Source organism: Achromobacter sp. 01N37 (assembly GCF_056399725.1).
On the sequence record NZ_JBFTRX010000010.1, the window covers coordinates 55690 to 113360 of the forward strand.

A 57671-nucleotide genomic window follows, 5' to 3' on the forward strand; every position below is an offset into this window, starting at 1 on the left:
GCAGCGCGCCCATTTCAGACAGCAGGTCGGCGCGCGGATGCGGCAGGTCCACCTGCCACGTGCCCAGGATGCGGCCGGGCGCGCCGCCCAGCAGCACAATGCGGTCGGCCAGCACCAGGGCTTCGTCAATATCGTGGGTGATCAGCACAGCGGCGGTGTTGAAGTCGGCCACGACCTTGCGCAGTAACCCCTGCATGTCGCTGCGGGTAACTTCGTCCAACGCGCCGAACGGTTCGTCCAGCAGCAGCACCGACGGCTGGCGCGCCAGACAGCGCGCCAAGGCCGTACGCTGCGCCATGCCGCCCGACAATTGCGCCGGGCGCATATGCCGCGCATGCGACAAGCCGACTTCTTCGATGGCCTGGTCCACGCGCGCCCGGCGCTGCGCATCCGTCAGCGCGGGCTGATGCTTGAAGTCCAGCCCGAACGCCACATTGCGTTCCAGCGACAGCCACGGCAACAGGCTGGGGTCCTGAAACGCCACGGCCACGCGCGGATGCACGCCATTCAGCGGCGCGCCTTCCATGCGCAGCGAACCCGCCGTGGCGGACTGCAAGCCCGCCAGCACGCGCAGCAGGCTGGACTTGCCCGCGCCGCTTGCGCCCAGCACCGCCACGACTTCCCCGCGCGCCAAGTCCAGGTCCACGTCTTGAAAGACCGGCGCCGGCGCAGCCGGATAGCGCAAGGCCAGGCCACGCGCCTGCAACACCGGCGGCGCGCCCGCCGTCACGCGGTGGCTCCCGCCTGTGGCGCCACGGTAGACGCTTGGGCCGCATGCAGCCCTGCACCCGCTACGCCGGCTCCCGCCGCCTCTGCCGCCAGCTTGGCCTGCCGTTTGGCCAGCTCGGTTTTCAATTGCACAAGGCTGGGCGTGACGATGGGCAGGAACGCCGCTTCACGCCAACGCCGGGCAAAGCTGGCGCCTGCCGGTTTCAAATAGGCCGCGCCGCCGCTGGCTTGCAGCTCCAGTTGCACCGCCTGATGCGCGGCATCGGCCAATGCGATGCGGATTTCAAACAAGGCCCACGGCTCGGTCACGAAGCGTCCGCTGCGAACCCCGGCAACCAAGCTGGCGCTTAACGCTTCCACTTGCGCCCGCAACGCGGCCAGCGGCTCGCCCAAAATGCCGCGCGAGGCCTGGCCCTGCCCGGTCTGCGCTGCGGCGTCCAAAGCGCGCCGCGCCAGCCCGATGGACAAACCGCATTGCAGTCCCGCGAACGCCGGACGCGCGCCGGGCAGATACTGCCGCGCATCGGCGTGGATCAGCCATTCCGGCCCGATGCGCACGCCCTGCACCTCCAGCGCAGCCGTGTTGCTGGACTGCAAGGCCATCAAGGAAAGATCCGGGCTGCGCGTCAGGCCCGCGATATCGTTGGGCAGCGCCACCACGGCGGGCGTGCCGTCGGGCGCGGTCACGGCAGCCGCGACCAAAAAACCCTGTGGCCGCAGATTGGTGACCCACGGCATGCGGCCATCCAACAACCAGTGGCCGTCGGATTCCCGCGCACTGATTTGCAGCGATTCAATGCCGCTCAGGAACTTCATCGCGTTCGACAACGCGGTGGCTCCGGCTTGTTCGCCCGTCAGCATTGGCGTCAGCCAGCGCTCTGCCAGCGCCGTGTTCGGGCTGCGCAACAGGTATTCAATAAACACCCGCTGGCCCCACGCCACAAAGGCGCTGGCGACCGAATGTTCGGCCACTTGCGATACCGCTTCGATGGCGTCGCCAATGTCAGTGCCGGGCTGGCCGCCCAGCGCCTGCGGCACGCCAATGCGGAACACGCCGGCCGCGGCCAGCTTGGGCAGCACCGTGGCCGCGTCATGGCTGCCGTCGTCCAAGGCGTCGGCATGCTGCGTGAGCCATGCCGCCAGATCCTGCGGCAAGCGCCAGTTCGCCTCTGTGTGCAGCGCTTGCGCCGTCATCACGCGCCGCTCCAGGCGTAGTCGCGCAGTTGATCGTTCAACGGCGTCTGCGCCAGGTTATTGCCAAAATTGCAGATCGTGGCCAACCCCACGCCCACGATCACCTCCAACGCGTTGCCGTCCGTGTAGCCAGCATCGCGCAAGGCTTGCAGCGTGTCGTCGGTGACACGGCCGCGCGTCAGGATCACCGCTTCGGTAAAGGCCGCCAGCGCTTGCAGGCGTTCATCCGGCAACACGCCTTGAGCGCGCAACGCCTCAATCACTTCAGGCGACAGCCGCGCCTTGTTGCGCGCAATGGCCGTGTGCCCCGCCACGCAGAACGTGCAGCCGTGGCGCGTGCCCGCCACCAGTTGCACCACTTCGCGTTCCTGCAAGGTAAGCCCGGCGCGCGCATTCAGCTGCGACAGCGTCTGATAGGCCTCCAGCGCCACCGGCGCATTGGCCAGCACGCCCAGCAGGTTCGACAGGTATCCGGCGCCCTGCTCCGCGGCGGCCAGCGCGGCGCGCGTGGGTTCGGGAGCGCTTTGCGCGGTATGGACGGGCAAACGGGCCATGAAGATCTCCTGGGGTATCGTTGAAAACCATATTGTGCGGGCGGCCGGCCGCAAGCGACAATGCGCGAAGATCGCAACTTGATGCTCGATCTTATCGACTTTCAGCTATTCGCTTATAACCAGAATTACCACCCGCGTTTCGTCCGCCATCATGCTCGCAAACTGCTACGGTCATCGGACCCGATCAGTTCATGTTCACCGCTCAAGCCCGGCTCACCTATCTTGTCCCACCACGCTCCTCACACCGATCAAGCCGCTGTTGATGCGCTGCTGTTGTCCAGCCTGGAAGTGCAATCCAGCTTGTATCACCTGGGGCAGTATTGCGGCAATTGGTCCGCCAGCACCAGCGGGCGGGCGCGTGCCAGCTTTCATTTGATCCTGCATGGCCGCTGCCGCGTGGCGCTGCTGGATGCCCACGGCATTGAGCAAGACGCGCTGACGCTCGCCGCGGGCGACGGCATTTTCTTCCTGCGCGACATCCCGCACGCGTTGACCCCGCTTGACGCCCCGGCGCCCGGCACGGCGCTGTGCCGCGTCATGGAGCCGCTATTGCCGCGGCAAGCAGACAGCACGGGGCTGGCTTGCGGCTTCTTTCAATTCCGGCCGGGCCTGGCCGATTTGTTGGCCGACACCCTGCCCGACTACCTGGTGCTGCGCGCCGAAGACGAGCGCTTTCGCACCGCGCGCGGCGTGTTCGATTTGATTCTGGCGGAAACGTCGCAACCGCCGGGCGGCTCGCCCGTGGTGCTGGAACGGCTGACCGATCTGTTGATCTTCTTCATGCTGCGCCATCTGGCGCTGCATGACCGCCAGGCCTACGGCCTGTTCGTGCTGGCGCGCGACCCCGCCATGGCCAGCCTGCTGCAAGCCATTCTGGCGGACCCCGCCGCGCCATGGAGCATGCAAGACATGGCAGACCGCCTGCACATGTCCAAAGCCACGTTTCACCGGCGCTTCACGCTGCAAAGCGGCACCACGCCCGCGCAATTGCTGCAGCTGCTGCGCATGCGCGTCGCGCGCCGTTATTTGAGCCAGGGGATGGGAATTCAGGATGCGGCTGAACGCGTGGGCTATCAATCGCAAGCCGCGTTCAGCCGGGTGTTTCAACGGACCGAGGGCGTGGCGCCCTCGGCCTTGCGCAAGCGCTAGCAATAGCGCCGGCGCTTGCCTTGGCGCTTGCCTTGGCGCTCGCCTGCTGGCGCTCGCCTTAGCGTTATCGCGCCTTCGCCTTACCCCAAACCCAGCAACAGATCGGCCAGCAAGCCGGGATGCGTGATGTGGGCTTCGTGCGGCGCGGCGATGTCCACCCACTTCCACCCTTGCTGCGACTTCACCAGCTTGCGTGATTCCTCCAGCACCGCCAATTCAGGCTGCGTGCAATGGATGTACGTGCGCGGGCGGCCGTTGCCAATGGGGTGCTTCAACGTCAGCGGCGTGGTGTAGCTGGCCAGCGGATGCGCCGTCAACCGGCGCTTCACCCATTCGTAATCCGCGCTGCCCGGGGTGAACCCCCACGCAGCGGGAATCGGATCGGGAATCGGCACCGCCAAACCCCCCGTGGCCTTGGACGCGGCAGCGATACGCGCATCGGCATCCGCCTTCGGATACACCGAAAACGCATCCTGGCCGCTTTGCAGCACGATGGCGTCGAAGTACACCAGGTGCGCCAGGCGCTCAGGGATTTGGTCGGCCACGCCGCTGATGGGAATGCCGCCGAAGCTGTGGCCCACCAGAATCACATCGTTCAACTCTTGCGTTTCGATGACCTGCACCAGGTCTTCGACGAAGGTGTCGATGGTGATGTTCTTGTTCAGCAAATGCGCGCGGTCGCCCATGCCGGTATAGCTGGGCGCGTAGACGCGATGGCCCGCCGCTTGCAGGCGGTCGGCCACCGGGCGCCAGCACCAGCCGCCATGCCACGAGCCATGGGCCAGCACATACGTCTTGGCCTTCTTGGCCGGGTTGGCGGCTAGCGCCGAAGCGCCCGCCGCCAGGGCCGGCAGCCCGGCGGCCAGTTTCAACAGGGTCCTGCGGGGAATCATCGTCATGCTTTAAACCTGCGCCAATGCCTGTTCCAGGTCGGCGATCAAATCGTCGATGTGTTCAATACCGATCGACAAGCGAACGGTCTCTTCCCGCACGCCGGCCTTTTGCAGTTCTTCGGGATTCAATTGGCGGTGCGTGGTGGAAGCCGGGTGCGTGGCCAGCGACTTCGAGTCACCGATGTTGACCAGTCGGGTGAACAGTTGCAGCGCGTCCTGGAAGCGCGCACCGGCGTCGCGGCCGCCCTTCACGCCGAATGTGAACAGGCCCGGCACCTTGCCGCCCAGGTATTTCTGCGCCAGGGCGTGGTCGGGGTGATCGGCCAGCCCCGCGTAGTTGACCCATTCCACCTTCGGATGTTCACGCAGGAAGGTAGCAACCTTGACGGCGTTTTCAACGATGCGGTCCACGCGCAGCGCCAGCGTTTCGATGCCTTGCAGAATCTGAAACGAGTTGAACGGCGAGATCGCGGCGCCCGTATTGCGCAGCGGCACCACGCGCGCGCGGCCAATGTATGCGGCGGCGCCGAAGGCTTCGGTATAGACCACGCCGTGGTAGCTGATGTCCGGCTCGTTCAGGCGCTTGAAGCGGGCCTTGTGTTCGGCCCACGGGAACTTGCCCGAATCAATGATGGCGCCGCCCAGGCTCGTGCCGTGGCCGCCCAGGTACTTGGTCAGCGACTGCACGACGATATCCGCACCGTGTTCGATCGGGCGCAGCAGGTACGGCGACGGCACGGTGTTGTCGACGATCAGCGGCAGGCCATGGCGGTGAGCGATGTCGGCCAACGCGGCGATGTCGGTGATGTTGCCCAAGGGGTTGCCGACCGATTCCGCAAAGATGGCCTTGGTGCGGTCATCAATCTGCGATTCAAATGCGGCCAGGTCGCTGGGGCTGGCAAAGCGCGTGGTGATGCCGTATTGCGGCAACGTGTGCGCGAACAGGTTGTAGGTGCCGCCGTACAGCGTGCTGGACGACACGATGTTGTCGCCCGCTTCGGCAATGGTCAGGATGGCGTAGGTGACGGCGGCCTGGCCCGAGGCCAGCGCCAGCGCGGCGATGCCGCCTTCCAGGGCCGCCACGCGCTGCTCCAGCACGTCGGTTGTGGGGTTCATGATGCGGGTATAGATGTTGCCCGGCACCTTCAGGTCGAACAGGTCGGCGCCATGCTGCGTGTCGTCAAACGCGTAGGCAACCGTCTGGTAGATGGGTACGGCCACGGCGCGGGTCGTGGGATCGGGGCGGTAGCCGCCATGCACGGCCACGGTTTCCAGGCGCCAATTGGGCTTCTTCGGTTCAGTCATGTGTCTCTCCAGAAAATACGAATTTGATAAAGCGAATCAAACGGCCAAGGCGCGCGCGGCGCGCAAGATGCGTTCGATGTCTTCGTGATTGTTATAGGCGCCGACGGACAGGCGCACGTAACCATACTCCACTACGCTGGCCACCACGCCTTCGCGGGTCAGGTGCGCCAGGGCGGCGGCGGGGTCCGCCACGCGCACGGCGGTGGTGGTGCTGCGCAATTCGGCGTCTGCCGGCGACACCACCTGTACGCCCTGCGCGCGCAAGCCTTCACTTAGCGCTTGCGACAATTCCAGCACCCAGGGTTCGATACGATCCGGCTGCGCGCCTTCGATCAAGCTCAGCGCACCTGCCCAACCGGCGATGCCAGGATAGTTCAGGTTGCCGGTTTCCAGCCGGCGCGCATCCCCGGCATCCGACACACCCACCTGCCATTGCAGGCCGGACTTGTCCAAGGTGGTGACGCCAGATGGCCCCACGTACAAGGGGTCCAGCGCGTCCAGCAGCTTGGGCGACACGTGCAACAAGCCCACGCCCAAGGGGCCGAGCATGCCTTTGTGCGCGCCGCAGGCAAACGCGTCCACCTTCCATTCGTCGACCTTGGCGCGCAACAAGCCTGCACCCTGGATACCATCCACGATCAGCCAGATGCCGCGTTCGGCGCAGCGGCGGCCGAGCTCGGCGATGTCGGTACGCAAACCGGTGCCGTACTGCACCCACGACACCGCGATCAAACGCGTGCGCGCATCCACGTGCTGCCACAGATCATCCACCGTATAGCGATGCGACGTCGCCTGGGCCACGCGCACCTGCACGCCGCGACGGCGCAGGTTCAGCCAGGGCAAGGCGTTGGTGGGGTGTTCCTGATCATCCACGATCAGGTTGTCGCCGTCTTGCCAGGCCAGGCCTTGCGCCACCGTGTTCAAGCCTTCGGTGGTGTTCTTGGTGAAGGCCAGGCGGCGCGCGTCCCCGCCAATCAGGCGGGCCAGGCGCACGCGCAAGGCGTCGGCATCGCGCAGCCATTGCGGCTTGTCGCTGCGGGCATAAGTAATGCTGTCAAAGAAGCCGGCCACCGCGTCAGCCACCTTGGGCGACAACGGGCTGGTGTAGGCGATATTGGCGTAGGCCTTGTCACGCGTGATGGGAAACAACTGCCTGAATTCGTCCTGCCAGCTCATGCGCAACCTTCTCTRTGATTCCAACTTGGTATGGCGGAATTCTAGGTATATGACGCGCATCTGGATAAGGCTTAGTTCTTATATTCATATGACCATATAGTCGCTCTGCGAACGCCTGCCCGCCCCTAGAATTCATGCCTTTCTTGCATACAAACAATACGGGAACGGCATGCGATTGAATCCTCTACTCAAGACGGCTGGCGTGGCCGCCGCGTTGGCGATTGCGGGCGCGGCAACAACAGGCGCCGCGCATGCCGGCACGGTCGACACCATCAAGAAACGCGGTGAACTCGTGTGCGGCGTGAGCCAGGGTTCGGCCGGTTTGTCGATTGCCGACAAGCAAGGCCGCTGGACGGGCCTGGACGCGGACCTGTGCCGCGCGCTTGCCGCCGCCGTCTTGGGCGACGCCGAGAAAACGCGCTTCGTGCCGCTGAGCTCGCAGCAACGCTTTCCCGCCTTGCAGTCCGGCGAGATCGATGTGTTGAACCGCAACACCACCATCACATCGGGCCGCGATGCGGGGCTGGGCATTACGTCCGCCGGCATCGTGTTCTATGACGGCCAAGGCTTCCTGGTGCCGCGCAAGCTGGGCGTTAAGAGCGCGGCCGAACTGGATGGCGCGCAAGTCTGCGTGCAGCCCGGCACGGTGAACGAGCAAAACCTGGTCGACTACTTCAAGAAAAACAAGCTCACGTACCGCCCGGTGGTAATCGAGAACTTGGTGGAACTGGAACAAGCCTTCTACGCTGGCCGCTGCGACGTGTACTTGTCGGATGCGTCCACGCTTGCCGCCAGCCGCGCCGCCCGTGCTGCGAAGCCGGACGACTTTGTCATCCTGCCCGAACGCATCAACAAGTCGCCGCTAGGCCCCTTCGTGCGGCAGGACGACCCCAACTGGGCGTCGATTGTGCGGTGGACGGTCAACGCGCTGGTCGCCGCGGAAGAACTCGGCATCACGTCGAAGAACGCCGACAGCCAGGCGCAAAGCACGGACGCCCAAGTGCGCCGCCTGTTGGGCGTGGACCCCGGCATCGGCAAGAGCTTTGGCCTGGACGAAAGCTGGGCGAAGAACGCCATCAAGGCCGTGGGCAATTACGGTGAAGTCTGGGACCGCAACCTGGGCGCAGCCACACCGCTGAAGCTGGACCGTGGCTTGAACGCGCAATGGAACAAGGGCGGCCTGCTGTATTCGCCCCCCTTCCAATGAGCGTGACTTCCTGAACGCGGCAGGCGGGCCAATGGCCCGCCTTTTGCATTGGCTCCGCGGCCCGCGCCGACGTACGAGCGCCCCGCGCCCGACCTGCTTCTGTTGTCAGGCATCACGACCACCATGACTGCACTTTCCCTTCCCCTGCCCGCCCCGTCGCTGCTGCGCCGCTGGCTGCCCTCGCTTGCCTGGATTCTGGCGCTGGGCGGCTTGGCCGCCACGCTGCTGCTGCACATTGAATCCGTGCAGACCGCGCGCGGCATCCAGGGCGGATTCGGCTTTCTATTCCAGCCAGCAGGCTTTCGAATTTCGGAAAGCCTGCTCGGCGTAACGCCCGATGATCCGTACTGGATGTCGATTGCGGCGGGTCTCGTCAACACGCTGACGGTGGCCGCCGTCGCCATTCCGCTGGCGACCGGCTTGGGCATTGCGCTGGGGCTGATGCGCTTGTCGTCGCATCCGCTGGCCGCCCGTTGCGCCGCCGTCATCATTGCGCCGCTGCGCAACACGCCCGTGCTGTTGCAGCTGTTCGTCTGGTACGGCCTGCTGCTGCGCCTGCCAGACGTGCGCCAGGCATGGCAACCCTTGCCGCACGTGCTGCTGTCCAATCGCGGATTGGCCCTGCCAGCCTTGCAAGGCTGGCTGCCTTATGCCGCTGTCTTGGCGGTGGCGCTGATGGTCGGCTGGCGTGCGCGGCGGCGCGTTGGCAACCCGGCCGTCTACGCTTCCCTTGCCATCGCCGCGTTGGCCTGGGCGCTGCTACCCGCTATCCACATCGAATTGCCCATCAAGCGTGGCCTGGGCTTGCAAGGCGGCTGGCAACCCAGCATTGAATTCGCGGCGGTGCTGATCGGCTTGGTCGTGTTTCATGCGGCCTACATTGCCGACATCGTCCGCGCCGCCGTGCGCGCCGTGCCGATCGGGCTGGTGGAAGCCGGCCAGGCGATGGGCCTCACGCCACGCGCCGTGCTGCGGCTGGTGATTGCGCCGTATGCCGCTCGCGTGGCGCTTCCGCCCTATGCCAACCAGTGCCTGTCGCTGGTGAAGAACAGCACATTGGCCATCGCGATTGGCTATCAGGAATTGATGGCGGTCATCAACACCGCCATCACGCAGACCGGCTTGGCGCTGGAAGGCATTGCGCTGGCGGTGGCGGTGTATCTGACGTTGGCGCTAGCGTTGGGCGGCGGGCTATCGGCCTGGAACGCGCGCAACACGCGCCACGGGCCGGGCGACACGCATGGCGCGCGGCTGGGCGACCGGCCGTTGTGGAATGCGGCCGATGGCGAACGGCGCCCCTGGCGCGGCAAACTGGCCTCTACCGCGATGGCCGTGCTGTTGGCGGCCGCAGCGTGGGCCTTGCTGGACTGGGCCGTGGTACGCGCGGTGTGGCAAGGCGGCCCCGCCGCTTGCGCCAACGCGGCGGGCGCGTGTTGGGCCGCGGTGGGAGAAAACCTGCCGCTGCTGTTCTTCGGCACCATGGCCGAGGCCGACCGAGGCCCGGCGCTGGCCGCCTGCGCGGCGCTGCTGGCCGGCATCGCGCTGACGCTGGGCGTAAGTAGCCTGCCCGCCAAGATACGCGGGGCCTTGTTGATTGCCCTGCTGGCGGTGGTGGTGGCCGCGTTGACCGGCTGGCCTTGGGGCGGCGCGCTGATCGGTCCGCAGCGTTGGGGCGGCTTGCTTGTCACACTGATCCTGGCCATCGCTGCGCTGGCCGCCGCCGTGCCGTTGGCCTTTGCGCTGGCGTTGTTGCGCCGCTCAGGCAGCCGCGCGGGGTCGCTGGCGGCCGCCGGGCTGATCGAAGCGGTACGCGGCGTGCCGTTGGTCACGCAGCTGCTGTTCGCGTCCTTTGTATTGCCGATGTTGCTGGGTGGCGGCGTGTCCAAGTTCAGCATGGCGCTGGCCGCGCTGACCTTGCACACCGCCTGCCTGCTGGCAGAAGTCTTGCGCGGCGCGCTGCAAGCCATTCCGCCGGGCCAGATGATGGCCGCACGCGCGTTGGGCATGCGCCCCGCCACCGCGTACGCCACGGTCATCTGGCCGCAAGCGCGCCGCATCGCCGCGCCCGCCGCGCTGGGCGTGTTCGTGGGCGCAGTGAAAGACACGTCGCTGGTCAGCATCATCGGTGTGTTCGACGTGCTGGGCGCGGCCAAAGCGGTGGTGGCCGGCACGGACTGGCGGCCCTATCACGTCGAGGTCTATCTGGCGGTGGCGCTGTTGTACTTCGTGGCAAGCCTGGCGTTGACGCGCGTTGCGCGGCGCATGGAAACGCGCGGCGGGTAGATGGGGCCAGACGTTACGCGCTCGTCCTATCGCGGGTTCAGCCCGCCCGCGAATCCAGCGGCGTGCGGGCCAGGAAGCGGTCGAAGGCGGCCAGATACGCCCCTTCCACCGCCGTCAGTTTGCGTTGCTTGTGCCAGGTCAGAAACACGTCGATCTCGGCCACGGATTCGGCCGGCGGCAAGCGCCGCAGTTCGCCGCTCATGACGTCCTGGCGGATCAGATGCTCGGGCAGAAAGCTCAGCCCGATGCCCGCCACCACCATCCGGCGGACCTCTTCGATGTTGGGCGACGTGCCCACGATGCGGCCCGTGAAGCCCTGCTGGTCGCGGAAGATGGTCAGCGGAGACAAGGTGTCGYCGATCTGGTCGCTGGCGAAGCACACGAAATTCTGGTCCATCAGGTCTTCGATGCTGATGCGCTGCTTTGAGAACAGCGGGTGGTGCCGGCCGCAGACCACCGCATAGTGATGCCGAAGAAAGAGCCGGCGTTCCAGGCCTTCAACCGGCTTGCGGCACAAACAGATGCCCAGCGCGGGCACACGCTTGGCCAGCGCGTCCAGAATGGCGGCGCTGGGCAGCACGTCGATATGGAATTCGATCTTGGAATAGCGGCGATGAAACTGCGCCAGGAAGTCGTCATAGGCCGGGCTTTGGACCTTGCTCATCACCAGCAGCCGCAACGTGCCGGCCACTTCGGCCTTGTCTTGCGTGGCGGCGTTTTCAATGCGGGCCATGGTGCCGTACATGTCGCGGGCGATGGCGTAGATTTCGTCGCCCAAGCCCGTCAGGCGGAACTCGCCATTGCGCCGGTGCAGCAGCATGCCGCCCACCGCGTCTTCCAGCCGCTTCAGCGCCTGGCTGACCGCGGGCTGGCTCAGGTGCAGCGCCTGCGCCGCCCTGCCCACCCCGCGTTCCTGCACCACAAACATGAACGTGCGCAGCAGGTTCCAGTCCATGCGTTCGGGCGCCAGCGAGAGCGCAGAAGGGGTACGGCGGGCAGGCTGGGGCATGGCGGTCCGGAAGGCGGCGGGTAAGAAATTTGAATCCAACCCAAGCCGGCCGCCGCCCCAAGAGTCAAGCGCCGGTCAGCCCCGCGAAAAACCGCGATGCGTTGGATTCCAGGCCCTCAATATAGTAGCCACCCTCTTGCACGATCAAGGTCGGCAAACGCATGCCGCCCACCGCCCGGCCCAGGCGCTCGAAGCCGTCTTCCGTCACGCTGACCATGGCTTGCGGATCTTTCTCGAAGATGTCGAAGCCCAGCGACAGCACCAGCGCGTCAGGCTGGAACAAGTCGATGGCCTGGCGCGCTTGCTTCAGCCGGTCGAAAAACACGGATTCGGGCGACCCATGCGGCATCGGCAGGTTGATGTTGTAGCCGTAGCCTTCGCCCGCGCCGCGCTCGTCTTCAAAGCCTGCGACCACCGGGTAGAAGTTTTCGGGATCGCCGTGGATCGACACGTAGAGCACGTCGCTGCGCTCGTAGAAAATTTCCTGAATGCCCTGGCCGTGGTGCATGTCGGTGTCCAGGATCGCCACGCGCGGAAAGCGCGACGTCAGGCGCTGCGCGGCGATGGCCGCATTGTTCAGGTAGCAGAACCCGCCTGCGGCATCGCGGCGCGCATGATGGCCGGGCGGACGGCACAGCGCGTAGGCGTGGCGGTCGCCCGCCAGCAGCGCTTCGGCGCCCGCCACCGCGCATTGCGCCGACCAATACGCCRACTGCCACGTGTTCGGGCCGACCGGGCAGCTGCCATCCGCCAGATAGCGCCCGGCCTTGGCCAGCACGCCGCGTAACGCGTTGGGTTCGCGCACGAAGACATTCGACACGACCTCGCCGCCCCAGTCGCCCGGCAGTTTCATCCAGTCGTCATGGGCGCTTTGCAGAAAGCGCAGATAGTCCAGCGAGTGCACGGCCGAAATGGCGCCGGCCCCGTGGTCGGCGGGCGTCTGCACGTCAAAGCCCAGCTTGCGTGCCGCTTGCACCAGGCCATCCAGACGCGCCGGCACTTCCTGCGGGGTGCGCATCTTGCCGCGCGAAAAATAGGTTTGCGGATGATGCAGCTTCTGGTCGTCGTGAAAAAATGCCTTCATGCTTGCTGATCCTTCAGGTGAAATTGCTCGGTGCGCTGGCCAACATTGCCCAGCAGCAGAACGGAAACCAGGGAAAGCAACGAAATCGCCGAGAACAGCAGCGCCAGCGGCCACCACTGCCCTTTGAAATTCTCCGCCAGCACGGTGCCAAGCAAGGGCGTCAGACCGCCGAAGATGGCGCCCGACAACTGGTAGGCCATTGAGATGCCCGTGTAGCGGATGCCGGTCGGAAAGCTGTCGCTGACATAGCCCGCGATGACCGCGTAGTACGCGCCCATGAAGAGTACCGMCACGCCGACCCCCAGCGTAATACTGGAAAGCGAGCCCTGGTCGACCAAGTTGAACATCGCGTAGGGCGTGAAGATCGACACGAACGCCATCGCGCCCAGGAACCGCAGGTTGCCGACGCGGCTGGCGATGTAGGCCGCAAGCGGCGTGATGAAGAACTGCATGATCGACACGACCAGCAGGCAATCCAGAATCACCGCCCGGTTCAAGCCCACGTACTGCGTGGTGTACGCAATCATGAACGTGTTGGTGAAGTAGAAGCCGGCAATGCCCAGTACGTTGGCGCCCACCGCCAGTATCAGCAGCCGGGGCGCGCCGCGCAGCACCTGCGCAAGCGGGGCCTGGGCGGGTTTGGCCGGGTTGGCGCGCTTGGCCTGCGCTGCCTTTTCCGCGATGAAGTCGGGCGATTCGTTCACGCTCAAGCGAATCACGAAGCCCACCACCAGCAGCACCGCCGAGAACAGGAACGGCACGCGCCAGCCCCAGCTCAGGAACGCCTCGTCGTCCAGGCCCGTCACCAGCTTGAACATCAGCATCGACAGGATCAAGCCCGCCGGGCTGCCCAGTTGGGCGAACGATGCGAAGAACGTGCGCTTGCTTTGGTCCGGCGAATGCTCGCCCGCCATCAGCACCGCCCCGCCCCATTCGCCGCCCACCGCGATCCCCTGCACGATACGCAGCAGGATCAGCAGGATGGGCGCCCAGATGCCGATGGACGCGTGGGTGGGCAACAGGCCGATCAAGACGGTTACCGTGCCCATCATCACCAAGGTGATCACCAGCGATTTCTTGCGGCCGATCTTGTCGCCAATGTGGCCGAAGATGGCGCCGCCCAGTGGCCGGGCGAAAAAGCCCACCGCGAATGTGCCGAAGGCGGCCAAGGTGCCGTAGAAGCCGGTGGCCGATGGAAAAAAGATCTTGCCGAACACCAGCGCGGCCGCGGTCGCGTAGATGTAGAAGTCGTACCACTCGATCATCGTGCCGACAAAAGCGGCGGTCGACGCGCGCACCGGTTGGTGGCCCGTCACGGGTTTTCCCCTCATGTTTATCTCTCTTTACGTAGTTGAGGTCTTGCAGACGATCGTTATAGCCCCGCCCCAACCATAAGAAAAATTCTTATTTCTTATCCGCTGAATTCGTTTGGCTAATGAGTGGAAACCCTTAAATTCGCACCGACGCCGCGCGGAGCAACGCGTCAAAACGCGCGGGCGCTTCCAGCCCGGGGAAGTGTCCGCAGTCGTCAAACGCCACCCATCTTGCGGCGGGCACGTCATGCAGCAAGGACTGCGCCGGCGTGTGGGCGTGCGTGCGGTCTGCCCCGCCCCACAAGGCGGTGACCGGTTGCGGCGGCGCACTCGCGCCTGCGGGGTGCGCCAACAACGCTTGGTAGGCGTCGGCCAGCAGAAACAGGCCGCCAGCGTCCACGGCATGCAAGGCTGGCGTGGTGAAGGCTTGGCGCAGCGCATCGTCATGCCCCGCGGGCAAGGCGGCGCCATACCAATGCCGCGTGGCTTGCCGCCGGAATGCGCACATGAAACATTGGCCGACCCACGGCGTGCGGATCAGCCCATGCAGATCCGCGCGCCGCGCCCAGCGTTGCGCGTCCGCCAAGGCCGGCGCCTGCTGAAGAATCAGGTGCCGGACGCGCTCGGGATGGCGTGCGGCAAAATCCAGGCCCACGTAAGCGCTCAGGCAGGACATATCCAGCACGGTTTCGGTCAGCCCCAAGCGGTCGAACAACTGATGCAGGGTGGCGCTTTGGCTCGCCAGGCCGAAACGAAACCCGGGGCGTGGCCGGGAATAGCCAAAACCGGGCAGCTCAAACGCCACCACGCGTTGACCCGCCGCCACGCGGCGTATCAGCGGCAGGCAATGTTCGATGACGTTCGGCGGGTCAGGCACGACCACATAGGCGCCCCGGCCGGAACCGTTGCCGCTGTCGAAAACGCGAATCTGCGTATGCGGCAAATCGATGATCTGGCCCACTGCATGCGCAGGCAAACGCGGGCGGCGCCATAGCATCAGGCTGAATCGGGCCATCACCGATACCGGCTGGCCGGCAAGCGCCAAAAATCAAACGCGTGCGGATGCCCGCCATCCGCCACGTGAGACAGCCATTGCACACAGTCCCGCCACAGCCCTTCCTCACAACGGCGGGGGTCGAAGAAGCCGGAGTGGCCCAGGCCGGGCCGGGAGGCAACACGCGCATGGCCGGCAGCTTGAACGTCAAAAGCCGCACGGGCATCAGTGGCCACCAAGTGCGCGCGGATGACGGCGGCGTTCACGTAGAAGTGCTCCACCAAGGCGTCCACGGCGGGCTTGGGTGCGTAGACGACATCGTCATCGAAACTCAGCGACAGGATCGGCGCCCGAAAGCGCCGATGCGCAGACTCCAGCCGTCCGCCTTGCGCATCCGTGTAGCCGCCATTCAGCGTCCAGCGCGCGTAGTCGCGGGCCACGCCGCGCTCAAGCCGATGCAGCCCCATCCATTGCAGCGGCACATGCCCGAACAGGCCCAGGCACAGCGGCACGACGCCCTGGAAGAAGGCCAGCACCGCATACCGGCGCCAGTCGGGCCACCAACGCCAATAGCCTTTTTGGCATCCCACCGCCAGCATCGCGTCGACCCGGTGCGCGTTGGGCGCCAAGGCGGCGATCTGGCCGCCGATGCTATGGCAGATCAACGCAATGCGTGGGTGGCCGAATTCCGCGTCTGCCCAGGCAATCATGGCGGCAAGGTCCTGTTCGCCCCACGCCTGCATCGACACGCGTTGCGCCATGCCTGGCGGAATTGCCGACTGCCCAATGCCGCGGTAATCAAACGTCAGCGCGTGCCACCCCGACTGCGCAACATAGGCCGCCAACGAACGAAAGCGATCCTGCGACGCGCCGGTGGCATTCAGGAAAATAGCGACGCGCGGCGGATGCATGTCCACCCCCTCCGGCGCGACGTAGTGGCGCGCGCTTAGGGGAAATTGATCCGCCGCCAGGATGCGCAAGGCGCGCGGCGCAGAAGCGGGCGCCGTCATTGCGCCAGCAGCCAGGCCGACCCGGCGGGCCACAGCGCGCGGCTGCCGCGGCGGAAGTAGCCGAAATGCCCCAGCGCGTTCAAGCCAAATGCCGACGGGGCAAGCGGCCGGGTTTCGACATTGGCCGACGCATAAAACGCCAGCAAGGCGTGAACGGCAGCGGAAGGCGCCATCCAGTCATCCTCGATGGTGTAGGCCAGAATATTGCCGTTGTACGCCTTGAAGTGTTGCCGCAGCGGCTGCCCGGATTCATCGACGATGTAGTCGGGATGGCGGCACCAGCGCGCCCATTCCCGAGCCACGCCTGGTGGCAGATCCGAACTGCCCAGCCCTAGGCGGCGGGCTGGAAAGCGCGAACAGAGCCGCGTCAACACCGGCAGCACCGCAAACCAAAGCGCGGCCAGCCCCAAGCGGCGTGGCCAAGGCCAATAGCGCCAATAACCGCTTTGACTGCTAACGGCCAACATGCCCGCCGCCTGCCGGTTGTTGGCGGCCAAGCCGAACAACTGTCCGCCCGCACTATGGCCCACCACCAGCAGGCGGTAGCCGGGATGGCGCTGCGTCAGAAAGGCGATGGCGCCCGCGGTATCCGCTTCGCCCCACTGCCGCATCGTTCCGGGTTCTTGCTGGACAGAACGTACGCAGGAATCGCCAATGCCGCGGTAGTCGTAGGTCAACACGGTGAATCCGGCCGCAGCCAGATAGCGGGCGTAAGCGTCGTAATAGCCCCGTTTGACGGCCGTGGCGCCATTTAACAGCACACAGCGCTGATTCGAATCGGCTGGCGCGTAGAGCGTTCCCGTCAATGTTCGCCGGTCGCTGGCCGCAAAACGCACCACGTCACTTTGAATGTTCTGCTCTTCCTGCATGCCGCCCTCCTTGGCTGCGTTGCGCCGTCGCGCCGTCACCGCGGCGAGCGCCGCGGCTCGGGTTCCGGCAGCGCGGCGTGCACCACCTTGGGACGCCAGAACGTCACGAATGAATGCCACATGGCCTCGAACCAGCCTTCGGTTCGATACGGATACCCGTGCTCGTCACAGAAGCGCTTCACGATGGGGCTGATGGCGCGGTAATGCCTGGGGCTGATGCTCGGGAACAGATGATGTTCGATCTGGTATTCAACGCCGCCGCATAGCAGCCGGCCCACTGGCCCGGTCCGGAAGTTGATGGTGGTGGCGGTTTGCAGCATCAGGAAGTTGCCATTCAGCGTGCTGCGGTCGTACAGGCCCGCGGCGGCCGGATAATGCGCGGGTGCAAACAGCGCAAATGCGGCGTAAGACATCGCGGCATAGCGCAGCAGCGTAAACATCAGCACCGCTTCCAGCGTGAAGAACAGGCAAGGCACGCCCACCCAGACCACCCAGTGCAGCATCAGCACCGCCAAATCCGCCCAGTGCGCGCGCGTGCGCTTTGCCGGGTCCGCCAGCCGGCGCAACAGATACCGCCAGCTTTGGAACACCACGCCAAAGGCGTTACCCACCAGCATCAACGGCAGAAAATAGCCTTGGTGTGCGTACCACCAGCGATGCAGGCCGCGCACCCGATGCAATTCGGATTGGTTCAACGCGAACACCGGCGCCAGATTTGCATCGTTATCCACACCAACAATGTTCGGGTGCGGATGATGAATCACCAAATGCTTTTGCCGCCAGTAGTTCGCCGACACCTGGCTGAAGAACGGGTAGCCGAAATACAGAAAGAAGTCGTTCACCCACCGCCGCTTGCTGATGGCGTGATGCGAGGCGGTATGCGCGTTCGTGGTGATACCCATGCTGCCCATGATGATGGCCACAAACGCCAGCAGGCGCACCCACCACGCATCTGACATCGCCAGCGCCGCGACGCCCGCGATCGTCAACCCGACAAACACCAGCCATTCACCGAAGATGGCCCAAGGCGTCCGTTCGCTGAACCCCGCGGCCATGAGCGTATTGCGCAGTCTGGCAAAGTCGCTGTTCGCAGGCATCGCGATGTCTCCTTAAACGCGCTGATACCGGTACGGCGCGTAGTAATCGTTGGTGAACAGCACTTGGTACAACGCGGCCTCGCCCGCCTTCGCGGCCGCAATGCCGCAGCACAGGTAGTATTCCCACATGCGTTTGAAGGCCGCGTCGTAGCGGCTGGCATCCAGCGACGGCGCGTGTGCGCGAAACGCCTCCAGCCAACGCTGCGCCGTGACGGCATAGTGACGAACCAGGTTTTCCGCATCCAGGATGGCCAGGTGGTGGTTCTCTAGCTGCCGGGTGATTGCCGATAACTTGGGCGTATCCGAACCCGGAAAGATGTAGCGCTGGATGAAAGGGTCGTGACGGTTGATGCGCGTGTTGCACCCGATGGCGTGCACCAGACCGCGTCCGTTCGGCCGAAGCGCTTTGGCAAGGGTGCGGAAATATTGCGGGTACTCGCGCCGGGGAAGGTGTTCCAGCATGCCCACGCTGACAACCCGATCAAACACCCCGGCAACCGACGCGTAATCTTGCAGCAGCACTTTCACGCGGTCGCCCACCCCATGCTGGTTGATCAGCGCGTTCGCCCGTTCCCAGTGCGCCAGGCTGTTCGTGACGCCGGTGCCCTTGACTCCGTAGTGCCGCGCCGCATGAATCAGCAAGCCGCCCTTGCCGCATCCCACATCCAGCAGGGTTTGACGCGGCGCCAGCTCCAGTTTCTGGCAAATGCGGTCGAGTTTGTCGTGTTGAAGCGTGTCGATGTCGGCGTCGGCGTTGCGCGCGTAGCCGCAGGAATACACCTGATAGCGGTCGTGCAGGAACGCATCGAACAGGTCTTCGCCGACGTCGTAATGGCGGCGCACATTGCGCGTCTTGCCCGCCAGCAGGTTGCCTGCCAGCAACGCCCCATACCGCAAGGCGTAGCGCCAGTGCCGCCCCGTCTTGCGGTCCATCCGCGCCTTGAGCAAGACCGCCAGCACATCCGCCAACCGGCCGTCATCGACATCGAAGCCGCCTTCCATGAAGGACTCGCCCATGCCCAGGTTGCCCTGCAACAGCACACGCGCGTAGAAGTCAGGCCGGTGAACCCGCAGCACGAGTTCGGCCGCCCCGCTTTGGCCCACCGCGTGACGGCGGCCCCCATCAACGATCAGCAGCGATGCGTCGCGCAGATGCTGGCGCAGCAGGTCAATGAACAGGCGTTCCGCCCGCGACGAAGTGGCCGCCTGCGCCCCTTTCGCCGGAATGGGAAGTTCTGCACCGGTGTTGCTATGCATGCTGAATGCTCCCTTGCCTGATGGCAGTTGAGCAGCAGCTTAGGCGAAATGGACGGCCGTTTTGGCCTTGAACCGGCGTCTGAACGTGAAATCTGAGTCTTCCTATTTCACGCCGCGTGGTGTAGCCCCGGCTCCGCAGGCTTGCGCCAGCGGGGGCTCATGGCGGACCTTACACCGCTGGCTTGCGCCATTGGGGACTCGTGGCGGACCTTACACCGCAGGCTTCAGCCACGCGGGGCGCGGGGCGGCGTCCAGCCAATTCTTGACGATAAGCCCCAGTTCGGTGTCACCCGAAATGCGCAGGCGCCGTTGAAAGAACAAGGTGTCCGCATCGGTGTCGGCGCGCATCAAGCTCAGCAGGTCCGCCATCGTTGCTCCCAGTTCCAGCTCGGCGGGCGCGCCATGCCACATCGGCCGAAACGCCCCGCCCCGCACCCCGAAACTGCTGCGCAGCCCAAGGTCTTCGATGGTAATGGCGAAGCTGCGCCCTTCCAGTTCGGGCGGCGGCGACAGCCATTTGAAGCGGCGCGCCAATTCCAGCCCGGCCACGAAATGCATCGATACGAGCGGCGCGGGCAGGCGCCGCCCCACCTTTGCCAGCAGACCCGGAAACCCCATCGCGACGCTCATGCTGCCGTCTCCAGAAGTTCAATGCCCGAGCGGCCGTAGTAATAGCCATTACAGCGCCCCATCCCTGCGGGCGGCGTCACGGCCCCGGGCACGCCGCCCGCGCGGATCGCATCCAGCGCGGCAATGGCGTCAAGCGTTCCTGCCGACTGCGGATTCACCCGCATAACTTCGACACCCATGCTGGCCAGCTCCCTTGCCTGCGCCAACAAGTCCAGACAGGCGGCGGATTGCACCTGGATGCCGTTGATGCTGAGAAATTCATTGGATTCGCGTGTCCGCATGTCGAGCCCATCGGGGTGTTCAATGCACCGGAATCCGCACTCATCCTTCTTCAAGCGGAAATGGCGCGCGGTAAAGCAGCGCGCCGAAAACGCCAGCGCCATGCGGCCCCACACCAGCACTTCGGCGGCCAGCCCGGCCGGGCGTTCTTCCAGCAGCCGGGCAAGCGTATTGCCATCCATTTCCAGCGGCGCCACAAAGCGTATTGCGCCCAGGCTTGCCAGCCATTGCAGGGTGCCGCCGTGATACGCATTGACGTGCGGCCCCGCCACAAAGGGCCGCCCGCCCAGATGCCGCAGGGCGCCGACTTCACCCGCCTCGATCATGAAGTCTTCTTGCGCGCACAGTTTCTTTAACGCCAGCGCTTCCGCGCCCGTTTCGATCAGCGTGCGTCCCGACAGCACCACCGTCTTGCCCGTGGCGCGCAAGTCCCGCGCCAGGTCCAGCCAATCGCCCGCGCGCAATTCGTGGCGGCGGCTGCACACCGTTTCGCCCACATAGAGGATGTCTGCGGCGCTGTCGGCCAGCTCCGCATAGAAATCCAGTGTGTGTTGGCGTGGCCAGTAATACAGCAACGGTCCAACAGCGATCTGGAAGGCGTTGCGTTCAAGGGTGAGGTTGCGATCTATTTCCATGGCCGTTCGAATGCGCCTTGCGTGACTTGGGAACCTTCTGCGTGGCGCGCCAGCAAGGCGTTCCACTTGGGCAGCGGCGAAAACCGCGCGGCGTCGGCATGCGCGCTGTCCAGCGCCGCCCGCAGCGTGGACACCACTTGCGCGACATACGCCGGGCTGCGCTGCCGCCCTTCTATCTTGATGGCCGTCACCCCCATCTCCGCCAGGCGCGGCAACAGGCCGATGGCGTTCAGGCTGGTGGGTTCTTCCAGCGCGTGGTCGGCGCGCCCTCCGACTTCGAAGCGGCCTTTGCACAAGGTGGGATAGGCGGCAGGCTCGCCCGGTTCGTATCGATCAATCAGAATGCCCGACAGACGCGCGTCCATCCGGCCCCGCGTTTCCACCCATCGCACGGCGTGGGCGGGTGAACAGACGCCTTTGTTATTCGGGGAATCGCCCGTGGCGTAAGACGACAGCAGGCACCGCCCTTCGGCCATGACGCACAGGCTGCCAAAGCCGAAGACCTCGACTTCCACGGTGACGTTGGCGCAAATGCGCGCAACCTCCGCCAGCGTCAACACGCGCGGCAACACCACACGGCGTATGCCGAACTGTTCCTTCATGAGTTCGATGGCGTCGATGTGGGTGGCGGACCCTTGTACGGACAGATGCAGGCGCAGATCGGGGTAGCGGTCGCTGGCATAGGCCAGCAAGCCCGCATCCGCCATGATGACGGCGTCCGCGCCCAGGTCGTGCGCGGCATCCACCGCCGCGCGCCATTCCTTGCCCCTGCCCGCTTGCACAAAGGTGTTGATGGCGAACAGCACCTGCCGGCCGCGCTGATGCGCCAGGTCGACGCCCGTTCGGATATCGCTTTCCGAAAAATTCAGCCCGGCGAAGTTGCGAGCGTTGGTGGCGTTGCGCAAGCCCAGATAGACCGTGTCGGCGCCTGCGTCCAAGGCGGCGGTCAGCGCGGCAAGGCTGCCCGCTGGCGCCACCAATTCCAGGGGATGGGAAGATGTTTCCATGCCTGGCAGTCTAGAGTCCGGCCATCGGCCGGACCTTGTCACAGATCAACATAGCGGCTGACGCGCGAGCCTGCCTACATGGCCGGCTGCGCGTCCGCCGCAATTTTTCGCACCACGTATCCCATCGGCACCCAGCGGTTCTTGTTCGCCACCATCGATACCGTCTCGGTCGCGGGCATGTTGCGGAACTGGGTCGTGAAGATGACGTTCACATATTGCCCTTGCGGCAGATCCACCGGGTCTGTCACGCGCACCACCTGCACCCATTCGCGCCCGGCGTAGCGGCCGACTTCGGTGCGCAACTGGCTCAGATAATCAGACCAACCCTGTTTGTCAACGCGCTGCTTCATGATGTCGCTACTGGCGCCCCACATCTTGTCCGTGGAACCGGCGTCCGACATCGACACCCATTGCTTGGCGGCCGACACCGCGCTGTCCAGCGACGGGTCCGCGGCCAGCGCCGGCGCAGCCAAGGCCATGGCGCTGCACAACACGCTGGCGCGCACGCCACGAGAGATCAGGTTCGTCTGTTGCATAAGTCCTCGCTATGAAAAGAAAAGCACCGCACTGACAGGTTCACCCCGGCTGGCAAAGGCAATGCCTTGCCAGCCGGCGCACCTTCACCACTGAAAACCTGCCCCAACGACCGCACCGAACGTACCGCGCGTGTTCGTGGAACCCGACATCTTGTAGACCCACTTGCCGTTGCCCGACACCGTTGACAAGCCCATCGCAAAGCCTTGCTGGCCGTCGTACGTGCTGCCCGCGACAGAGAACATGCCCCGGCCCGGCAGATAAGCCTGCGCCAACCCCGCCACCGCCATCGCCGTGGCGGTGCCGCCCGACGCGTCGCGCCGGTAGCGGTCCATATCGTTGCGCAGGTTCTGGAACTTGCCGTCGGTGTAAGCGTTGGACTGCTGCACCGCGCCGCCCAAGCCCGCGTTCAGTTGCTGCACGTTGACGGCGTCGTTGTCCTGCACCCCGTCGGCCACATTGCTCAACGTGACCGGGCCGCCCCCATTGCCCAGCGTGATCCGGGAATAATCCACCGCCTTCGTGCCCGGCGTGGTGGCGTACTGCACCGTGCCCTGCTTGGATGCGTTCAACTGCTGCACGTTGACGGCATCCGTCTCTGCCGTGCCGGCGGCGACGTTGGTCACCTGCCGTTCCTGGCCCGCCGCGCCGACCGACACCACATTCTCGCGGCCCCCGTCCGAGCTGCCCGCGCCCAGCGCCACGGAATTGGCGCCTCGGGACTGCGCGCCATTGCCCAGCGCCGTGCTGCCTGCCGCCGATGCCACCGCCCCCGCGCCGCCTGCGGTAGACTCTGCGCCCGTTGCCGTGGGCGCCGGCGTGGGGCTGGTCTGGTTGACCTGGAACATGCCGCTGCCGCCCTGCGTCAATCCGCTATTGACCGTGGCAATCTGCTGGTCGGTATAGAGATTGGCCTGCGTCACCGCCCCGTCCAATTGGCGCAGGTTCACGGCGTCCGTCGCGTTCTGCGCATCGGCAACGTGGCTGACGGTGCGTTCGGCCCCCGTGTCGCCCACCGACAACGTGCCCGCTATCGTGTTGGACACGCCTGAGTATTTGCCGGTATAGACCGGTGCTGCCCCCATGTTGGCCACCGCCCCGGCGCCCAACGCCACATCGCCCGCCTGCTGGGCCTGTGCGCCTGCACCCAGCGCCAGGCTCTTGTCGCCGGTGGCGGCAGCGGTGGAACCCAGCGCGACGCTGTTGTCGCCACTGGCCCCCGCACTTGCCCCCAGCGCCATCGACTGCGCCCCATTGGCCAGCGCCGACGTGCCCAAGGCAATGGCGGACCCCAGGGCCGAGCGGGCGGACGAGCCGATCGCGATGCCGTTGGGCGCCGTGCTGTCCACTTCCGCGGCCAGCCCCATCCCGATGCCGGCGTCACCATTGACGATGGCCTCCGGCCCCACCGCGATGGCATCCGCCCCCACCGCCAACGCATCGGCCTTGGTGCTGTCAACGTGGAAGTACTTGATAGGCGTCACGGTGACCGCCGCGATTGCGCCCTGCAACTGGCGCACCGTCACAGCGTCTTGCGCCTGCGTGCCGTCCGCCACGTTGATGACCTGGCGCAGCATGCCCGGCGCACCCACCGAGAAGGCCCCCGGCGTAACGGCCCGGGTAAGTGCCCGCGTAACGGACGCCCGGTCAGAGATAGACCCTTGCCCGATGGCGATGCCGCCATCCACGGTGGCTTGCGTATTCGCGCCCAGGGCCAGACTGCCCGCGCCGCTTGCCTGTGCGTTGTAGCCAATGGCGGTCGCACCTTGTCCCGTTGCGTACGCATCCATCTGCATCAGGCCTGTGTCGTTGGTGCGCTCGTATCGAACCCCTTGCCCATTGATGGCCGGGTCAGTCTTGCCGGCAAAGCTGTTCACCGTTGACACAAGCTGGGTCACGGTCTGGTTGGTGGCGTACAACTGCGATCCGTTCACGGCGTCCCAGCTGCTGGAGGCCAGCACGCCCGGCGCAACCCGCGTGATGATGCTGGGGCCGCCAATGCTTCCGTGTGCGGCGGAGTACGCACCGACGCCGCTGTTGGCCGTGGGGTCCCACATCAAGGCATCCGTGCCCACCTGTCCGATTCGCGTGCTCACCTGCGTCAGTTGCCGCACGTTGACCGCATCCGTCAGGTCGCTGCCCGGCGCCACGTTCGTTACTTTGCGCAGATTGCCCGCGGACCCTACCGACACTTCGCCAGCCGAGCTGATGGTGCCGGCCAAACCGAAGGCCACGTAGCCAGTCTGCGCCCCCACCGCGACGACGGACCCTTGGCCCAACGCCACGTTGGCGCCCGTCAACCCGGCCGTGATCTTGGCGCCCTGACCCAGCGTCGTGGAATTCGCCACGCCGTTGTCGCTGGCTTGGTTACCCAGCGAGAGCGAGCCCGCCCCCGTCGCCAACGCGCCAAAGCCGCCGGCCGCACTGTTCGCGCCCGATGCCAGGGGTTGTGCGGACGTCACTGTGGCGTCGGCCACGAGCGGCCCCGCCCGGCCGCTGCTGATGTTGGAAACCAGCGTATCCAGCCCGCCAATCGCCGTGCCCAGACTGCTGTAGGTGTTACCCTGCACGGTATAGCTGGGCGCCGACACGGTACCCGTGGCCGGGCTATACACCGCGCCGCCTCCCAGACTGGACGCAACGCTCGCACCCAGCAGCGCCGCCGAGCCCTTCAGTTGGCCGACGTTGACCGCGTCGGTTGAGCCACTGCCCGCCGCCACATTGGTGAGCTTGCGTTCCGCGCCCGCCACGCCCAGCGACACCTCGCCTGCCGAGCTTTGCACGGCGCTCAGGCCGAAGGCGGCGTAATTGCTCTCTGCGCCGATGGCCGACACCGCGCCTTGCCCCAACGCCACGTTCGCCCCGGCCAGGCCGGCAGTGATGCTTGCACCTTGGCCAAGCACGGTCGAGTTGGCGACGCTGTTGTCCGTGGCTTGATTGCCCACGACGGTGGACGCCGCCCCGGTTGCCGACGCCCCAAAGCCCCCCGCCGCGCTATCCGCGCCAGCGGCCAGCGCCTGTATCGTGTTGACGCTGTCGTCCGACACGAACGGGCCGCCCTTGCCGCTGCTGATGGTGGTCACGGCGCTGCTGATGCTGGTCACGGCATTGTTGACGCTGGTGACCGCATTGTTGACGCTCGTCACTGCCGTGTCCAAACCGCCGATGGCGCTACCCAAGTTCGAATAGGTGCTGCCTTGCACGCCATAGCTGGGTGCGGTGATGGAACTGGTTGTCGGGTCGAAGGTCGAGCCGCCACCCAAGTTGGATGCCATGCTGGAACCCAAGGTGCTCAGGCCGGTCGTTGCGGCGTTGGCGACGCCCGTCAGTTGGCTGACGTTGACGGCGTCCGTTCCCGCGCTGCCCGCTGCCAGGTTCGTGAGCTTGCGTTCGAAACCTGCCGACCCGATCGATACTTCCCCGCTGGAGCTTTGCACTGCGGACAAGCCGATCGCGGTGTAGCCGGTCTCTGATCCAACTGCTGCGGTCGAAGCTTGACCCAACGCTACGTTCGAACCCGTCAAACCAGCCGTGATCGTCGCACCTTGACCCAGCACCGTCGAATTCGCAACGTTGTTGTCAGTGGCTTGGTTACCGACAACCGTCGACGCCGCACCCGTCGCCGACGCGCCGAAGCCACCCGCCGACGCATCTGCACCCGACGCAATGGCTTGCGCCGTCGTCACGCTGTTGTCGGAGACGAACGGCCCGGTCTTGCCACTGCTGATGTTCGCCACTGCATTGTTGACGCTGGTCACGGCGTTGTTGACGCTAGTCACCGCCGTGTCCAAGCCGCCGATGGCGCCACCCAAGTTCGAGTAGGTATTGCCTTGCACGCCATAGCTGGGTGCGGTGATGGAACCGGTTGTCGGATCGAAGGTCGATCCCCCGCCCAAGTTGGATGCCATGCTTGAACCCAAGGTGCTCAGGCCAGTCGTTGCGGCGTTGGCGACGCCCGTCAGTTGGCTGACGTTGACTGCGTCCGTTCCTGCACTGCCCGCTGCCAAGTTCGTCAGCTTACGTTCCGAACCTGCCGACCCGATCGATACTTCCCCGCTGGAGTTTTGCGCTGCGGACAAGCCAATGGCGGTATAGCCCGTCTCTGATCCGACTGCGGCGGTCGACGCTTGACCCAACGCGACGTTCGAACCAGTCAAACCAGCCGTGATCGTTGCGCCTTGGCCCAGCACCGTCGAATTCGCAACGCTGTTATCGGTGGCTTGGTTACCAACAACGGTCGACGCCGAGCCCGTCGCCGACGCGCCGAAGCCGCCTGCGGACGCATCCGCACCCGACGCTGCCGCCTGCACCGCCGTCACGGTGTTATCCGACACGAACGGCCCGGTCTTGCCACTGCTGATACTGGTTACTGCATTGTTGACGCTAGTCACCGCCGTATCCAAACCGCCGATGGCGCCGCCAACATTCGAGTATGTCGACCCTTGCACGCCATACGTCGGCGCAGTGACTGTCTGGCCGACCGGGTCATAGGTCGCCCCCCCGCCCAAGTTCGATGCCACGCTTGAACCCAAGGTGCTCAAGCCCGTCGTTGCAGCGTTAGCGACGCCCGTCAGTTGGCCCACGTTCACGGCATCCGTAGACGCACTGCCGGCTGCCAGATTCGTGAGCTTGCGTTCCGAACCTGTAGAGCCGATGGATACTTCCCCGCTGGAGTTTTGCGCTGCGGACAAGCCGATCGCGGTGTAGCCGGTCTCTGATCCAACTGCTGCGGTTGACGCTTGACCCAACCCGACGTTCGAACCGGTCAGGCCGGCAGTGATCGTCGCACCTTGACCCAGCACCGTCGAATTCGCAACGCTGTTATCGGTGGCTTGGTTACCGACAACGGTAGACGCCGCGCCCGTCGCCGACGCGCCGAAGCCGCCTGCGGACGCATCAGCACCCGACGCAATGGCTTGCGCCGTCGTCACGCTGTTGTCGGAGACGAACGGCCCGGTCTTGCCACTGCTGATGTTCGCCACTGCATTGTTGACGCTGGTCACGGCGTTGTTGACGCTAGTTACTGCCGTGTCCAAGCCGCCGATGGCGCCACCCAAGTTCGAGTAGGTATTGCCTTGCACGCCATAGCTGGGTGCGGTGATGGAACCGGTTGTCGGGTCGAAGGTCGAGCCGCCACCCAAGTTGGATGCCACGCTTGAACCCAAGGTGCTCAGGCCGGTCGTTGCGGCGTCAGCGACGCCCGTCAGTTGGCTGACGTTTACACCGTCTGTCCCTACACTTCCCGCTGCCAGGTTCGTGAGTTTGCGTTCCGAACCTACCGACCCGATGGATACTTCGCCGCTGGAATTTTGCGCTGCGGACAAGCCGATCGCGGTGTAACCGGTCTCTGATCCGACTGCTACTGTGGAGCCTTGACCCAACGCTACGTTCGAACCCGTCAAACCAGCCGTGATCGTCGCACCTTGACCCAGCACCGTCGAATTCGCAACGCTGTTGTCGGTGGCTTGGTTACCGACAACCGTCGACGCCGCGCCCGTCGCCGACGCGCCGAAGCCACCTGCCGACGCATCTGCACCCGACGCAATGGCTTGCGCCGTCGTCACGCTGTTGTCAGAGACGAACGGCCCGGTCTTGCCGCTGCTGATGTTCGTCACGGCATTGTTGACGCTGGTCACGGCGTTGTTGACGCTGGTTACTGCCGTGTCCAAGCCGCCGATGGCGCTACCCAAGTTCGAATAGGTATTGCCTTGCACGCCATAGCTGGGTGCGGTGACCGCGCCAGTTGTCGGATCGAAGGTCGATCCCCCGCCCAAGTTCGACGCCACGCTTGCACCCAAGGTGCTCAAGCCCGTCCTCGCCGCGTTAGCGACGCCCGTCAGTTGACCCACGTTCACGGCATCCGTAGACGCACTGCCCGCCGCCAAATTCGTAACCTTGCGTTCGACGCCTGCGGAGCCCAGCGACACCTCACCGCTGGAGCTTTGCGCCGCCGCCAATCCGATGGCCGTGTAGCCGGTCTCTGCGCCCACGGCCGCCGCCGAGCCTTGACCCAATGCCACGTTCTCGCCCGTCAGGCCCGCCGCGATCATTGCGCCTTCGCCCAGCACGACCGAGTTCAGCACGCCGTTGTCGGACGCCAGGTTGCCCACGACGGTTGAACCATCACCCGTTGCCGACGCGCCAAAACCGCCTGCCGCCGCGTTGATGCCCGACGCAACCGGCTGCGCGGCCGTGACATTGCTGTCCGCCACAAAGGGGCCTGCCTTGCCGGTGCTGATGCCTGCCACGGCGGAATCCAGCTGGCTCAGCGCGCTGCCGACGCTGCTGTAAGCGCCGCCTTGAATGCTGTAGCTGGGGGCTCCGACTTGGCCGGTGCCCGCGTTGTAGCTCGCGCCGCCGCCCAGACTGGTTGCCAGACTGGTGCCCAGGCTGGACGCCGCGCCGCGCAATTGTGCAACGTTGACCGCATCCGACGATGCGCTGCCGGCCGCCACGTTGGTGATCTTGCGGCGGCTGGCCGCCGTGCCGACCGACACTTCGCCGCCAGAGGTTTGCGCGGCCGACAAGCCAAAGCCGCTGTAGCCCGTCTCGGCTCCCACCAAGGCAGCTGAGTCTTGTCCCAACACGACGTTGGAACCCGACAACCCTGCCGCGACCGATGCGCCGCGTCCCAATATCGACGAGCCCGCCACGCCGTTGTCGGTAGCCAGGTTACCTATCACCGTCGCGTCCGCACCGGTGGCCGACGCGCCAAAGCCGCCCGCACTCGCGTTCGCACCGGATGCCACCGCCTGCGTCGCGGTGACGCTGTTGTCCGACACAAAGGGCCCGGCATCACCCGACATCAAATTGGCCAGGGCGGTGTTCGCGCCGCCCAACGCCGCGCCCACGTTGGCGTACGCCGTGCCTTGGATCGTGTAGCTGGGCGCGCTGACCGTGCCAGCCGCCGCACTGTAGGCCGCGCCGCCGCCCAGGTTCGTAGCGATGCTCGAACCCAGGTTCAACGCCGCGCCACTCAACTGCGCGACGTTGACCGCATCGGTCAACGCGCTGCCGGCCGCCACGTTGGAGATCTTGCGACGGCTGGCCGCGGTGCCAACGGACACCTCGCCCGCCGAGTTCTGCGCCACGCCCAGTCCGAAAGCGGTGTAGCCCGTCTGAGACCCCGAGGCCGCCAACGCTCCTTGGCCCAGCGCCACGTTGGCACCCGACAAGCCTGCGGCAATCGATGCGCCCTGGCCCAACACCGTCGAATTCGCGACCCCGTTGTCCGTGGCTTGACTGCCGGCCACGGTCGATGCCGCGCCGGTGGCCGACGCGCCAAAGCCGCCGGCACTCGCGTTTGCGCCGGATGCCACCGCCTGCGTCGCGGTGACGCTGTTGTCGGACACAAAGGGCCCGGCATCGCCCGACATCAAATTGGTCAGGGCGGTGTTCGCGCCGCCCAACGCCGCGCCGACGTTGGCGTACGCCGTGCCTTGGATCGTGTAGCTGGGCGCGCTGACCGTGCCAGCCGCCGCACTGTAGGCGGCGCCGCCGCCCAAATTGGTGGCGATGCTCGACCCCAGGTTCGACGCCGCGCCGCTCAACTGCGCGACGTTTACCGCGTCGGTCAACGCGCTGCCGGCCGCCACGTTGGTGATCTTGCGCAGTCGCACGCCCGATCCCACTGACACTTCGCCCCCGGACGTCTGCGCGGCCGACAGGCCAAACGCGGTATAGCCCGTTTGCGAACCTATTGCGGCCGACGACCCTTGGCCCAACGCCACGTTCGCGCCCGCCACCCCCGCGGCAACGGATGCCCCCTGCCCCAAGACCGTCGAATTGGCGATGCCGTTGTCCGTGGCCAGGTTGCCCACCACCGTCGACGCCACGCCAGTGGCCGACGCGCCAAATCCGCCCGCGCTGGCGTTTGCGCCAGACGCGACCGCCTGCGCCGCGGTGACGCTGTTGTCTGACACAAAGGGGCCGGTGTCACCCGACACCAGGTTGGTGATGGCCGTGTTCGCGCCGCCCAGGGCCGCACCCACGTTGGAATACGCCGTGCCTTGAATCGTGTAGGCGGGTGCGCTGACCGTCCCCGCTACGGCGTTATACGTCGCGCCGCCGCCCAGGTTGGTGGCGATGCTGGTTCCCAGGTTGGACGCCGCGCCTGTCAACTGCGCGACGTTCACCGCGTCCGTCAACGCACTGCCGGCCGCCACGTTGGTGATCTTGCGGCGGCTGGCCGCCGTACCCACCGACACCTCGCCCGCTGAGTTTTGCGCCGCCGCCAAACCGAATCCCGTATAGCCGGCCTGCGACCCCACCGTTGCCGCGGACGCACGTCCCAAGACGACGTTGGACCCGGTTAGCCCGACCGTCACCGACGCGCCTTGGCCCAGAATCGTGGAGTTGGCGACCGCGTTATCCGTGGACTGGTTGCCCACGACCGTGGACGCCACCCCCGTGGCCGACGCGCCAAAGCCTCCCGCCGCTGCGTTTGCCCCCGACGACACGGCCTGCACCGTTGTCACGCTGTTGTCCGACACAAAGGGGCCGATCTTGCCCGTCACCAGATTGGTCAGCGCCGTGTTGGCGCCGGTCAATGCCGTGCCGACGTTGGTGTAGGTCGTGCCTTGAATGGTGTAGCTGGGCGCGCTGACCGAGCCCGTGGCGCTGCTGTAGGCCGCCCCGCTGCCCAGGTTGCTGGCCATGCTGGTGCCCAGATTGTTGATGCCCGAGTTCGCGGCGCTGGCCACGGCCGTCATCTGCTGCACCGTCACCACGTCGTTCGAATCCGAGCCGTCGGCGACGTTCTTGATCTGGCGCTTGGCCGAGGGCGTTCCTACCGAGACGGCACCCGCGGCCATGTTCGCGGTGTTGTTGAAGGCGATGCCGGTGACGGGGCCAGCCGTGCTGGGCGAGACCACGCCGCTTGTCACCACGTTGGCCAAGCCCGTTGCGCCCGCCCCCAAGGCGATGGCGCCCGCCACACCCGACGTCGCCCCGTTGCCCAACGCGATGGCGTTGGCCGCCGAGGCTTGCGTGGCCGCGCCCAAAGCGATGCCGCCGCCACCCGTGGCCGCCGCCGTCCTGCCGATGGCGGTGTCGTTGATACCCGTGGCGCTGGCGCTACCGCCGATGGCGATGGCGTCGGTGCCTGTTGAACCCGAGTTGGCCCGGGTGTTGCTGCCCACGCCCGTGACGGTGGAGTTGGCGTTGAAGTAGTTGGTCGGCGTGGGCGCCGACGCCGACACTTGCTGCGCCACTGCGAACAGCTGAGACCCGTTGACGGCGTCCGTGCTGGTGGAACTGAGCAGGCCGGTCGCCACGCCCTGTATCCGGCGAGCCGTGCCCAGGCTCCCCACACTGACTACGCCCGTCGGCGTCACCTGCCCGCCCAGGAAATTGTAGGTATTGCCGCTGATGGTGCTGCTGCTGTAGGCGGTTGTACCGGCGGTAATGGCAGACGGGCTGGCTGTCGTGATGGCGTTGCTACCCAGCGCCACCGAGTTCGCGACGTTTGCTGTGGCCAAATATCCGAATGCAACCGTGCCGTCCACCGTCACGTTGTTGCCGGCCAGATAGCCGCCCGCGACGTTGAAGTTGCCGCTGACGTTCTGGCCCGAGCTTCGGCCAATGGCCGTGTTGAAAGACCCCGAGGCAGCCATGCCTGATTGCGCGCCAATTGCGGTATTGCTGCCGATGCTCGCGTTGAGGCCGCCACCCGCCAGATACCCGATGAACGTGTCCTGCGCCGCCATCGCCACGGACTGATCGCCGATCGCGATCGACGAGACCCCCACGGTTTTGGCTTGCGGCCCCACCGCCACCGAGCTCGCCCCCCCGGCATTGCCCAGATAACCCAGCATGACCGAATTGGCGCCGCTGGCAGCGCCTTGGTAGCCAATGGCGATGGCTTGTCCTGCGGTCGCGCTGGCCTGATACCCCAACGCGATGGTGCTGCCTGCCGTGGCGGAAGAACCGGAACCCATCGCAATCGACGCTAAGCCCGTCGCCGTGTTCAAGTCGCCGATGGCGACGGCGCCTTGCCCGGTTGCCGGGTTGGTATTGCCAATCGCCACCGCGCCGCGCCCTGCCGCCGTCGACGACAAGCCTGCGCCAAACGCGCCGCTGCCCCCGTTCGCCTGTGACGATGATCCCAGCGCAATCGCCCCGGTGGTCGATGCCGAGTTGCCGCTGCCGACCGCCAGTGCGCCCGTCGCCGTCGCGCTGTTGTTTGCGCCCACGGCGACCGCGCCCGTGCCCGTCGCCGTGTTGGGGTCGCCGATGGCGACCGCGCCATCCCCCGACGCGATTTGTTGGCGGCCAATCGCAACCGCTGCGCCCAGCGCCGTCGCGCTGTTGGCCGATGTGTTTGACGAGCCTATTGCCACGTTCTGGCCGGTTCCGTTTGACGAGACCCCATCGCCCACAGCAATGCCAAACACGCCCGTTGCCTGCGCGCCCCGCCCGATAGCGATACCGGACGTCGCTGCGATGCTTACCGACGACTGTCCGCCGATGGCAATGGCATTGGTGGCCGCCGCGTTGGCGCCGCTGCTGGTGTTGCCGCCCAGCGCGACCGCGCCCAGCGCCGTGGCGCGCGCGTTATTGCCCACCGCCAGCGAGCTGCTTCCGGTGGCCTGCGCGCTATTGCCCAAGGCCGTGTCATTGGTCGGCGAACCTATTGACGCCCCCGCGATGGCGTTGGCGCCCAACGCCAAGGCGTTCTGGTTGTAGGCCTGCGCGTTGACGCCGCCCGCAAAGGCGGACGCGCCCAGCGCATCCGCAGAGGTCCCCAACGCCACGGCACCCGTTGCGGTAGCCGTGCTGGAAACTCCGATGGAAATCGTCGTGTTGGCCGATGCAATTGCGCTCTGACCCAACGCCACGGCACTGGTACCCGCCGATGACGCGCCCGTGCCAAGCGCCACCGAACCGCTACCGCCCGCCGTCGCCCCTTGCCCCAGCGCCGCGGCGCTGGTGTTGGACGCGATGGCCCCCGCGCCGACCGCCACCGAGTTGTTGCCGGTGCCGCTGGCCCCCGCCCCGAAGGCCGTGGCGCTGGTGCCGCTGGCCACGACCAGCGCCCCCACGCCCGTCGCCGTGCTGCCCGTGACGTTGGCCAGACGCCCCACCGCAACCGAGTTCGAGCCCGTGGCGATGGACGCATCGCCCACCGCGACACTGACGTTCATGGCCGTAGCGCCGAACCCGCCGCCGATCGCGATGGAGTTGGCATCCACCGTGGCCGGTGTCAGCCCGCCAGTCGTAATGGGGCTGATCACCATGCCTTGAATGGCCGTACCCGCCCAGACGGGCCCGGCTATTGCCGCCACCACCATCCATGGCGCCGCCCTCTTTCCTGCACGGCGGATGGCTGCCAGACGCGCGCCGCGGTTGGCTTTCCCCCGGGTCTTCGTCAATTCGGAGACGGCAACCCAAGCACCAGCAATCTCGCTCCACACAAGGCTATAGATCTTGTTCACGGCCACTCTCCATTGACGAATTGCGCCATCCGCAGGCAGTCATTCAAAGCCGATTCAATTAGTAAGAATCAGAGTTTTTTCTCAAACAAATTTCCAGATTGATGGGCGGAATCCTAGTGAGCGCACCGATGCCGACTTGTGTTGTCTAGCAATCACCTGAAACCCGATATAAATATCGTTTGATTAATCAGATAACTGAATTGAATCCATAGGGATGTAGTGCAGTGGCCAGCGCGCAGGCGAACGCAGCCGCCACGCCAAGCATCAGCACAGTGAACACGGTGGAAAGGGTGATGGGGACGGGGTTTGACGCGTCAACGCCCATCAATCAGAACGCGTTTATTGATGGGCGTGAGGTAGATGCCTAAAAGGCGTTGATGCTTACAGGCGATAAAACAAGGAATATCAGAAATGACAGAATTCAGACGACCATTATTGAATGTTCGATCGTAATAATCGCAATATTTGTCTTAGTCGATATCTGTCGGAACGGTCATCATCTGATGCGCCGCAGCGCTATTCCTCAGAATGCAAGCCGTGCTCCACGGCATACACCGCCACCTGCACGCGGCTGGTCAGATTGAGCTTTTTCAGCACGTTCTGCACGTGAATCTTTACCGTGCTTTCGCTGACGTCGAGTTCTCGCGCAATGACCTTATTGCTGGCGCCGCGCGCCAGGCATTGAACGATCTGCGTTTCGCGTGCGGTCAGCCGGTGGCGTTCGGCATGCCCCGGCGCCTGCGCCGCCAGCGTGGCCTGGCCTCGGAATTGCTCCACCAGTTTGGCCGTCATGCTTTCGGCGATGACGGATTCCCCGGCCGCGGCGCGGCGGATGGCGGACGTCAGCACGTCGGCATCAATGTTCTTGACCAGGTAGCCGCGCGCGCCATCACGCAGGGCCTGGCCCAGCTCGTCGGCCTCTTCCGAGACCGTCAGGATGATGACGGCGCACGACGGCAAGTCCTGCGTCAGCAATTGCAGCGACTCCAGTCCCGACAAGCCGGGCAGGTTCAAGTCCAGCAGCACAACATCAGGCTTGAGTTCCTTGGCGCGCTTGATGCCTTCCACGCCATCCCCCGCTTCGGCCACCACCTCGAAATCGGGCTGGCGTTGCAGCAGGAGCCGCACGCCGGAGCGAAACAGCGTGTGGTCGTCGATAAGCAGAATACGGATGGGCATGGTCGTTCGGGTCAGGCGGCCTGGCGTTCACTGCCGGGCAAGGTCAGCGCGACGCGGGTGCCCGCGCCGGGTTGTGATTCGATTTTTATCACGGCGCGCATGCGGGCGGCACGTTCGTGCATGATGTGCAGGCCGACGTGCGCTTCGCCCCGGGCGGCGACGTCGGCGGGGTCGTAACCCTGGCCGTTGTCGGTGATCAGCAAGGTGAAGTCGCGGTCATTGCCAACCGCTACCTGTACGCGGCTGGCTTCGGAGTGCTTGCGCACGTTGGACAGCGCCTCTTGCAGGATGAACAGCACTTGCAGTTGCTGCTCGGGCGGCAATGGCGCGCCTTGGCCGTGGCCGAAATGCAATTCGGTATCGATGCCGGTCTGCCGACGGAAGCGGTCAACGGTGCTTTCAATGGCGGCTTGCAGATCCCCCTGGCCCAGCTTGCTGCGGAAGTTCGTCAGCAGTTCGCGCACGTCTTGATAGCTTTCGTCGACACCCGTGCGCAGCAGCGGCAGAATCTCGGTGACCTCGGCGTCGTCGCCACGCTTGACGGCCGCGTCCAGCATTTGCAATTGCAGGTTCAGGAAGTTCAGGCCCTGCGCCAGGCTATCGTGCAGCCCTTGCGCCACCAGCCCGCGTTCCTGCACCACGGCCAGTTGGCGGGCCTGGGCGCTCAGGCGCCGGTTGTCCAGCGCCACGCCCAGATGCTGGCCCAGTGTTTCCAGCAACTGCGAATCAGACGGGGCCAAGCGGCGTTGCTGGCGGAAATGCAGCGAGTACGACCCCAGCACTTCGTCGCGCGTCACGATACGGAACACGGCCACGCTGGCGAACCCGTCGCGCACGCAGTTCAAGTCCATGTCCGGCGGCGTATGCCGGAAGTCCTGAATGACGATGACGCCCGCCTGGCGCGTGGCGACGCCGCAATAGCAGTCGTCCACCTTCATGCAGTGCTCGGATTCAACCAGTTCGTCTGACAAGCCCACCGACACCACCAGATTGAGCTTTTCATTGTCCGGGTCCAGCGCGCGGATGCTGCCGCCTTCGGCGTCGAATTGCAGCATGACGCGGCGCAGGAAGCCATCGCACAGCGCTTCAATATCGTTAGGCTGATTCAGAAACGCCGCCATGTCGTACAGCGCGCCGATGTCGCGGTTCTGCGCGGCCAGTTGCGCCGTCTTCTGCTCTACCCGCTGCTCCAGGCTGGTGTACAGGTCTTGCAGTTCGTCGGCCATGCGGTTGTAGCCACGCGCCAGCACGCCGAATTCATCCTGGCTATCAACCGGCAGCCGCGTGCTGAAGTCGCGGTCGCCCATCCGTTGCAGGCCATCGCGCAGGCGCAGCACGGGCGCGATGATCCACAGGTACAGCAGATAGATCATCGCCAGCGTGCCCGCGCTGGCAATCGCGGCCAGCACGCCTTGCGACAGGCGCAGCATGGTGGTCTTGCCGGCATTGTCTTGTTCGATCATCCGCACCAGCGTGTCCGCCCGCGACACGAATTCAGGCAGGGTCTGAAGATACGTGGCGGCGTCCGGCTGCGCCAGCGCGGCTTGCGCCGCCGGCTTCATGATGTCGTGCCAGTAAGTGGCCACGTCGCGCCATTGCGCGCGGATCGTGTCGTCGTTGGGTATGAACAGCGGACGGGCGGGATTGCCGCGCGCCAGACGGGAGATGGTCTCGTCCATGACGGCGACCTGTTCGTTCGTGCGCACCGCGCGGCCCGCTTGCGGACGCATCAGTTCAACGGCCACCCGGTTGGCGCGCATGCGCAGGCTGCCGGTGTCGTTGATGGCGGCGCCCGCGCCTTCCAATTGCCACGACAGCCAAAGCGTCCAACTGATCATCGACAGCACGACAACCAGCGCCGCCAGAGAGCTGGCGATGATGCGCGTGGACAGGCGGTGCCAGGGAGATGGCAGGCCGTCGTCGGCGGGGCGGGTTGATGAGGACGTCATGACGATCAATGCTTACGGTGCGATGCGATGCGATGCGATGCGGCTGCTAGTGTATTCGGCTTCAGTGCGCGGGCTGGCCGGACCCGGCCGCCCCACCTTTCCCCAATCCCTGGCCCAACCCCTGCCCCAACCCCAGCGTGCGGCACACGAAGTCCGCGACTTGTGCGGGGTCGTTCAGCGGCAGGCAGGGTAAAGCGGTGTCCAGCGCCGCGTCGGTCACCACCGCCAGGAAACTGCCGTCTTCCGTATGCAGAGGGGGTTTGCCCAGCGCCGGGCGGTAAACCTCGATGCGCGGGATGGCGGCCTGCTTGAAGCCTTCCACCAGCACCAGATCGGCCGGCGACAACCGCGCCACCTGTTCGGCGAGCGTGGGTTCTGGCGCATTGCGCAATTCATGCACAATCGCATACCGGTACGGCGACGCCACCATCACTTCCTGCGCGCCTGCCAGCCGAAAGCGCGCGCTGTCCTTGCCGGGCGGCTCCATCTGGAAATCGTGGTGGCTGTGCTTGATGATGCTTACGCGCAGGCCGCGCGCGGCCAGCAGAGGCAGCATGGCCTCGATCAAGGTGGTTTTGCCGCTGCCGGACCGGCCGGCGATACCGAACACTGCGCTCATGCATGCTCCGAAAACAAGGGACAGACGATGGGCAAGAACGCGTCCGCCCGCGGTGAGTATGCCAGCAATGCGCCTGCCACCAAGTCGAAATACCAACCGTGCAAGGTCAGGCTGCCCGCCTGCACCGCACGGCGCACGAAAGGCAGCTCGTCCAGATTGCGCAGCGATATCAGGATGGATGCCTGCTCGCAGGCCCGGCGGCGTTCGGCATCGGTGGCGTCGGGCATTTGACTCAGCACGCGCTGACGGGCGGGTTCGGCGATGTCCATCCAGCGTTCCAGGTAATCGGTTTCGCCGTCGCTGCGGGTGCGGTGCTCCATCAGCGCGCGAATACCGCCGCAGTGCGCATGGCCCAGCACGATGATGCGGCTGACCTGCAATTGCTCCACGGCGAATTGAATGGCCGCCAACACGCCTTGCAGGCCCCGGTCGGCACGAGCCGGCGGCACCAGGTTGGCCACGTTGCGCACCGCGAAGATGTCGCCGGGGTCGCAGCCCAGCAGCATCGCCGGGTCCACGCGGGAATCGCAGCAGCCGATCAGCAAGGTGCTGGGGTGCTGGCCGTCGCGCAGGTTGCGGTACAGCGCGGGCGCGGATTCGTAGTACTGCTGCTGAAAGCGCTGGAAGCCGTCGACGAGGCGTTCGATGTCTCGCATCTCAGCCTCCCGTTTGCGCCATGAAACGCACAATGCGCTCGGGTTGGCTGACGAAATCGTGCCGTTCGGGTTTGGCGGCGATGCCCGCCTGGATGGCTCGGGTCAGCGCCGCGTCGCTCGCGCCGGCGCGCAGCATGCGGCCCAGCGGCACCTGGTCTTCCTGGCCCAGGCACAGGTACAAGGTGCCATCCACGCCCAGCCGCACCCGATTGCAAGCGGCGCAGAAATGGCGCGACATGGGCGTGATGACGCCCAGCACCGGTGCGCCGTGCCCAGTGGTCCAGTAGCGGGCGGGGCCGGAGCCGGGGGTTGATCGGGCCATGGAACCCGCCCCAGCGCCCGCGCCCAATGCCGCCCCCGATCCCACCGCCGAGCCCACCGCCGATCCCGCCCCCGGCATCGCCGGCACCAATCCCGCTTCGGCCGCCAGCACCGCCCCCAGCGCGTTCAAGTCCGTATGCCGCATGCCCTGGCCACAGCTGCCCATGGGCATGGGTTCGATCAGGCGCAGCACGAAGCCCTGCGCGATCGCGTAGTCCAGCAGGCGGCGCACCTGTGCGCGCGGCGACGCGGCGTGCACCACGCTGTTGAGCTTGATGGGCGCAAAGCCAGCGTCCCGCGCGGCCGCCAGCCCAGCCAGCACATCGGCCAGGCAATCGCGCCCGGTGATCTCGCTGAAGGCGTCGGCGTCCAGCGTGTCCAGGCTGATGTTCAAGCGCGTCACGCCCGCCGCCCGCAGCGCGCCCGCATGGCGCGCCAGCTGCGTGCCGTTGGTGGATACCGACAGGTCCGTTACCCCCGGCATCGTGGCAATGGCCCCTGCCAGCTCGGGCAGGCCCCGGCGCAGCAAGGGTTCACCGCCGGTCAGTCGCACCTTGCTGACGCCCAAACCGACGAACAGGCCGATCACGCGCGCCATCTCGGCGTGCGAGAGCCAGTTGGCGGGCGTTTCGAAGCCCTTGAAGTCCTTCGGCATGCAGTAGGTGCAGCGCAGGTCGCAGCGGTCGGTGACCGACACGCGCAGGTAGTCGATGCGGCGGCCGAACCCGTCTGTCAGCGATCTTGGCGCAGGCCCGTCCATCACGCTGCCCTCCCGCCCACGACGCGATCCGCTTCGCTGCTTTCCAGGTCGATGCCCTGCACGTCAGCCTGTTCGACCAGCAGCTTGGTGTACTGGCGCCACGCGGTGTCGCGGCTCATGTTGGACAGCGCCGCCGCGATCTGTTGGGCCACGTGTTCGTAAGGCAGCATGCGCCCCTCGATGCGGCGCGTCACCCGCACAATGTGCAGGCCGTGCCGCGTTTGCAGCAACTGCGGCAGCAGGCCCCCCGAGGGCAGCGCGAACACCGCGCGTTCGAATTCGGGCACGGTATCGCCCCGGCCCAATTGGCCCAGGCTGCCGCCCACCGCCGCCGACGGGCAGTTGGATTGTTCGCGCGCCACCTGGGCGAAGCGCGACGGATCGGCCAGCAGGTCTTGCAGCACGGTGTTGGCATGCGCGCGCAGCCTATCCAGGTTGACGTCGGGAGTCACCTGGAAAAGGATGTGATCGGCTTCAACCAGTTCACCCACCAAGAAGCGCTGCGGGTTGGCGTGATAGAAGCGGCGGCAGACGGCGTCATCCGCCACGGGCGCGGCGGCGTGCCGCGCCAGCAAGGCGGTGATGATCGCGTCTTCGTTGTCCCCGACCTCGTTCGCGTCCTGCGCGCCCTGCTCGTCGTTCGGTGACGCCGGCTGCACCCGAAGCCGTCGCGCTTCGTCCAGCAGCACCCGGCGCAGCACCAGCGCGGTGATGGCGTGGCGCATTGGGTTGCTGGCGTCCGCGTGCAGCGGCAGTTCACGTTCCAGATCGGCGTCGTTCAGTTCGATGCCATTGACAATGACAGGCATGTTCGTCTCCCGGTGTACAGGTTTCAGCGCGGACGCACGAGTTGCCAGGCACGGCCCAGATACGCCACCGAGGCGAATCCGCTCCACACGTGCACCAGCCGCGTAAACGGGAAGATCACGAAGAGCGTCAGCCCCATGAACAGGTGCGCCTTGAACAGCAGCGGCACGTCGGCGATGTGGCTGGCCGCGTCGCCCTGGAACGTCACGATGTGCTGCGCCCACGTCATCAGGCGCACCATCATTTCGCCATCCATGTGGCCGGCCGACAGCACGATGGTGGACAGGCCCAGCAGCAAGGTGATCAAGATCCACAACAGCAGCAGCTTGTCGCCCGGGCGCGTGCTGCGGGCAATGCGGGGGTCGGACAAACGGCGGTGGATCAGGATCAGCAGGCCCACCAGGCAGATGCCGCCCATGACGCCGCCCGCCACAATGGCGACCGTTTGCTTGAGCGTGTGCGAGACGCCCAGCGTGTCCCACACCACCACGGGCGTCAGCAGCCCGGCCAGGTGGCCGAAGAACAAACCCAGGATGCCGATGTGGAACAGGATATTGCCCAGCCGCAACTGGCCGCGATGCAGCAGCTGCGAGCTGTCGGTCTTCCAGGTGTATTGCTCGCGCTCAAAGCGCGCCAGGCTGCCCAGCAGGAAAACCGTCAACGCAATATAGGGATAGATGCCGAAAAGGAACTGATTCAGGGAGTTCATGATGCGTCGTCCTGAGCACTAAAGGTTAGCGGCGTTGGGATTGGCGGGCGCCCGAGGGTAGAAGCGCACCGCCTGCGCGCCATCGCCCGCGAACGGGCGCAGCAGCGGTTCCACGCCGTCGGCGCTGACGCCGAAGGTGTCCATGGCCTCGTCCATGTCGCGCACGGGGGCTTCGGTTTGTTCGCGCGGCGTCACCCGCGACTGCGCGCGCAACACCGCGAAGATGGCGGCGTAAGGGCTGTCGCCCCGCGCCAGGCGCGAGCCAATCGCGGCCAGCACATGGATGGCCTCGTCCAGCAGGTCCTGCGCCTGGGCGGGTTCAATCACGCCCAGGAACTCCAGGAACAGCGGCACGTGGTCGGGCAGCTCTGACACAACCGGTTCGAAGCCGTGCTGCCGGTAGGTGTCCAGCAGGTCGACCATGGCCTGGCCGCGGTCGCGGCTTTCGCCATGCACGTGTTCAAACAGGTGCAGCGAATGCGAGCGGTTGCGGTCAAAGGTGGCGACGTAGTTTTCCTGCACGGTAATCAGGTCGTTCGTGGCCAGGTAGGCAACGAGCGGTTGCAGGGTTTCCTCGGCGTCCGGGTGGGCGGCCAAGGCGGCCTCGACGTCGCTCAGCGCGTCCAGCAATTCTGGCTCGGGGTAGCTCAACAAGGCGGAAAGCAAGCGGTACAGCATCATGGAGTTCTCCTCTTCTAGCGGGCCAGCTCGGCCTTTTTGCGGGACTTCGGCATCTCGATGAAGATCTCGCTGCCTTGATGCTTGCGGCCGAATAAGGTGCCTTCGGACACGCCACCCGAGCAGCCGTTGCCAAAGGTGAAGCCGCAGCTGCCCTTCTCGTTGAAGCTGTCTTCCACGATTTCCTTGTGGCTGCTTGGCACCACAAAGCGGTCTTCGTAGTTGGCGATGGCCATGATCTTGTACATGTCCTGCACCGTCTCTTCGGACAGCCCCACTTGCTTGAGCAGTTCGGTGTCGCGTTCGCCGTGCACGGTTTCCGACCGCTTGTAAGCGCGCATGGCCAGCATGCGTTCCAGCGCTTGCAGCACGGGCGCTTCCTTGCCCGCCGTGAGCAGGTTGGCCAAGTAGCGCACGGGAATGCGCAGGCTGGACACGTCTGGAATCATGGCGCTTTTGCCCACGGTGCGTTGCGGCATCTGGCCGGCCTCGGCGGCGGTTTGAATGGGCGACAGCGGCGGGATGTACCAGACCATCGGCAAGGTGCGGTATTCCGGGTGCAGCGGGAACGCCACGCGCCATTGCACGGCCATCTTGTAGACGGGCGACTGGCGCGCCGCTTCCAGCCACGACTCGGGAATGCCCTGTTCGCGCGCAGCGGCGATCACCTCGGGCGAATGCGGGTCCAGGAACAGGTCCAGCTGCGATTCGTACAGGTCCTGCTCGCTGGCGACGGCGGCGGCGCGTTCAATCTGGTCGGCGTCGTACAGCATGACGCCCAGATAGCGGATGCGGCCCACGCAGGTTTCCGAGCACACGGTAGGCTGGCCGGCTTCAATGCGCGGATAGCAGAAGGTGCACTTCTCGGCTTTGCCGCTGCTCCAGTTGTAGTAGATCTTCTTGTACGGGCAACCCGAAATGCACATGCGCCAGCCGCGGCATTTATCCTGGTCGACCAGCACAATGCCATCGTCTTCGCGCTTGTAGATGGAGCCCGACGGGCAGCTGGCGACACAGGCCGGGTTCAGGCAGTGYTCGCACAGGCGSGGCAGGTACATCATGAAGGTGTTCTCGAACGTCGAGTACATCTCYTTCTGTACGCCCTCAAACAGCGCGTCGCGGCTGCGGGCGCTGAATTCCCCGCCCAGGTCGTCTTCCCAGTTCGGGCCCCAATGGATCTTGTCCATCTTCTTGCCGGTCAGCACCGACACCGGGCGCGCGGTGGGCGGCGTTTGCGACAACGGCGCGTTCTGCAGGTGCTCGTAGTCGAAGGTGAAGGGTTCGTAGTAGTCGTCGATGGCCGGCAGGTTCGGGTTGGCGAACAGGTTGGCCAGGATGCGCAGCTTGCCGCCCTGGCGCGGTTCCAGCTTGCCGGCGGCGGTGCGCTTCCAGCCGCCCTTCCACTTGTCCTGGTTCTCCCATTCCTTGGGGTAACCGATGCCGGGCTTGGTTTCCACATTGTTGAACCAGGCGTATTCAACGCCATCGCGGCTGGTCCAGACGTTCTTGCAGGTAACCGAACATGTGTGGCAGCCGATGCACTTGTCCAGGTTCAGCACCATGCCGATTTGGGCGCGTATCCTCATGATTGCTTCTCTTCTTGTTGCGTTGCGTCTTCAGCCGGGTCTTCGACCAGCGGGCCTTCCAGCCAGTCCACCTTGTTCATCTTGCGCAGCACCACGAATTCGTCGCGGTTGGCGCCGACGGTGCCGTAGTAGTTAAAGCCGTAAGCCTGCTGCGCATAGCCGCCGATCATGTGCGTGGGTTTGAGCACGGTGCGCGTGACCGAGTTATGGATGCCGCCGCGCTTGCCGCTGGTTTCGGCGCCCGGCACGTTCACGATCTTTTCCTGCGCGTGGTACATCAGGCACATGCCGACTGGCACGCGCTGGCTGACGACCACCCGCGCGGTCAGCGTGCCGTTCACGTTGAAGACTTCGACCCAGTCGTTGTCGACCAGCCCCGCTTGCTTGGCCTCGGTTTCCGACACCCACACGTGGGGGCCGCCCCGGCTTAACGTCAGCATGCGCAGGTTGTCCGAGTAGGTGCTGTGGATGCCCCACTTCTGATGCGGCGTCAGCCAGTTCAGCACCAGTTCCTTCTCGCCATTGGGATACTTGCCCAGCATGGGCGCCACCGTCTTGGTATCGATGGCGGGCTTGTACACGCAGGAGCCTTCACCAAAATCCAGCATCCAGCGGTGGTCCTGGTAGAACTGCTGGCGGCCGGTCAGCGTGCGCCATGGGATCAGTTCGTGCACGTTGGTATAGCCGGCGCTGTAGCTGACCTCTTCGCTTTCCAGGCCCGACCACGTGGGCGCTGAAATGATCTTGCGCGGCTGCGCCTGGATGTCGCGAAAGCGGATCTTGTCGTGCTCGCGGCCCACGGCCAGATGGGTGTGGTCGCGCCCGGTGATCTTGCCCAGCGCTTCCCACGCCTTGACCGACACATGGCCGTTGGTCTCGGGCGCAAAGGTCAGGATCATCTCGGCCGCGTCGATGGCGGTGTCCAGGCGCGGGCGGCCTTGGCTGACGCCCGCTTCCCCGACGCTTTCGTTGATGCCGGCCAGCTCGTGCACTTCGTGCTCGGTGTTCCAGTTGATGCCCTTGCCGCCGTTGCCCAGCTTGTCCAGCAAGGGGCCAACAGAGGTGAACTTGCGGTAGATGTCGTTGTAGTCGCGCTCAACCACCGTCATCGACGGCGCGGTCTTGCCCGGCACCAGATCGCATTCGCCCAGCTTCCAGTCGCGCGGCTCGAACGCCTGGCCCAGTTCCCCGGGGGTGTCGTGCATCAGCGGCGTCAGCACCAGATCCCGGCGCTTGCCCAGATAGGGGCCGCCGATCTCGCTGAACTTCTTGGCCAGCAGCTTGTAGATTTCCCAGTCGGTCTTGCTTTCCCACAACGGTTGCACGGCTTCGCTCAGCGGGTGAATGAAGGGGTGCATGTCGGACGTGTTCAGGTCGTCTTTTTCGTACCAGGTGGCGGTCGGCAGCACGATGTCGCCGTACAGGCAGGTGGTGCTCATGCGGAAGTCCAGCACGGTCAGCAAGTCGAGTTTGCCTTCGGCGGCGTCTTCCTGATACGTCACTTCCGTGGGCTTGATGGCCGCCGCTTCGTCGCCGAACACGGCGTTCTGCGTGCCCAGCAGGTACTTCAGGAAGTATTCGTGGCCCTTGCCGCTGGAACCCAGGATGTTCGAGCGCCACACAAACATGTTGCGCGGGAAGTTGGCGGGGTCGTCCGGGTCTTCGCAAGACATCTTCAGCGCGCCGGACTTGAGCTGTTCAACCGCATGCGCGATGGGGTCCTTGCCCGCGGCATCGGCCTGGGCAACGAGATCCAGCGGATTGGTGCGCAGTTGCGGGGCCGACGGCAGCCAGCCCATGCGTTCGGCGCGCGCGTTCAGGTCGATCATGCTCAAGTCGCCGTACTTGGCGCGATCGGCCGTGGGCCCAAGCACCTCCTGCACGTTCAGCTTTTCGTGACGCCACTGGCTCGTGTGCGCGTAGAAGAAAGATGTGCCGTTCATCTGGCGCGGCGGGCGCACCCAGTCTGACGCAAACGCCAGCGGCGCCCAGCCGAACTGCGGACGCAGCTTTTCCTGGCCCACGTAATGCGCCCAGCCGCCGCCGCTTTTGCCCACGCAGCCGCACATCATCAGCATGTTGATGATGCCGCGGTAGATCATGTCCATGTGATACCAGTGATTCAGGCCCGCGCCCACGATCACCATCGATTTTCCTTCGGTGTCGTGCGCGTTCTGCGCGAATTCGCGCGCCACCTGGATCACCTGCGCGCGCGGCACGCCGGTGTGCTTTTCCTGCCAGGCCGGCGTGTAAGGCACGTCGTCGTCAAACGACGTCGCGACGTTGCCGCCGCCCAGGCCTCGATCCAGCCCGTAGTTGGCCATTTGCAGGTCATACACGGTGGCGACCAGCGCCTCCGAACCGTCGGCCAGGCGGATGCGGCGGGCCGGCACGTTGCGCACCAGCAGCTCGTCGTGTTCGCTGCCGAAGTACGGAAAGCCGACGGCGACCGTTTCACTGTTCTGGCCGAGCAGGCTGAGCGTGGGCTCGATCTCGCGGCCATCGCCGCCGTTCTTGGATTCCAGGTTCCAGCGGCCGACCTTCTCGCCGCCATTGACCGCGCCCTCGCCCCAGCGAAAGCCGATGCTGCCGTTGGGCGCCACAAAGTCGCCGGTATGGGCGTCCATCACCAGCGTCTTCCAGTCGGGGTTGTTCTGCTCGCCTAAAGCGCCGTCCAGGTGCGAGGCGCGCAGGAAGTGGTCTGGCGCATGGAAGCCGTCGCGCGCTTTCAGCAAGACCAGCATCGGCATGTCGGTGTAGCGCCGCACGTAGTCCTGGAAGTACGGCGACGGGTTGGCCGACAGGTGGAATTCTTTCAGGATCACATGGCCCATTGCCATGGCCAGCGCGGCGTCCGTGCCCTGCTTGGGCGCCAGCCAGATGTCGCCGAACTTGACCATTTCGCCGAAGTCGCTGGAAACGGCGACGGTTTTCGTGCCCTTGTAGCGGACCTCGGTGTAGAAGTGCGCGTCGGGCGTGCGGGTCTGCGGCACGTTCGAGCCCCACACCATCAGATAGGTCGAGTTGTACCAGTCGGCCGATTCCGGCACGTCGGTTTGCTCGCCCCAGATTTGCGGGCTGGCCGGCGGCAGGTCGCAATACCAGTCATAGAAACTCAGGCAGGCACCGCCCAGCAAGCTCAGGTAGCGCGCGCCGGCGGCGTAGCTGACCATGGACATGGCCGGAATCGGCGAGAAGCCGATCACGCGGTCGGGGCCGAATTTCTTGATGGTCAGCGCGTTGGCGGCGGCGATGATTTCGGTAGCCGTGTCCCAGTCGGCGCGGACGAAGCCGCCCAGGCCGCGCACGGACTTGTAGCGCTTGGCGCGCGCGGGGTTCTGGCTGATCCATTCCCAGGCGGCGATGGGGTCCATGGTTTTGCGGGCGTCGCGCCACATTTCCATCAGACGGCCGCGGATCATCGGGTACTTCACGCGTTGCGCCGAATACACGTACCAGCTGTATGACGCGCCACGCGGACAGCCGCGCGGCTCGTGGTTGGGCAGATCGGGCCGCGTGCGCGGGTAGTCGGTCTGCTGCGTTTCCCACGTGATCAAGCCGTTCTTGACGTAAACCTTCCACGAGCACGACCCGGTGCAGTTCACGCCGTGGGTCGACCGCACCACCTTGTCGTGCTGCCAGCGCGAGCGATAGGCGTTTTCCCACTTGCGGTCTTCGTTGACCGTTTCGCCATGGCCATCGGCAAAGGTGGATTTCACCCGCGACATGAACTTCAGCCGGTCCAGAAAATGACTCATTGTGTTTCTCCAAGAACGCCGGTTTGAACGGCGCGTACTGCGATCAATGCGTTGAAACCACTGTAGGCGTTGGTCCGTCCCCCGGCCATTCGCCGGTGGGACAGCCCGAGCTCGGCAGAGTGACTAGTCACTGCAAGCGTGATGGGTTGCGCGCGCGCCATCAGCACGGCACCGGTGCGTTGCGGCGCGCGTAGTACCACCACGTAATCAGCATGCAGGTCGCGTAAAACCCGATGAAGCAATACAGCGCGGCCTGCACGCCGCCCGTCATCTCCAGCGACGTGCCGAAGCTGCGCGGAATGAAGAAGCCGCCATACGCGCCAATCGCGCCCGAAAAGCCCAGCACCGCCGCCGATTCCTTGGCCGCTTCGCTCATGGCCTGCTTCTGGCCCGCCGCGCCCTTGCCTTGCGCGGCCTGCGTGCGTTCGCGCAGGAAGATCACGGGGATCATGCGGAACGTGGAGCCGTTGCCCAGGCCGGTCAACGCGAACAGCACGATGAACATCGCCAGAAAGCCGTTGAAGTCGCCGCCCTGGCCCGCCACGGGCAGGAACGTCACCACGCCCAGCACCGCGGCGATCATGCCGGCGAAGGTGAACAGCGTGACGCGCGCGCCGCCCAGCTTGTCGGACACCCAGCCGCCTAGCGGACGGGTCAGCGAGCCCACCAGCGGCCCCAGAAACGCGTACGTCATCGGGTCCACCTGCGGAAACAGCGTCTTCGTCAACATGGCGAAACCCGCCGAAAAGCCGATGAACGACCCGAACGTGCCCACATACAGCCAGCACATCAACCAGTTGTGCTTGCGCTTGAAGATCACCGCCTGGTCCGCGAACGATGCGCGCGCATCGGCGATATCGTTCATGCCGAACCACGCGGCGATGGCCGCGATGGCGATGGGAATCACCCAGATGAAGCCCGCGTTCTGCAGCCACAGGTTCTGCTGCGCGCCGTTGACGGTGATTGCCTGCGGCGCGCCACCGGCCACGCCGAACACCCCGACCGAGATCACGACCGGCACCACGAACTGCGCCAGCGACACGCCCAGATTGCCGATGCCCGCATTCAGCCCCGTCGCCAAGCCCTTCTTTTCCTTGGGAAAAAAGAAGCTGATGTTGGCCATGCTGGAACTGAAGTTGCCGCCGCCCAAGCCGCACAGCAAGGCCAGGATCAGCAGGGTCGGAAACGACGTAGTGGGGTCACGCAAGGCAAAACCCATGCCAAGCGCCGGGATCAGCAGCGAGGCCGTGGAAATGGCCGTCCACTTGCGCCCGCCAAACACCGGCACCAGAAACGAATAGAAGATGCGCAAGGTCGCGCCCGACAGCGCGGGCAACGCCGTCAGCCAGAACAGCTGATTCTTCGACAGCATGAAACCGGCGCGGTCCAGGTTCACGACGACCACGCTCCACAGCATCCAGATGCTGAACGCCAGCATCAAGGCGGGTATCGAAATCCAGAGATTGCGGTTGGCGATGCGCGCGCCGGTCTGCTTCCAGAAGCCGGGGTTTTCCGGCTCCCAACGGGATAGAACTTGAGTGGACATGAGAGGCTCTTTGCGGAAAATGAGAGATCAGGCGGCCTGCTTGCGGGCGTTGGCGGCGATGGCGGCGGCCGCACTGGCCTGGCCACGCGCCGTGCTTTCCGGCCGGAAACTGAAGTGCATGAAGATCAGCGACACGCAGACCGTGCCGTACAGCAACATGAAGGCGCTGGAGCGCACGCCGGTCAGGTCCAGCAGCACGCCGAACAGAATGGGCAGCACGAATCCGCCCAACCCACCCGCCAACCCCACGATGCCGGACACGGCGCCGATGTTGTCGCTGAACTCGTCCGAGATGAACTTGAAGACGGAGGCCTTGCCGATGGCCATCGCGATGCCGACCACAAACAGCAGCACGGTGAACGTGACCGGGCCCAGCGCGATGCCAAAGCTCTTTGCGCCATTGGCCGTCATGACGGTGAATTCCGTTTGCGGGTAGCTCAACAGGAAGAACGCCACCCAGCACACCCACATCACCCACCACGTGGTCTTGTAGGCGCCATAGCGGTCCGAGATCCAGCCGCCCAGGGCGCGCAACACGCCGCCCGGCAACGAGAAGCAGGCGGCCAGCAGTGCGGCCAGCTTCATGTCGAAACCGTATTCGCCGATGTAGTACTTGGTCATCCACAGCGCCAGCGCCACGTAGCCGCCGAACACCACCGAGTAGTACTGGCAGTAGCGCCAGACGCGCGGGTCTTTCAGCATGGCGAACTGCGCCGACAAGGTTGCGCGTTGCGTGACGCGGTGCGCGGGGTCGGACGCCGAGAACATCCAGAACAGCACGGCGGTGACGAGCAGCGCTACGGCATACACCTGCGGCACGATGACCCACGCGCCGCCGGCAGCCGCCATCAAGGCCGGCGCCACGAACTTGGTGATGGCTGACCCCGAGTTGCCGGCGCCGAACACGCCCATGGCCAAGCCCTGCTTGTTGCGCGGGAACCAGCGCGCCACGTAGGGCGTGCCGACCGAGAACGAGCCGCCCGTCAGGCCGACGAACAGCGCCAGCACCAGAAACTGCCAGTACTCGGTGGCATAAGACAGCAGCCAGATCGGCACCACCGCCAACAGCATCAGAATGAAGAACACCGGGCGGCCGCCGTAGCGGTCGGTCCAGATGCCCAGCGGCACCCGCACGAGCGAACCCGTCAGCACCGGCATGGCGGCCAACAGGCCGAACTGCGTTTCGGACAAGCCAAGCTGCGCTTTGATGGGGATGCCCAGCACCGCGAAGATCATCCACACGGCGAAACAGATGGTGAAGGCGAACGTGCTGGAAATCAGAACCCGCATCGGCCTGCCGGACGGGGATGTTGCTGCTGTCATGGTTACTCTCGCTTTGCTCACGAAGACATGTGGCTAGCCTAGGCACGCCGCCCAGCCGCGGCCATTCGCCAGCTGACCATCCGGCCCCTGCCAATGTGTCTAGTCACCCCGGCATCCCGCCTGCGTTTGCGCGGGATCAAGCTTTTTCACTGGCCGCGCGCCGCTGAGCGCATTAATATGCATTTCAAATACACCTTTAAAGGCGAGACACCGCCATGCCCCCGCTACTCACTCTGGAAGAACCCGGATCGCCCGCCGGCCGCCCCCGTCCGCAATGGGCGGCCTTTACCGAAATGGGGTTTCGCCCCCTGTATCTCGCCGGCTGCTTCTGGGCGCTGGTATCCGTCTGGCTATGGGTGCATGCGCCCGGCCGTATCACCGGCCTGCTGGGCGGCGTGTTCTGGCATGCGCACGAAATGTTGTGGGGCTTTGTCGCCACCATCGCCGTGGGCTTTTTGCTGACGGCGGGCGCCAACTGGACGGGCAAGAACCCCTTGCGCGGCAACGCGCTGGCCGGGCTGTGCGGATTGTGGGTCGTGGCGCGTGCCGGGTATCTGGTGCCGGGGCGCACGGCTTTTCTGATCGCGGTGGTGGCGGACCTGGCGTTCTTCGTCTGGGGCGCCGCCGCATTGGGCCGCGCCGTCTGGGTCACGCGCAACCGCCGCAACGCAGGCGTGCCGGTGCTGCTGCTGGGGCTGGCGGCGACCAACGCGCTATATCTTTGGGCCGCCGTCCAGGGCGATTACCTGGCCTTGATGCGCTACTTCAATGCCGGCTTGTTGTGCATGGCGGTGCTGACCTTGCTGATCGCCCGCCGCGTCATTCCGTTTTTCGCCAAGCGCGCGGTGGCCGGGCTGGAAATTCCCCCGCACACGCGTAGCGGCCACTGGCAATTGGGTACGGGCATCGCCGCCATCGTTTGCCTGCTGGCGGGCCAGCCCCGCATTGCCGCGCTGGCGCTGGCCGCCACGGGAGTCATTGCGATGGTGCAATGGCTGTCGTGGAAGCCCTGGGCCGTGCGCCGCGTGCCGCTGCTGTGGATTCTGTATGCCGGTTACGGCGGGCTGGCCATCGGCCTGCTGGTCGGCGCGGCGCACCTGGGCGGCTATGTCATCCGCGCCGCCTGGCCTGCGCATGCCATCGGCGTCGCAGGCTTTTCGGTATTGATTCTGGGCATGGTGACGCGCACCGCGCTCGGCCATCTGGGCCGGCCCTTGCGCACCGACCGCAGCATGGTCGCCAGCTACGTCCTGATGCTGCTGGCCGCCGCACTGCGTTTGGCCGCCCTGCTGCCTACCGTGGCAAGCATCGGCTTGCTGCACGCGTCAACCGCCGCCTGGGTGCTGGCGCTGGGCCTGTACCTGTGGCGCTTCTTTCCGCTGATGATCCGCCCACGTGCAGACGCCGCCCCTGCGGCGGCGTCTGGGTTGCGGGTCGTGCCGGTTGCCAGGCAGACCTGAGCGGCGCGCACCCAGTCGCGCGGGGCGAGGCGCGGGAATTACCCTTCGCGGCCTTCGCGGCGTTCAATCGCCGCGATTTCGCGCTTCATCGCCTTCAGCCAGCCCTTGAGCAGCGCCTGGTCTGAAAACTGCATCACCTCGTGTTCCAGTTCGCGGATGTATTCCTGGATGTCTTCGATGTCGGCGTCCAGGTCTTCCAGCACCGTGTCCGGGTCGAACGACGCGAACGGGTCCAGGTCGTAACGCAGTTTGAAGCCCTCTTCCGCGTAGCTGGCTTGATGCAGCACTTCGTCCAGTTGGGCTTGCAGCGTGGCGTTGGCCTTGGCCAGACCGTCGTCGGCCACCTCGCCCACCGGCGTCAGATCCGCTGTGCCCTGCTGGCGGCGCGCCGCTTCCTCGTCTTGCATCGCTTGCCACACCACCGCGTTGGGCGTCGTGCTGCGCGTGGCGGCGCGCGCCACGGCCAAGAGTTCCTCGGCGTCCTCGTCGTCCTCGGCTTGATCCTGGATGATGCGCAGCAATTGCGCGGGCGTGAACGTGGATAGGTCGGTGTCCCGGTCCAGCTCCAGCGCTTCGATCAGTTCGGCCTTCGCGACTTCGGTTTCTTCGACGGCGGCCACATCGTAGTCAGCGCCGCTGTGCTTCTTGTACAGCGTCTTCAGACGCTCGGCGTCGCAGCCAGCTGGCAACTCGCCCTTCTCGGCCAGCAACAGCAATTCTTCCGAGAACTCGGTGACGAGCTCCGACACGAATTCGCGTTCGGCCTTGGACAAGCCCATGTTCTTGTGCGCGTGATCAAAGCACAGCACGAGCTTCATGCGCAGTTCCTGCAACTGGGTTTCCAGCGGCACCAGGCCTTCGGTGTACTTGCGCTGGTACTCGGCTTCCACCGCGCCCCACTGCTGCAACCGGGCGTTTTCCGTCTCAAGCCGGGCCTGAAGACGTTCGAAATATTGACGCGGACTTTCTAGGGAATGTTCGCCCATGGACCTGCTCCTTGCTGACCGGGTATAGAAATTAGCCGCCACTCTAAACGATTCGTGCAAACCCCTCTTGAAAATCTTTATCAATAACGCTAATCATTATTATTAATATAGAATCACGGCTGTCCGCAACACCCTGGAATGGCAGCCTAGATGTCTCTGCCCCCGTTTCACCCCACCTTTGCGGGCCACACTCCTAGACGCAAGCGCTTGTTCCTGATCACCGCCGCTGTGTTGCTGGCTGTGCTGATCGGGGCCGCGTACTGGCTGACAAGAGAAAAAGGCCCCGCAGCTCCCCGCCCCCCCGACTACGGGCAAATTCCCGTGGCGGTCAGCGTGGCGACGGCGCGCGTCGGCCCGCTGCAACGCGATCTGCATGCGCTAGGCACCATCACGCCGCTGTCGCACGTCGTGTTGCGCAGCCAGGTGGATGGCGAATTGATGCGGCTGCACTTCACTGAAGGCCAGGCGGTCACGCGCGGCCAGTTGCTGGCCGAGATCGACGCCCGCCCCTATCAAACCGCGCTGGCCGCCGCCGAAGGCGAGCTGGCTCGCACGCAAGCACTGCTGGACAACGCCCAAGCCGACCTTCAACGCTACCGCAAGCTGGCCCGCCAGGAAGCCGTGGCCGGGCAGCAACTGGACACCGCCGAAGCCCAGGTGCGCGCCTACCTCGCGCAACGCCAATTGAACCGCGCCCAAGTGGCCGACGCGCAGCGCCTGCTTGACCACACCCGTATCGTGGCGCCGCAGGACGGCCGCATCGGGCTGCGCCGCGTCGACGCCGGTAACCATGTACGGGCGAGCGACACCGACGGGCTGACGACGGTGGTGCAGACGATGCCCATTTCCGCGATCTTCAGCATTTCGGAAACGCGGCTCGACATTCTGCGCCGGGCGCAAGCCAAGACCGCCGTGCTGCGCGTAGAAGCCTGGGACGCCGACGACCGCCGCGTGCTGGCCGAAGGCACGCTGGAAGCGCTGGACAATCGCATTCAAACCACCAGCGGCACCGTGCGCCTGCGCGCCCGCTTCGACAACGCCGACGAATCGCTGTTTCCGAATCAGTTCGTGAACATCCGGCTGGCGGTGGTGCAGCAAGACAACGCCGTCACCATTCCGTCGGCCGCCGTGCAGTACGGCTCGGAAGGCGCGTTCGTATTCGTCATTGGCGAGGACACCCGCGCCACCCGCCGCGTGCTGCAACTTGGCCCCGCCAACGCCGGCCGCGTCGTCGTGGAAGCGGGGCTCGCCCCTACCGAACGCGTTGTGGTCGAAGGCGTGGACCGTCTGCATGACGGCCGCGGCGTCCAGATCGTTGAATCCCTAACCTGATTGTTGACCCTGACCCGCGCATGAGCCTGTCACGCCCCTTCATCCTGCGCCCCGTGGCGACGTCCTTCCTGATGATCGCCCTGCTGCTGTCGGGCATTCTGGCCTGGCGCATGCTGCCGGTGGCCGCGCTGCCGCAGGTTGATTACCCCATCATCCAGGTCACGACCCCGTATCCGGGCGCGAGTCCCAACGTGACGGCGCGCGCGGTAACGGCGCCGCTGGAACGGCGCTTCGGGCAGATACCGGGCTTGAAGCAGATGTCGTCCACCAGCGGCAGCGGCATCTCGGTCATCACGCTGCAATTTTCCTTGGATGTATCGCTGGGCGTGGCCGAACAGGAAGTGCAGGCCGCCATCAGCGCCAGCGGCTCGCTGCTGCCCAACGACTTGCCGACGCCGCCCGTCTACCGCAAGGTCAACCCCGCCGACGTGCCGATCCTGACGCTGGCAGTAACGTCTGATTCCCTGCCGCTGCCCAAAGTCTATGACCTGGTCGACACGCGCATGACGCAACGCCTGTCGCAGCTGTCTGGCGTGGGCATGGTGAGCCTGGCCGGCGGCCAGCGGCCCGCCGTGCGCGTGCAGGTCAACCCGATGGCGTTGGCCGCGCGCGGGCTGCAACTGTCTGACGTGCAGGAAGCCATCAGCAAGGCCAATTCCAATCAGCCCAAGGGCAGCTTCGACGGCCCGGTGCGCTCGGTCATCATGGACGCGAACGACCAGCTGCAAAGCGCCGACGAATACCGCGAACTGATCGTGGCCTGGAAGAACGGCGCGCCGGTGCGGCTGGGACAGGTCGCCACCGTCGAGGACGGCGCTGAAGACCGCTACCTGGCGGCCTGGGTCGACAAACAACCCGCCGTGCTCGTCAACATCCAGCGCCAGCCGGGCGCAAACGTCATCGCCGTGGCCGACCAGGTCAAGGCGCTGCTGCCGCAACTGACCGCCAGCCTGCCGGCCGCCGCCCAGGTCCGCATTCTGACCGACCGTACCGAGAGCATTCGCGCATCAGTACGCGGCGTGCAATGGGAACTGGTGTTCGCCGTGGGCTTGGTTGTGCTGGTGACGTTTCTGTTCCTGCGCAATCTGCCCGCCACGCTGATCCCCAGCCTGGCCGTGCCGCTGTCCTTGATCGGCACGTTCGGCTTCATGCACCTGGCCGGCTTTTCCACCAATAACCTGACGCTGATGGCGCTGACCATCGGCGCGGGTTTCGTCGTGGACGACGCCATCGTCATGCTGGAGAACATTGCCCGTTACCGCGAACAGGGCCATAGCCCGATGTCGGCAGCGTTAAAGGGCGCGGGGCAGATCGGCTTCACGCTGGTGTCGCTGACGCTGTCGCTCATCGCCGTGCTGATTCCGCTGCTGTTCATGGAAGACGTGGTCGGCCGGCTATTCCGGGAATTCGCCATCACGCTGGCCGTGGCCATCCTTATTTCTCTGGCGGTGTCGCTGACGCTCACGCCGATGATGTGCGCGCGCCTGTTGCCCGCGCATGTGGAATCCCGCCCCGGTCTGCTGGACCGCATCCAGGCGCGCTATGCCGGCTGGCTGGACGTCACGCTGCGCCATCAGCGCCTGACGCTGCTGGTAATGGTGGGTACGGTGGTGTTGACCGGTCTGCTCTATCTGGCCGTACCTAAAGGGTTTTTCCCGGTGCAGGATGGCGGCGTGCTGCAAGGCGTGACGCAGTCGTCCCAAAGCACATCGTTTGACGCGATGTCGCGCCGCCAGCAAGCCGTGGCCGCCAGCCTCTTGGCCGACCCCGACGTAGAAAGCCTGTCGTCCTTCATTGGCATCGACGGCATGAACACGACGCTGAACACCGGCCGCCTGCTGATCAACCTGAAGCCCTGGGGCGAACGCAGCGCGCCGCTGGCGGACGTGATGGCGCGGCTGGATGCGCGTGCCCGCGAGGTTCACGGCATTTCGCTCTTTCTGCAACCCGTGCAGGAACTGAACATCGAAGACCGCGTCAGCCGTGGCCAGTTCCAGTTCACCCTGACGTCGCCCGACAGCGCCTTGTTGACGCAATGGAGCCACGCGCTGACGCAGCGCCTGGCCGAGTCGCCCGCGCTGGCCGATGTGTCGTCCGACCTGCAAGGCGACGGCCGCCAAGCCTATTTGCAAGTGTCCCGCGACACCGCCGCCCGCCTGGGCGTGACGATGGACGACGTGGTGCAGACGCTGTACAACGCCTTCGGCCAACGCCAGGTGGCGACGCTGTTCACGCAGTCGAACCAATATCGTGTGGTGTTGGAAGTGGACCGCTCCATGGCCGTAAGCCCCGACGCGCTGGAACGCATCCACCTGCAAACCGAAGACGGCCAGGCGATTCCGCTGTCGGCGCTGGCCACCGTCAGCGAACGCGCCGTGCCGCTGGCGGTGAACCACCTGTCGCAATTTCCGGCGGTGAACCTGTCGTTCAACCTGCCGCCGGGCGGTTCGCTGGGCGAAGCCATCGCCGCGATTGAAGCCGCCAAGCAAGACATCGCCATGCCGCCCAGCGTGGAACTGCGCTTGCAAGGCGCGGCGTCGGCGTTCCAGGCGTCGTTGTCGAACACGCTGTGGCTGATGCTGGCCGCTGTCGTCACCATGTATCTGGTGCTGGGCATGCTGTATGAAAGCGCCATCCACCCCATCACCATTCTGTCGACGCTGCCGTCAGCCACCGTGGGTGCGTTGCTGGCGTTGCTGATCACGGGCCGGCCGCTGGATCTGATTGCCGTGATCGGCATCATTTTGCTGATCGGCCTGGTGAAAAAGAACGGCATCATGATGGTGGACTTCGCGCTGGAAGCCGAACGCACGCGCGGGCTGGCGCCGCAAGCCGCCATCCGCGAAGCGGCGCTGCTGCGCCTGCGCCCCATTCTGATGACCACGCTGGCCGCCTTGTTCGGCGCGTTGCCGCTGATGCTGGCCACCGGCTCCGGCGCGGAACTGCGCCAGCCGCTGGGCTGGGTCATGGTGGGCGGGCTGCTGGTCAGCCAGGTGCTGACGCTGTTCACGACGCCGGCCGTGTATCTGTTCTTCCACCGGCTGGGGCAACGGCGCGGTGTTCCCAACCACCCCACCCACCCCACCACCCCCGCCACGCCAACCGCCCGCGCTGACGGGTCCGACGCATGATCCGGGCCTTGCTGCACCGCCCGGTCGCCTGCATCTTCCTGGCGATCGCATTGACGTTGCTGGGCGCCGTCGCGTGGCGGCTGCTGCCCGTGTCGCCGCTGCCCCAAGTCGACTTCCCCACCATTGAAGTGCGCGCCGAGTTACCCGGCGCCAGCCCCGAAAGCATGGCCAGCACCGTGGCCGCGCCGCTGGAACGGGCGCTGGGCAGCATCGCGGGCGTCAGCGCCATGACCTCGTCCAGCAACCAGGGCGCCACCCGCGTGCAGTTGCAGTTCGACCTGGACCGCGACATCAACGAAGCCGCCCGCGACGTGCAAGCCGCCATCAATGCGGCGCGCGCCGAGCTTCCGGCGGGCATGCCGGGCAACCCCACGTACCGCAAGGTCAACCCGTCGCAAGCGCCCATCATGGCGCTGGCGCTCAGTTCCGCCACCCGCCCCGCCGGCCAGCTGTATGACCTGGGTTCGACCGTGTTGGCGCAAAAGCTGTCGCAAATCAATGGCGTAGGCGAAGTGACCATGGGCGGCAGCTCGCTGCCCGCCGTGCGTGTGCAGGTCAACCCCAACGCGCTGGCCCATTACGGCGTGGCGCTGGACGACGTGCGCCAAGCCATCTCAAACGCCGCGCCAATGCGCCCACTGGGCCAGCTGGATTCGGCCGGCCAGCGCTGGGAAGTCGGCACGCCCGAGCAGCCCCGCACCGCGCATGACTACAACAGCCTGATCGTGCGCCACGAAGACGGCGCGGTGATCCGGCTATCGCAAGTGGCCAAGGTCAGCGATTCCGTCGAAAACCGCTATAGCAGCGGCTTTCACAACCACAACCCGGCCGTGGTGCTGACGATCAGCCGCCAGACCGGCGCCAACATCATTGAAACCATCGGCGCCATCAACGACGCCTTGCCCGGCTTGCGCGCGCTGATGCCCGCCGACGTGGACCTGACCGTGGCGCTGGACCGCTCACCCGGCATCAACGCCACGCTGCGCGAAGCCCACATCACGCTGGCGCTGGCGACGGCGCTGGTCATCCTGGTGGTGTGGCTGTTCCTGGGCAATGCGCGCGCGGCAGCGATTCCCAGCGTAGCGATTCCGGTGTGCCTGATCGCCACCTTCGCCGTCATGTACCTGTTTGGCTTTTCGCTGAACAACCTGTCGCTGATGGCGCTGATCGTGGCCGCCGGCCTGGTGGTGGATGACGCCATCGTGGTGCTGGAGAATATCTCGCGCCA

General features: G+C 65.5%; 39 protein-coding genes (2 of these 39 only partly in view). 7 read left to right on the plus strand and 32 right to left on the minus strand.

What is annotated here, in order from left to right:
- The 3 genes in view from AC1DSJ_RS20435 to AC1DSJ_RS20445 are tightly spaced (each overlapping or abutting the next) and all read right to left on the minus strand, a layout consistent with a single transcriptional unit that may run on beyond the window.
- Window positions 1-730, minus strand: partial view of an ABC transporter ATP-binding protein gene (locus AC1DSJ_RS20435; RefSeq protein ID WP_054427707.1) — the 5' portion only. The gene continues 68 nt to the left of window position 1, outside the view; only the first 730 of its 798 coding nucleotides appear in the window; its start codon is at window positions 728-730; its stop codon lies off the left edge, out of view.
- A complete protein-coding gene (locus AC1DSJ_RS20440; protein WP_441372082.1) occupies window positions 727-1923 on the minus strand; it encodes an acyl-CoA dehydrogenase family protein in 1197 nt (398 codons plus the stop codon). Before AC1DSJ_RS20440 ends, AC1DSJ_RS20435 begins: the two co-directional genes overlap by 4 nt.
- Window positions 1923-2477, minus strand: coding sequence for a carboxymuconolactone decarboxylase family protein (locus AC1DSJ_RS20445; RefSeq protein WP_054427708.1), 555 nt, complete (start codon window positions 2475-2477; stop codon window positions 1923-1925). Before AC1DSJ_RS20445 ends, AC1DSJ_RS20440 begins: the two co-directional genes overlap by 1 nt.
- A 222-nt stretch (window positions 2478-2699) precedes the next feature.
- Between AC1DSJ_RS20445 and AC1DSJ_RS20450 the strand changes: the two genes are divergently transcribed.
- Window positions 2700-3626, plus strand: a complete 927-nt coding sequence (locus AC1DSJ_RS20450; protein WP_054427785.1) for an AraC family transcriptional regulator — start codon at window positions 2700-2702, stop codon at window positions 3624-3626.
- Between the two features lie 80 nt (window positions 3627-3706).
- On the opposite strand, the gene AC1DSJ_RS20455 is transcribed toward AC1DSJ_RS20450, so the two are convergent.
- From AC1DSJ_RS20455 to AC1DSJ_RS20465, 3 genes are read right to left on the minus strand one after another with little or no spacing between them, the layout of a single operon-like run.
- Complete coding sequence (locus AC1DSJ_RS20455) at window positions 3707-4525, minus strand: alpha/beta fold hydrolase (RefSeq protein WP_441372011.1); 819 nt, start codon at window positions 4523-4525, stop codon at window positions 3707-3709.
- A gap of 3 nt (window positions 4526-4528) precedes the next feature.
- Window positions 4529-5824, minus strand: coding sequence for an O-acetylhomoserine aminocarboxypropyltransferase/cysteine synthase family protein (locus AC1DSJ_RS20460; RefSeq protein WP_054427711.1), 1296 nt, complete (start codon window positions 5822-5824; stop codon window positions 4529-4531).
- Window positions 5825-5860: 36 nt separating this feature from the next.
- Complete coding sequence (locus tag AC1DSJ_RS20465) at window positions 5861-7000, minus strand: aminotransferase class V-fold PLP-dependent enzyme (RefSeq protein ID WP_441372012.1); 1140 nt, start codon at window positions 6998-7000, stop codon at window positions 5861-5863.
- A gap of 169 nt (window positions 7001-7169) precedes the next feature.
- On the opposite strand from AC1DSJ_RS20465, the gene AC1DSJ_RS20470 reads away from it, so the two are divergent.
- Window positions 7170-8207: an amino acid ABC transporter substrate-binding protein gene (locus AC1DSJ_RS20470; protein WP_054427714.1), complete on the plus strand. Its 1038-nt coding sequence runs from the start codon at window positions 7170-7172 to the stop codon at window positions 8205-8207.
- Window positions 8208-8330: 123 nt separating this feature from the next.
- Window positions 8331-10490 (plus strand): ABC transporter permease subunit, encoded by a 2160-nt coding sequence (locus AC1DSJ_RS20475; RefSeq protein WP_441372013.1) that lies wholly within the window; start codon window positions 8331-8333, stop codon window positions 10488-10490.
- A 37-nt stretch (window positions 10491-10527) separates the two neighbouring features.
- Here AC1DSJ_RS20475 and AC1DSJ_RS20480 read toward each other — a convergent pair whose 3' ends face one another.
- The 25 genes from AC1DSJ_RS20480 to AC1DSJ_RS20600 all read right to left on the minus strand — a co-directional run bounded on the left by AC1DSJ_RS20480 (window position 10528) and on the right by AC1DSJ_RS20600 (window position 49501).
- Window positions 10528-11499, minus strand: a complete 972-nt coding sequence (locus AC1DSJ_RS20480; RefSeq protein ID WP_476760378.1) for a LysR family transcriptional regulator — start codon at window positions 11497-11499, stop codon at window positions 10528-10530.
- A 64-nt stretch (window positions 11500-11563) separates the two neighbouring features.
- On the minus strand, window positions 11564-12583 hold the full coding sequence (locus AC1DSJ_RS20485; protein WP_476760379.1) for a histone deacetylase family protein: 1020 nt from the start codon (window positions 12581-12583) through the stop codon (window positions 11564-11566).
- Window positions 12580-13914, minus strand: a complete 1335-nt coding sequence (locus tag AC1DSJ_RS20490) for an MFS transporter (protein WP_476760380.1) — start codon at window positions 13912-13914, stop codon at window positions 12580-12582. The genes AC1DSJ_RS20485 and AC1DSJ_RS20490 overlap by 4 nt, the downstream gene beginning before the upstream one ends.
- A 118-nt stretch (window positions 13915-14032) precedes the next feature.
- Complete coding sequence (locus AC1DSJ_RS20495; RefSeq protein WP_441372016.1) at window positions 14033-14911, minus strand: alpha/beta fold hydrolase; 879 nt, start codon at window positions 14909-14911, stop codon at window positions 14033-14035.
- A complete protein-coding gene (locus tag AC1DSJ_RS20500; protein ID WP_441372017.1) occupies window positions 14911-15900 on the minus strand; it encodes an alpha/beta hydrolase family protein in 990 nt (329 codons plus the stop codon). The genes AC1DSJ_RS20495 and AC1DSJ_RS20500 overlap by 1 nt, the downstream gene beginning before the upstream one ends.
- Window positions 15897-16769: an alpha/beta hydrolase family protein gene (locus AC1DSJ_RS20505; RefSeq protein WP_441372018.1), complete on the minus strand. Its 873-nt coding sequence runs from the start codon at window positions 16767-16769 to the stop codon at window positions 15897-15899. Before AC1DSJ_RS20505 ends, AC1DSJ_RS20500 begins: the two co-directional genes overlap by 4 nt.
- Window positions 16770-16804: 35 nt before the next feature.
- Entirely contained in the window at window positions 16805-17866 is a 1062-nt protein-coding gene (locus AC1DSJ_RS20510) for a fatty acid desaturase family protein (protein WP_441372019.1), read from the minus strand.
- Between the two features lie 12 nt (window positions 17867-17878).
- Window positions 17879-19123: a class I SAM-dependent methyltransferase gene (locus AC1DSJ_RS20515; protein WP_441372020.1), complete on the minus strand. Its 1245-nt coding sequence runs from the start codon at window positions 19121-19123 to the stop codon at window positions 17879-17881.
- Between the two features lie 210 nt (window positions 19124-19333).
- Window positions 19334-19753, minus strand: a complete 420-nt coding sequence (ubiT, locus tag AC1DSJ_RS20520) for a ubiquinone anaerobic biosynthesis accessory factor UbiT (RefSeq protein WP_054427732.1) — start codon at window positions 19751-19753, stop codon at window positions 19334-19336.
- On the minus strand, window positions 19750-20667 hold the full coding sequence (locus AC1DSJ_RS20525; RefSeq protein WP_441372021.1) for a U32 family peptidase: 918 nt from the start codon (window positions 20665-20667) through the stop codon (window positions 19750-19752). Before AC1DSJ_RS20525 ends, ubiT begins: the two co-directional genes overlap by 4 nt.
- On the minus strand, window positions 20658-21674 hold the full coding sequence (gene ubiU / locus AC1DSJ_RS20530) for a ubiquinone anaerobic biosynthesis protein UbiU (RefSeq protein ID WP_441372022.1): 1017 nt from the start codon (window positions 21672-21674) through the stop codon (window positions 20658-20660). The genes AC1DSJ_RS20525 and ubiU overlap by 10 nt, the downstream gene beginning before the upstream one ends.
- Window positions 21675-21748: 74 nt before the next feature.
- Window positions 21749-22210 (minus strand): DUF4019 domain-containing protein, encoded by a 462-nt coding sequence (locus AC1DSJ_RS20535; protein WP_175168564.1) that lies wholly within the window; start codon window positions 22208-22210, stop codon window positions 21749-21751.
- 84 nt (window positions 22211-22294) lie between these two features.
- On the minus strand, window positions 22295-33643 hold the full coding sequence (locus AC1DSJ_RS20540) for an ESPR-type extended signal peptide-containing protein (protein ID WP_476760381.1): 11349 nt from the start codon (window positions 33641-33643) through the stop codon (window positions 22295-22297).
- Between the two features lie 516 nt (window positions 33644-34159).
- Window positions 34160-34822, minus strand: coding sequence for a response regulator (locus tag AC1DSJ_RS20545; protein WP_054427743.1), 663 nt, complete (start codon window positions 34820-34822; stop codon window positions 34160-34162).
- An 11-nt stretch (window positions 34823-34833) separates the two neighbouring features.
- Window positions 34834-36771 (minus strand): type IV pili methyl-accepting chemotaxis transducer N-terminal domain-containing protein, encoded by a 1938-nt coding sequence (locus tag AC1DSJ_RS20550; protein ID WP_054427745.1) that lies wholly within the window; start codon window positions 36769-36771, stop codon window positions 34834-34836.
- 61 nt (window positions 36772-36832) lie between these two features.
- Complete coding sequence (mobB, locus tag AC1DSJ_RS20555; protein ID WP_175168562.1) at window positions 36833-37390, minus strand: molybdopterin-guanine dinucleotide biosynthesis protein B; 558 nt, start codon at window positions 37388-37390, stop codon at window positions 36833-36835.
- A complete protein-coding gene (locus tag AC1DSJ_RS20560; RefSeq protein WP_342065673.1) occupies window positions 37387-38046 on the minus strand; it encodes a carbonic anhydrase in 660 nt (219 codons plus the stop codon). The genes mobB and AC1DSJ_RS20560 overlap by 4 nt, the downstream gene beginning before the upstream one ends.
- Before the next feature lies 1 nt (window position 38047).
- Window positions 38048-39127 carry a GTP 3',8-cyclase MoaA gene (locus tag AC1DSJ_RS20565; RefSeq protein WP_342065739.1) on the minus strand — a complete coding sequence of 360 codons (1080 nt, stop codon included), beginning with the start codon at window positions 39125-39127 and terminating at the stop codon, window positions 38048-38050.
- Window positions 39127-39936 carry a peptidylprolyl isomerase gene (locus tag AC1DSJ_RS20570; protein ID WP_441372024.1) on the minus strand — a complete coding sequence of 270 codons (810 nt, stop codon included), beginning with the start codon at window positions 39934-39936 and terminating at the stop codon, window positions 39127-39129. The genes AC1DSJ_RS20565 and AC1DSJ_RS20570 overlap by 1 nt, the downstream gene beginning before the upstream one ends.
- A gap of 23 nt (window positions 39937-39959) precedes the next feature.
- Window positions 39960-40643, minus strand: a complete 684-nt coding sequence (gene narI, locus AC1DSJ_RS20575) for a respiratory nitrate reductase subunit gamma (RefSeq protein ID WP_441372025.1) — start codon at window positions 40641-40643, stop codon at window positions 39960-39962.
- Between the two features lie 18 nt (window positions 40644-40661).
- Window positions 40662-41324 (minus strand): nitrate reductase molybdenum cofactor assembly chaperone, encoded by a 663-nt coding sequence (gene narJ, locus AC1DSJ_RS20580; protein ID WP_054427760.1) that lies wholly within the window; start codon window positions 41322-41324, stop codon window positions 40662-40664.
- Window positions 41325-41338: 14 nt separating this feature from the next.
- On the minus strand, window positions 41339-42907 hold the full coding sequence (gene narH / locus AC1DSJ_RS20585) for a nitrate reductase subunit beta (RefSeq protein WP_441372026.1): 1569 nt from the start codon (window positions 42905-42907) through the stop codon (window positions 41339-41341).
- The gene (locus tag AC1DSJ_RS20590) at window positions 42904-46665 is read right to left on the minus strand and encodes a nitrate reductase subunit alpha (protein ID WP_054427764.1); all 3762 of its coding nucleotides are present in this window, start codon (window positions 46663-46665) and stop codon (window positions 42904-42906) included. The genes narH and AC1DSJ_RS20590 overlap by 4 nt, the downstream gene beginning before the upstream one ends.
- A gap of 160 nt (window positions 46666-46825) precedes the next feature.
- Complete coding sequence (locus AC1DSJ_RS20595; protein WP_342065675.1) at window positions 46826-48211, minus strand: NarK family nitrate/nitrite MFS transporter; 1386 nt, start codon at window positions 48209-48211, stop codon at window positions 46826-46828.
- A gap of 27 nt (window positions 48212-48238) precedes the next feature.
- Window positions 48239-49501: an MFS transporter gene (locus tag AC1DSJ_RS20600; RefSeq protein ID WP_175168557.1), complete on the minus strand. Its 1263-nt coding sequence runs from the start codon at window positions 49499-49501 to the stop codon at window positions 48239-48241.
- Window positions 49502-49749: 248 nt separating this feature from the next.
- On the opposite strand from AC1DSJ_RS20600, the gene AC1DSJ_RS20605 reads away from it, so the two are divergent.
- The gene (locus AC1DSJ_RS20605; protein ID WP_441372027.1) at window positions 49750-50994 is read left to right on the plus strand and encodes an NnrS family protein; all 1245 of its coding nucleotides are present in this window, start codon (window positions 49750-49752) and stop codon (window positions 50992-50994) included.
- A gap of 38 nt (window positions 50995-51032) precedes the next feature.
- Here the strand turns inward: AC1DSJ_RS20605 and AC1DSJ_RS20610 are convergent, their stop codons facing one another.
- Complete coding sequence (locus AC1DSJ_RS20610) at window positions 51033-51980, minus strand: molecular chaperone DnaJ (protein ID WP_175168555.1); 948 nt, start codon at window positions 51978-51980, stop codon at window positions 51033-51035.
- Window positions 51981-52130: 150 nt separating this feature from the next.
- On the opposite strand from AC1DSJ_RS20610, the gene AC1DSJ_RS20615 reads away from it, so the two are divergent.
- The 3 genes in view from AC1DSJ_RS20615 to AC1DSJ_RS20625 are tightly spaced (at most 20 nt apart) and all read left to right on the plus strand, a layout consistent with a single transcriptional unit that may run on beyond the window.
- Window positions 52131-53312, plus strand: a complete 1182-nt coding sequence (locus tag AC1DSJ_RS20615) for an efflux RND transporter periplasmic adaptor subunit (protein ID WP_441372028.1) — start codon at window positions 52131-52133, stop codon at window positions 53310-53312.
- 20 nt (window positions 53313-53332) lie between these two features.
- Window positions 53333-56443, plus strand: coding sequence for a multidrug efflux RND transporter permease subunit (locus AC1DSJ_RS20620; protein WP_441372029.1), 3111 nt, complete (start codon window positions 53333-53335; stop codon window positions 56441-56443).
- Window positions 56440-57671, plus strand: the 5' portion of a protein-coding gene (locus AC1DSJ_RS20625) for an efflux RND transporter permease subunit (protein WP_441372030.1). Its footprint extends 1876 nt past the window's final position; the window shows 1232 of its 3108 coding nt (coding positions 1-1232); its start codon is at window positions 56440-56442; its stop codon lies off the right edge, out of view. The genes AC1DSJ_RS20620 and AC1DSJ_RS20625 overlap by 4 nt, the downstream gene beginning before the upstream one ends.

Excerpts from the sequence above, each read along its gene's own strand:
- AC1DSJ_RS20565 (WP_342065739.1), bottom strand. The coding sequence starts at position 39,127 with ATGGACGGGCCTGCGCCAAGATCGCTGACAGACGGGTTCGGCCGCCGC.
- AC1DSJ_RS20475 (WP_441372013.1), top strand. The coding sequence starts at position 8,331 with ATGACTGCACTTTCCCTTCCCCTGCCCGCCCCGTCGCTGCTGCGCCGC.
- AC1DSJ_RS20550 (WP_054427745.1), bottom strand. The coding sequence starts at position 36,771 with ATGACGTCCTCATCAACCCGCCCCGCCGACGACGGCCTGCCATCTCCC.
- AC1DSJ_RS20560 (WP_342065673.1), bottom strand. The coding sequence starts at position 38,046 with ATGCGAGACATCGAACGCCTCGTCGACGGCTTCCAGCGCTTTCAGCAG.
- AC1DSJ_RS20445 (WP_054427708.1), bottom strand. The coding sequence starts at position 2,477 with ATGGCCCGTTTGCCCGTCCATACCGCGCAAAGCGCTCCCGAACCCACG.
- AC1DSJ_RS20500 (WP_441372017.1), bottom strand. The coding sequence starts at position 15,900 with ATGACGGCGCCCGCTTCTGCGCCGCGCGCCTTGCGCATCCTGGCGGCG.
- AC1DSJ_RS20545 (WP_054427743.1), bottom strand. The coding sequence starts at position 34,822 with ATGCCCATCCGTATTCTGCTTATCGACGACCACACGCTGTTTCGCTCC.
- AC1DSJ_RS20535 (WP_175168564.1), bottom strand. The coding sequence starts at position 22,210 with ATGCAACAGACGAACCTGATCTCTCGTGGCGTGCGCGCCAGCGTGTTG.
- AC1DSJ_RS20515 (WP_441372020.1), bottom strand. The coding sequence starts at position 19,123 with ATGCATAGCAACACCGGTGCAGAACTTCCCATTCCGGCGAAAGGGGCG.
- AC1DSJ_RS20600 (WP_175168557.1), bottom strand. The coding sequence starts at position 49,501 with ATGCGGGTTCTGATTTCCAGCACGTTCGCCTTCACCATCTGTTTCGCC.
- AC1DSJ_RS20470 (WP_054427714.1), top strand. The coding sequence starts at position 7,170 with ATGCGATTGAATCCTCTACTCAAGACGGCTGGCGTGGCCGCCGCGTTG.
- AC1DSJ_RS20610 (WP_175168555.1), bottom strand. The coding sequence starts at position 51,980 with ATGGGCGAACATTCCCTAGAAAGTCCGCGTCAATATTTCGAACGTCTT.
- mobB (WP_175168562.1), bottom strand. The coding sequence starts at position 37,390 with ATGAGCGCAGTGTTCGGTATCGCCGGCCGGTCCGGCAGCGGCAAAACC.
- AC1DSJ_RS20590 (WP_054427764.1), bottom strand. The coding sequence starts at position 46,665 with ATGAGTCATTTTCTGGACCGGCTGAAGTTCATGTCGCGGGTGAAATCC.
- AC1DSJ_RS20465 (WP_441372012.1), bottom strand. The coding sequence starts at position 7,000 with ATGAGCTGGCAGGACGAATTCAGGCAGTTGTTTCCCATCACGCGTGAC.
- AC1DSJ_RS20510 (WP_441372019.1), bottom strand. The coding sequence starts at position 17,866 with ATGCCTGCGAACAGCGACTTTGCCAGACTGCGCAATACGCTCATGGCC.
- AC1DSJ_RS20620 (WP_441372029.1), top strand. The coding sequence starts at position 53,333 with ATGAGCCTGTCACGCCCCTTCATCCTGCGCCCCGTGGCGACGTCCTTC.
- AC1DSJ_RS20595 (WP_342065675.1), bottom strand. The coding sequence starts at position 48,211 with ATGTCCACTCAAGTTCTATCCCGTTGGGAGCCGGAAAACCCCGGCTTC.
- ubiU (WP_441372022.1), bottom strand. The coding sequence starts at position 21,674 with ATGGAAACATCTTCCCATCCCCTGGAATTGGTGGCGCCAGCGGGCAGC.
- narI (WP_441372025.1), bottom strand. The coding sequence starts at position 40,643 with ATGAACTCCCTGAATCAGTTCCTTTTCGGCATCTATCCCTATATTGCG.
- AC1DSJ_RS20505 (WP_441372018.1), bottom strand. The coding sequence starts at position 16,769 with ATGCAGGAAGAGCAGAACATTCAAAGTGACGTGGTGCGTTTTGCGGCC.
- narJ (WP_054427760.1), bottom strand. The coding sequence starts at position 41,324 with ATGATGCTGTACCGCTTGCTTTCCGCCTTGTTGAGCTACCCCGAGCCA.
- AC1DSJ_RS20605 (WP_441372027.1), top strand. The coding sequence starts at position 49,750 with ATGCCCCCGCTACTCACTCTGGAAGAACCCGGATCGCCCGCCGGCCGC.
- AC1DSJ_RS20460 (WP_054427711.1), bottom strand. The coding sequence starts at position 5,824 with ATGACTGAACCGAAGAAGCCCAATTGGCGCCTGGAAACCGTGGCCGTG.
- AC1DSJ_RS20525 (WP_441372021.1), bottom strand. The coding sequence starts at position 20,667 with ATGGAAATAGATCGCAACCTCACCCTTGAACGCAACGCCTTCCAGATC.
- AC1DSJ_RS20455 (WP_441372011.1), bottom strand. The coding sequence starts at position 4,525 with ATGACGATGATTCCCCGCAGGACCCTGTTGAAACTGGCCGCCGGGCTG.
- AC1DSJ_RS20570 (WP_441372024.1), bottom strand. The coding sequence starts at position 39,936 with ATGCCTGTCATTGTCAATGGCATCGAACTGAACGACGCCGATCTGGAA.
- AC1DSJ_RS20495 (WP_441372016.1), bottom strand. The coding sequence starts at position 14,911 with ATGGCCCGATTCAGCCTGATGCTATGGCGCCGCCCGCGTTTGCCTGCG.
- AC1DSJ_RS20440 (WP_441372082.1), bottom strand. The coding sequence starts at position 1,923 with ATGACGGCGCAAGCGCTGCACACAGAGGCGAACTGGCGCTTGCCGCAG.
- AC1DSJ_RS20615 (WP_441372028.1), top strand. The coding sequence starts at position 52,131 with ATGTCTCTGCCCCCGTTTCACCCCACCTTTGCGGGCCACACTCCTAGA.
- ubiT (WP_054427732.1), bottom strand. The coding sequence starts at position 19,753 with ATGAGCGTCGCGATGGGGTTTCCGGGTCTGCTGGCAAAGGTGGGGCGG.